Genomic DNA, 57,671 nt, shown 5'->3' on the forward strand with positions numbered 1-57,671 from the left:
TGGTGGATGTTGTGGTGGGTGATGAGGTGGTGGGCGATGAGTTGGCCGAGTTGGCCGGTGCCGCCGGTGATGAGGACGGTCTTGTCCGGATCGAGAGGTGACGGTCGGTTGGTGGCGGAGAGTCGGGTGAGGCGGGGTTCGACGATGGTGTCGGATTCGGTGATGAGCAGGAACTGGTCGGGGTGTTCGGATTGGGCGGTGCGGACGAGTCCGTGGATGGGGGCGTGGTCGAGGGTGTCGTCGGCGACGATGGCGAGTCGGTGATCGCTGGGGTGGTCGTGGCTGAGCCAGTCCTGGATGACGTCGAGGGTCTCGTGGACGTCGGTGGCGTGGTGACGGACGAGGTGCAGACCGGGATCGGGAGTGACGGTGACCCAGTCGACGCCGTACAGCGGCAGCGCGGGCCGCTTCGACATCGGGCGCAGCGCAAGGGAATCCACCGTCGCGACCGGCCGACCGTTCTGGTCGGCGATGGCCAGCGCGACCGCGTCCGTGCCGGTTGCCGCCAGGCGGACACGCAGCGCGGTGGCGCCGGCTCGGTGGTTGCGGAAACCGGTCCAGGAGAACGGGAGCACGAGTCGGTCACCGGCCAGCGGATGCAGCGCCGAGTCCAGCAAGGCCGGATGGATCGCGAACAGCTCGGCCGAACTCCGTAGCTCCGTCGGCAGTTCGACCTCGGCGAAGAGGTCTGCCCCACGTTGCCAGAGCCGACGCAGGCCCTGGAAGGCCGGCCCGTAGCCGTAGCCCTGTTCGGCCAGCGCGGCGTAGTCGACGGTGAGTTCGTCGGCGTCGCGCGGTGGCCATTCGGTCAGCTCGACGCCCTCGCCGGTCGCCGTGCTCAGGATGCCGGTGGCGTGCCTGGTCCACTCCGCCGGTTCGGTGTCCCCGGGCGCCGAGTGGATGGCGATCGTCCGACGGCCGGCGTCGTCCGGCTCGCCTACGGTCACCTGGAGGCGGAGTGCGCCCTGTTCCGGAAGGGCGACCGGAGTGAGCACGGTCAGCTCGTCCACCGTCGGGGCGGCGGCGCGAACACCGGCCTGCACCGCCATCTCCAGCAACGCCGTCGCAGGCAACACCACGGCGCCGGCGACGGCGTGGTCGGCCAGCCACGGCTGGCCGGACCGGGACAGTTCGGCGGTGAGCACCAGGCTGTTGGTCTCGGCCAGTTCGACCTCGGCCCCCAGCAGCGGATGGCGTGCGGCCGAGACGCCGAGTCCGCTTGCGGTGCCGCCCGGCGCGTCCAGCCAGTAGCGGCGGTGCTGGAATGCATAGTTGGGCAGCGGAATCCGTTGTGCGCCGGGAAAAACCCGCGACCAGTCGAGCTCCGCCCCGCGCAGGTGTCCGTGCGCGATCGCGACGGCCAGGGTTTCGGCAGCCGGCTTGCCCGGACGGAGGATGCTGGTCGCCGCGTCCGGTGCGTCGGTGAGTGCGGCGAGCGTGGCATCGGGGCCCAGCTCGAGGTAGCTGGTGACGCCGAGGTCGGCCAGTGCGCGCAGGCCGGCGTGAAAGCGCACCGGTGCCGCGATGTGCTCGGCCCAGTAGGCGGGGCTGGTCAGCTGTTCCTCGGTCGCCAGCACGCCGGTGAGGTTCGAGATGACCGGGATGGTCGGGTGGTGGTAGGTGATCTCGTTGGCGACGGTGTGGAATTCGGGGAGGGCCGAGGCCATGTGCGGGGAGTGGAAGGCGTGGCTGACCCGAAGGCGCTTGGCACGTCGTCCGCGTGCCTGCCAGCCGCCGGCTATCCGCTCGGCCTCGTCGGCGTCGCCCGAGATGACCACTGCTTCCGCACCGTTGACGGCGGCGAGTGTGACGGTGTCGGTGAGGGTGGACAGGATCTCGGTTTCGCTGGCTTGGATGGCGATCATGGCGCCGTCGGTGCGGGCGGCTTGCATGAGTCGGCCGCGGGCGGCGACGAGTGTGGCGGCGTCGGCGAGGTCGAACACGCCGGCGACGTGCGCCGCCGCGAGCTCGCCGATGGAGTGGCCGGTGAGATAGTCGGCGGCGAGGCCGAACGAGCGGACGAGGTGGTAGAGCGCGACTTCGAGGGCGAACAGGGCGGGCTGGGTGTACTCGGTGCGGTGAATGAGGTTGTCGGGGTTGGTGAAGATGACGTCGCGGAGCGGACGGTCGAGGTGGGAGTCGAAGGCGGCGCAGATCTCGTCGAGGGCGGTCGCGAAGACCGGTTCGGTGCTGTAGAGGTCGTGGCCCATGCCGGGGCGCTGGCTGCCCTGGCCGGTGAACAGGAACGCGGCCTTTCCGGTGCGGTCGCCGCGGATCACCTGATCGCCGACGAGCACCGCCCGGTCGGGCAACGCAGGTCGCGTCGCGAGCGTGTAGCCGACGTCGGCCCGGTCCGAGTCCGGATTCGCGGCGAGAAAAGCCCGCAACTGCTCCACCTGGGCGTCCAACGCCGCCGCGCCCCGCGCCGACAGCACCAGCGGCAGCACCGTTCGATCGCCGCGTTCCGAGGTGATCTGCCGTTGCCCGGTCGGTTCCTCGATGATGACGTGCGCGTTGGTGCCGCTGATGCCGAACGAGGAGATGCCGGCGCGTCGTGGCCGGTCGCTCGCCGGCCATTCGACCGGTTCGGTGAGCAGTGTGACCGCGCCGGCCGACCAGTCGACGTGCGGGGACGGCTCGTCCGCGTGCAACGTGCGCGGCAGGGTGGAGTGCCGCATCGCCTCGATCATCTTGATCACGCCGCCGACCCCGGCCGCCGCTTGGGCGTGGCCGATGTTCGACTTGAGCGACCCCAGCCACAGCGGTTGCTCGCGGTCCTGGCCATAGGTGGCGAGCAGCGCCTGGGCCTCGATCGGGTCGCCGAGCGTGGTGCCGGTGCCGTGCGCCTCCACCGCGTCCACATCGGACGGACGAAGCCCCGCCGCCGCGAGTGCGGCGCGGATGACGCGCTCCTGGGACGGTCCGTTCGGCGCGGTCAGGCCGTTGCTGGCGCCGTCGGAGTTGACCGCCGTGCCACGCACGACCGCCAGCACGTGGTGCCCGTTGCGGCGGGCGTCGCTGAGGCGTTCGACCAGCAGCAGGCCGACTCCCTCGCTCCAACCGGTGCCGTTGGCCGACGCGGCGAAGGACCGGCAGCGGCCGTCCGGGGACAGCCCGCGCTGCCGGCTGAACTCGATGAACGTGCTCGGGCTGGACATCACCGTGACGCCACCGGCCAGCGCGAGGTCGCATTCGCCGTTGCGCAGCGCCTGCGCGGCCAGGTGCAGGGCGACCAGCGAGGACGAACACGCGGTGTCCACGGTCACGGCCGGCCCGGTGAAGCCGTAGGTGTACGCGAGCCGACCGGAGACCACGCTGGAGGTGTTGCCGGTCAGCAGATAGCCCTCCACCTCCCGGGGTGCCTGGCCGAGCCGCGCGGCGTAGTCGTCGTACATCACGCCGCTGAACACGGCGGTGTCGCTGCCGCGCAGGGTCGCCGGATCGATGCCGGCGTTCTCGAACACCTCCCACGCGGTTTCCAGCAGCAGCCGCTGCTGGGGGTCGGCCGCGGTCGCCTCGCGCGGGGAGATACCGAAGAACTCCCGGTCGAACTGGTCGGCGTCGTGCAGGAAACCGCCGTGGCGGCTGTAGGTGGTGCCGATGTGGTCGGGGTCCGGATCGTAGAGCGTGCTCAGCGGCCAACCCCGGTTGGTCGGGAACTCGCTGATCGCGTCGGCCCCGTCGGCGACCAGCCGCCACAGGTCCTCGGGCGACCGCACGCCACCCGGGTAGCGGCAGGCCATGCCGACGATCACGATCGGGTCGTCGGTGACCGCGCGGATGGCCGGGCGGACCGGCTCGGCCCGGACCGGTTCGGCGAGTCGACCGAGCAGGAACTCGGCCAGGGCACCGGGGGAGGGGTGGTCGAAGACGGCGGTCGCGGGGATCGACAGGCCGGTCACGGACGCGAGCCGGTTGCGCAGCTCGACCCCGGCGAGCGAGTCGAAGCCCTGTTCCTTGAATGCGCGGTCGGGATCGAGCGCGGCCGAATCGGTGTGCCCGAGCACGGTCGCCGCCGCGCCGCGCACGGCGTCCAACAGCGCCGCCCGCTGCTCATCGACCGGTCGGTCGGCCAATGCCGCCAGCCAGGAGTTGCCGGCGTTCCGCGTCGCGGTGCGCCGCCGGGTGGCGGCTCGGGTGATCTTGGCCGGGACCAGCAGCGGCCGGTCGGTGCGCAGCGCGGCGTCGAACAGCGCGAGACCGTCGCTTGTGGACAGCGGGGCGACGCCGTTGCGGGCCCAGCGGGCCACGTCCGCGTCCGCGAGCGAGTCACCCATGCCGTGCTGCCACAGGCCCCAGGCCAGGGACAGCGCCGGCAGCCCGAGGGCGCGCCGGTGGTGGGCCAACGCGTCCAGGTAGGTGTTGCCGGCCGCGTAGTTCGCCTGGCCGGCATTGCCGATGATGCCGGATATCGAGGAGAACAGGACGAACGCCGACAGGGTGAGGTCGCGGGTGAGCTCGTGCAGATGCCAGGCCGGGTCGATCTTCGAGCGCAGCACGTCGTCGAGCCGCTCGGGCGTGAGCGCGCTGACGGTCGCGTCGGCCAACACACCGGCCAGGTGGAACACCGCGGTCAACGGGTGCTCGGCCGGGATGCCCGCCAGGACGTCCGCGAGCGCCGCACGATCCGTCGTGTCGCAAGCGATCACCGTGACGTCGGCGTCGATCTGTTCGGGGACGGGCCCGCCGGTGCGACTCAGCAGGAGCAGATGCCGCGCGCCGTGGCGGGTCGCGAGGTGCCGGGCGAACAGCCGGCCGAGCCCGCCGGTGCCACCGGTGATCAACACGGTGCCGCTCGGGTCGATCCGGAGCACAGGGTCGACCGCCTCATCGGGCTCCGCCGCGGTCAGCCTCGGCACGTGCAGATCGCGCCCGCGCACCGCCACCTGAGTCTCGCCGCTGGCCAATGCGGCGGTCAGCAACGGTGACTCGGGGTCGTCGAGGTCGACCAGGACGAACTGATCGGGATGTTCGGTCTGGGCGGTGCGCAGCAGGCCCCAGACCGACGCCGCCGCCAGCCCGGTCACCTGATCGTCCGGCAGCACGCCCACGGCGTTCGTAGTCACCACGGCCTGTCGGACACCGGTCGCCCGCTCCTCGGCCAGCCAGGTCCGCGCCAGGTCCAGCGCCCAGGCCGCGGCCGCGCGTGGCGCCAGGTCCGACGGCACGTGCACAACCCGGAAGCCTTCGGGTGACGGGGATTCCGGTACCGGGGCGGTCGGCCAGGACAGTTGACGCAGTCCGTCCGGGCCGGTGGGGCGGGCCGGTCGGAGCGTCAGCGAGTCGATGGCGGCGACCGGTGCGCCGCTCTGATCGGCAATGGTCAGCGCGGCGGTGTCCGAACCGGTGCGGGTGATCCGGACGCGAAGCGCGGTCGCGCCCGGGGCGTGGACGGCGGCGCCGGTCAGCGTGAACGGCAGCAGCAGGCGGTCGGCCGCGGCATGTACGAACGGGTGTAGGGCGGCGTCCAACAGCGCCGGATGCACACCGAAACCGCGCGGCTCGTGCGGCAGCGCGATGTCGGCGAACAGGTCGTCGCCGGCCTGCCAGCAGGCACGCACGCCCCGGAAGGCGGGGCCGTAGCCGTAGCCGATGTCGGAGAGTCGTTCGTAGACGTCGGCGACCTCGACGGGTTCGGCGTCGGCCGGCGGCCACGTGAACAGCGGTTCCCCCGTGCTCGGCGTCTCGGCGAGCAGGCCGATGGCGTTCTTTGTCCATTGTGGATCGTCGGCGTCGGTGGCCGAGTGAATGCCCAGCGGCCGGCGGCCGGTCGGGTCGGGCGGTCCGACGGTGACCTGCAGCCGCAGCCGGCCCTGTGCCGGCACGACCAGCGGGGTGGCCAGGGTCAGCTCGTCGATCCCCGGCAGACCGACCCACTGACCGGCCTTGACGGCGAGATCCAGCAGCGCGGTGGCCGGGACCAGCGCCTGGCCGTCGATGACGTGATCGAGCAGCCACGGGTGTTCGTCGGCGGAGATCCGGCCGGCGAGCAGGAACTCGTCGCGATCGGCCAGGCTGGTCGCGGTGTCCAGGAACGGATGGTCGAGGTTGGACTCGGTGGCGGGCGCGGTGAGCCAGAACCGGTCGCGCCGGAACGGGTACGTCGGCAGGTCCACCAGCCGGCCGGCCGGGCACAACGCGGGCCAGTCCGGCTCGCTGGTGCGGGCGACCGCGGCCAGCAGCGTCGCCTGCTCCGGCTTGCCCCGGCGCAGCACCGAGGCCGCGGTGATCGGCTGCTCGGCCAGGATCTCGCGGGTGAGCGAGGTCAGGGTGGCATCCGGGCCCAGTTCGAGGAAGTGGGTCGCGCCGGCCTCGTGCAGGGCGCGCACCGCCTCGCCGAACCGGACCGGTGCGGTGATGTGGGTGGTCCAGTACTCGGGATCGACCAGGTCGGCCGCCGGCGTGGTGAGCGGGATGGTCGGGTGGCGGTAGGTGATCTCGTTGGCGACGGTGCGGAATTCGGGGAGGGCCGAGGCCATGTGCGGGGAGTGGAAGGCGTGGCTGACCCGCAGCCGCTTGGTGTTCCGCCCGCGTGCCTGCCACACCGCCGCGATCGCCTCGGCCTCGTCGGCGTCGCCCGCGATGACCACGGAGTGAGGTCCGTTGACGGCGGCGAGTGTGACGGTGTCGGTGAGGGTGGGCACGGTCTCGGTTTCGCTGGCCTGGATGGCGATCATGGCGCCGTCGGTGCGGGCGGCTTGCATGAGTCGGCCGCGGGCGGCGACGAGTGTGGCCGCGTCGGCGAGGTCGAACACGCCGGCGACGTGCGCCGCCGCGAGCTCGCCGATCGAGTGGCCGGTCAGGTGGTGCGGCGTGGCGCCGAACGAGCGGACGAGGTGGTAGAGCGCGACTTCGAGGGCGAACAGGGCGGGCTGGGTGTACTCGGTGCGGTGGAGCAGGTTGTCGGGGTTGGTGAAGATGACGTCGCGGAGCGGACGGTCGAGGTAGGGGGCGAAGGCGGCGCAGATCTCGTCGAGGGCGGTCGCGAAGACCGGTTCGGTGCTGTAGAGGTCGTGGCCCATGCCGGGGCGCTGGCTGCCCTGGCCGGTGAACAGGAACGCGGTCCGCCCGGCCGCCGGGCTGACGTCCGGTTCGGCCAGCGCGGCCAGCAGGTCCTCCCGGCCGTCGCCGACCGCGATCGCGCGGTGGCCGAAACCGGTGCGGCGAGCCAGCGTGTAGCCGACGTCGCGGAGATCGAGATCCGGGCGCGCGGCGAGGTGCGAACGCACCCGAGCCAACTGCTCGCGCACGCCGGCTTCGTCCCGGGCGGAGACGGCCAACAGGACCGGCCGGGCCGCCGCGGCCGGCTGCGCGCTCGGCGCCGGGGCTTCCTCGATGATCACGTGCGCGTTGGTGCCGCTGATGCCGAACGAGGAGACCGCGGCCCGGCGGACACGATCACCCGCCGGCCATTCGACCGGTTCGGTGAGCAGCGCGACCGCGCCCGTCGACCAGTCGACGTGCGGGGACGGCTCGTCCGCGTGCAATGTGCGCGGCAGGGTGGAGTGCCGCATCGCCTCGATCATCTTGATCACGCCGCCGACCCCGGCCGCGGCCTGGGTGTGGCCGATGTTCGACTTGAGCGATCCCAGCCGCAGCGGCCGATCCCGGTCCTGGCCGTAGGTGGCGAGGATGGCTTCGGCTTCGATCGGGTCACCGAGCGCCGTGCCGGTGCCGTGCGCCTCGACGACGTCCACATCGGACGGTTCGAGTCCGGCGTTGGCCAAGGCCTGCCGGATGACCCGTTGTTGCGCCGGGCCGCTCGGGGCGGTCAGGCCGTTGCTGGCGCCGTCGGAGTTGATCGCCGAACCGCGCAGTACCGCCAGGATACGGTGGTTGTTGCGGCGCGCGTCGGACCGGCGTTCCAGCACGAGCACGCCGGCCCCCTCGGCCCAGCCGGTGCCGTCGGCACCCGCGCCGAACGCCTTGCAGCGACCGTCCGGGGACAGCCCGCGCTGCCGGCTGAACTCGAGGAACATGCCCGGGGTGGCCATCACGGTCGCACCGCCGGCCAGGGCCAGCGCGCATTCGCCCGAACGCAGCGCCTGCGCGGCCAGGTGCAGGGCGACCAGCGAGGAGGAACACGCGGTGTCGACCGTAACCGCCGGACCCGACAGGCCGAGCGCGTAGGCCACCCGACCCGACGCGACGCTGGCCGAACCGCCGGTGAGCAGGTACCCCTCGGCCCCGTCCGCGCGCTGGTGCAGCCGCGGGCCGTAGTCCTGCGCCATCACCCCGGCGAACACCCCGGTCGAACTCTCGCGCAGGGCGGTCGGATCGATGCCGGCCCGCTCCAACGCCTCCCAGGACGTTTCCAGCAGCAGTCGCTGCTGCGGGTCCATGGCCACGGCCTCGCGCGGGCCGATGCCGAAGAACGCGGCGTCGAACTGGTCCGCGTCGTACAGAAAACCGCCGCGACGGGTGTAGGACTTGCCGGGCCGGCCCGGCTCGGGGTCGTACAGGCCGGCCAGGTCCCAGCCACGCCCGGCGGGGAAGTCGCCGATCGCGTCGACGCCATCGGCGACCTGCCGCCACAGGTCTTCCGGCGACCGCACGCCGCCCGGATAGCGGCAGGCCATGCCGACGATCACGATCGGGTCGTCATCGGCCGCGTGCGCGGTCGTGACGATTTCCGTTGCGGCGTCCGACAGTTCGGTCGCGAGGTGCGCCGCGAGCGCGCCGGGGGTGGGATGGTTGTAGGTAACGCTCACCGGCAGCGCGAGGCCGGTTGCCCCGGCGAGCCGATCCCGGAACTCGACCGCGGTGCGGGAGTCGAACCCCAGATCCTTGAAGGTACGCCGAGGATCCACCGCGTCCGCGGTGACGTGGCCCTGCACGATCGCGACCGTGGTGCGGACCAGTTCGAGCAGGTCGGTCTCGCTGCCGCCGGTGGTGGCCGGGGACTTGCGGACCGGGGCGGGTTGCGCGGGCAGCACGACGCCGTCGAGCCAGTGGCGCTCGCGTTGGAACGGGTAGGTCGGCAGCGCGACGACCTGGGCCTCGCCGAACAGCGGCCGCCAGTTCAGCGCGACGCCGTCGGCGTACAGCGTCGCGAGCGCCGAGAGCAGGGCGTTCGACTCGGGATGGTTGTGGCGCAGCGCCGGGACCAGCACCGCGTCGGGAGCCACGGCGCGCGCCAGGCCGGTGAGCACAGCGTCCGGGCCGAGTTCCAGATAGCGGCCGACGCCCTGCTCGGCGAGCGCGGCGAGACCGTCGCCGAACCGCACGGCCGCCCGGACGTGGTCCACCCAGTACCGCGGGGATGCGATGTGCTCGGCCGCGACCGGCCGGCCGGTCACATTGGAGACGATGGGAATCCGCGGCGGCGCATAGGAGAGCCCGCCGGCGATCGCGGCGAACTCGGCCAGCATCGGCTCCATCAGTGCCGAATGGAACGCGTGGCTGACGGTCAGTCTCCGGGTGCGCCGGCCGCGTGCGGCGAATTCCTCGGCGATGGCCAGCACCGCGTCCTCGACACCGGAGATCACCGTCGCGGTCGGCCCGTTGATCGCGGCGATGTCGACCAACGGGGTCAGGCCGGCGACCACCTCGTCCTCGGTGGCCTCCAGCGCGACCATCGCGCCGCCGGTCGGCAGCGCCTGCATCAGCTCGCCGCGCGCGGCGACCAGCGTCGCCGCGTCGGGCAGGTCGAGCACGCCGGCCACGTGCGCCGCGGCGAGTTCGCCGACGGAGTGGCCGATGAGGTGGTCCGGACGGATGCCGAAGGCGCTGACCAGGCGGTACAGCGCCACTTCGAGGGCGAACAGCGCCGGCTGGGTGTAGGCGGTCCGGTCGATGGCGGTGGCGTCGCCGAACATCACCTCGCGCAGCGGCCGGTCCAGGTGCGGATCGACGGCGGCGCAGATCTCGTCCAGCGCGGTCGCGAACACCGGGAAGTCGCGGTACAGCTCGGCGCCCATGCCGAGCCGTTGACTGCCCTGGCCGGAGAACAACACCGCCAGCGGGGCGGCGCTCGACACGCTGCCGGTCACCACGTTGACCGCTGGCTTGCCGGCGGCGAGCGCGGCCAGGCCGGCGCGGAACTCGGCCGGGTCCGTGCCGAACACCACGGCCCGATCCTCGAACTCGCTGCGGGTGCCGGCCAGCGAGAGGCCGACGTCGGCGGGTGACACGGCATCGTCGGCGAGGGGCAGCAGTCGGGCCGCGGCGGCCCGTACGGCCCCCGTGCGCCGGGCGGACAGGACCCACGGCAGCGGGCCACCGGTCGTCCGCGGCCGTGCGGGCGGCCGGGCCGGGCCTTCGGTCAGGACCAGGTGGCAGTTGGTGCCCCCCATGCCGAACGAGCTGACGCCGGCGACCAGCCGGTCGTCCCGCCACGCCGCGTGCTCGGTCTGCACCCGCAGGTTCAGCTCCGTGAGCGGGATGTCCGGGTTGGGGGTCTCGTAGTTCAGGCTGGGCGGGAGCTCGCGGTGGGCGATGCTCAGCGCCACCTTGATCAGGCCGACGATGCCGGCCGCGCCCTCCAGGTGACCGACGTTGGTCTTGGCCGACCCGACCGGCAGCGGGACCGCGCGGTGCCGGCCGATGGCCGCACCGAGCGCGGCCGCCTCGATCGGGTCGCCGACCCGGGTGCCGGTGCCATGCAGCTCGACGTAGCCGACCTCGGCCGGGGCGATGCCGGCCCGCCGGTGGGCGGCGGTGATCAGCGCGGCCTGCGCCCGCGCGCTCGGCACCGTGAGGCCGTCGGTGGCACCGTCGCTGTTCACCGCGTTGCCGCGGATCACGGCGTAGATCGGATCGTCGTCGGCCACGGCGTCGGCCAGCGGCTTGAGCACGACCAGGCCGCCGCCCTCGCCCCGCACGTAGCCGTTGGCCCTGGCGTCGAACACGTAGCAGCGGCCGTCCGGGGACAGCGCGCCGAACCGGGCGGCGCCGATCGTGCCCTCGGCCAGGAGGTTCAGGTTCACCCCGCCGGCGATCGCCAGCTCGGACTCGCCGGTGCGCAGGCTCTCCACCGCGGTGTGCACCGCGACCAGCGCCGAGGACTGCGCCGAGTCCACGGTGACGCTGGGACCGTGCAGGTCGAGGGTGTAGGACACGCGGTTGGCGATGACACCGCGATTGAGCCCGGTGAGGGAGTGCTGGGTGATCGCGTCGTCGCCGTAGGAATGCAGGAGCGCGGCGTAGTCGTCCCAGATCGTGCCGACGAACACGCCCGTTCGGCTGCCGCGCAACCGGGCCGGCACGATCCGCGCGTCCTCGACCGCTTCCCAGGCCAGCTCCAGCACGAGCCGCTGCTGCGGGTCCATGTGCGCCGCCTCGCGCGGCGAGATGCCGAAGAAGCCGGCGTCGAACTCGTCGACCTGGTCGAGGAATCCGCCCCGGGAGATGCCGACGTCGGCCAGCGACGCGCCGTTCCAGCGGTCGGCCGGGATCTCGGTCACGGCGTCCGTGCCGGCACGCAGCAGCCGCCAGAACTCGACGGGATCGCCGGCTCGCGGCAGCCGGCAGGACAGGCCGATGATCGCTACGGCGTCGGGCTCGATCGTCATCGCGGGGTTGTGCCTCCTCGTGCGAAGCGGACGACTCAGGAACCTGCGGCGGCACGCAGCTCGACCAGCGACTGGACCATCCAGTTCCGGGTCGCCGCGGCGTGCGCCGGCGCGCCGTGCACGTCGTCGTGCTCCAGCACCCGCAGATCGCGGATGTGCTTGCGCAGCAGGGAAAGATCGGTGGCCGGGACGATCTCGTCGCGGCTGGACGCGACGTAGCGCACCGGTACGTCCACTTGGGACAGGTGGGCGTCGGACAGGGCGAGGGCGGGCAACACCGCGCCGAGACGCTCGCGCGGCACGCCGGTCAGCTGGGCCAGCGTGTCCACGGTGACCGCAGGCAGATCGCGCTGCCAGGACTGGTCGGTGAACAGGTCACGGACCGGCGCACCGGCCGTCACGATGCCGCGTATCCGGTCGTCATCGACGGCGGCGCGCAGCGCCAGGTGGCCGCTGAAGCTGATCGCCATCAGGTACGTCCGCTCGACGTCGGCCCGGTCGGCGACCGCGTCCAGGATGGCCGGCAGCATCCGCCAGCTGTGTTCGGTGTAGCGCAACGTGTTCTCGCCGACGCCGGGCATCTCGGTCACGACACCGGCCAGGCCGAGGTCGCGGGCGGCCAGCAGCACCGGCGCCCACTGCTCCTTGAGGCTGACGATGCCGCCCAGGATCAGCAGCAGCGGCCTCGGGTCCGTTGTGGACAGTCCGGCGGTCCAGGCGCCGACTCGGCCGCCGAGGATCTTCCAGTCGGCCCGTTCGATGCCGGGCACCGAACGCCGCCACTCGTCGAGCGCGTCGACGCAGTCGGTGAGCGCGGCGGCTCGATCCTGGCCGTCCACGAACGGGAAGCGGGCGAAGCCGTAGTACTGGCTGGCCGCCAGCGGCTCGCCGGCCTCGAGCAGCGCGTCGGCCGCCCGGCTCCACTCGAGCGTCCACGAGCCGGGGCCGACGCCGTCGTGCTCGATCGCGGCGAACAACGCGCGGTACCGCTCGGCCGGGATGCCGAGGGACTCCGCGTGCGTGGCGACGTAGCGCTTCAGTTCCTCGACGTCGTTCACCGCCACGCCCCGTTCGCCGTGGCGGCGACCTCGGCCGCCGCGAACTCCTCGAGCCCCTGCTTGATCTCGGCCAGCACGTCCGCGGCTTCCGCGCCGTCGATCACGCGGTGGTCGAAGGCCAGGCTGAGCCGCAGCACCGGCGCGATCACGATCGCGCCGTCGCGCACCACCGGCCGCTCGGCGACCCGGCCGAGGCCCAGGGTGATCGTGGTGCCGCCGACCGAGTGGAACGAGTCGACCGGGCGGTGGCCGAGCGAGGTCACCGAGAAAGTTCCCCAGATCGACGAACGGCGCGCCAGCGGCCGAACCACCTTGCGGAACGCGCGGAACGCCCCGCGCCAGCGCAGACCGTGCAGCGTGCGCACGCCGGCGAACTCCGGCGCGGTGTCCGGGTCGACGTCGCGCAGCCGGGTCACCAGGGCCTGGATCTCGTCCAGCCCGGTGGTGTGCAGGTCACGCAGCACGACGGAGAGCACGACACGCTGGCCGGACATGGTCTTGTCCAGGGTCAGCTTGCCGTGCGCGCCGGGATACCGGGCGATCTTGGGCCGGACGCCGTCCAGGATGGCGGCGTTCGCCTCGGGATGCCGTACCAGCACCCGGGCCGCGGTGTGCAGCACGAACGTGACCGGCGAGATCCGGCGGGCGGCGCGGATCTCGTTGATCCGGCTGAAATCCACCTCGGTGTCCAGGAACACCGGCGCGAACTCGCGAGTCTGCCGCAGGAAGTAGAGGGTGTGCCGGCGCTGCGGCGCGACGGTGCTGATGATCGGGTCGCCCATCGGCGCCTCACACCCTTTCCAAGGCGAACCCCGCCTTGATCCACTTGCTCGACTCCACCGCGATGCCGAGCACCCGGTCGCCGTCGACCAGTCGCGGCAGCACCCGCGCCAACTGCTGGAAGGGCAGCGCGTTGGCGTTGTTGCCGGTCTCGGCGACGACGCTGATCTCCTGCGCGCCCGGCACGTCGAGCCGGGTCGTGATCCGGTCGGTCATCCGGCCGGACAGCTGCGGCGGCAGCAGGTAGTCCACGTCCGTCGCGGTCCAGCCCAGTTCGTCCAGCAGCTCCTTGAGGATCTCCTCGGCCATCGCCGGCACGGACTCCTCGATCGCCTTGTAGTCCTCGCGCGACCCGGTGCGACCCGGCTCGTGGTCGGCCGGGCCGAACCACTCCAGGACCTGGCCGGGCGCCCGGTCCTTGCCGGTCAACCGGGTCAGCACCGTGCGCAGCACGGTGGTCTCCGCGCCGTCATCGACCGGTGCGCAGGACAGCACCGCCGCACCGGCCCCGTCGCCGAACAGGGCGACGTTCACCAGCTCCGCCGGCGGCAGCGAACGCAGGTCCATGTCGAGGTCGTAGTGTTTGGCGATCACGTCGCCGCCCAGCACCAGCGCGGTGCGATAGCCGCCGGCCGCCATCAGCCGCCGGGCTACGTCCAACGCCTGGAACGCGCCGGCGCAACCGGACTGGAGCTGGAAGGTGGGCACGCCGTCGATGCCGAGCCGGTCGGCGATCACGTTGACCGTGGCCGGCATCAGGTTGTCCGGGGTGGCCGTGCCCAGCACCACGAGGTCGACGTCCGCGCCGGTCAGCCCGGCCTCGGCCAGGGCCCCGCGACCGGCGGTCGTGCCGAGGTCGGCGAGGGAGTAGCGCACCTCGCCGCTGTCCAGGTCGACCGCGAGATGGCGGGTGCGGGTGCCGACGAACGCGTCCACCCACTGCACCCACAGCTGATCCATACCGAACCGGCGGGCCAGTTCGGCGTTGCCGACCGGCGGTCCGGGCAGGGCGGTGCCGACCGAAAGCAGGCGGATTGACGAATCCATGTCGTCCAGCATCGACACACCGGCTAAAGCGGCCCTTGCGCCCGACTTCGCCAGTCCCACTCCTTGCGCACTAAGCGATTTCGCTGATGTGGCCCCGGCGTGCCGTCGGTACGGTGCCCGGTGAATTCAACCGGTCCGGAATGGGGTGCGGATATGCACACTCGCAGGCGATTCCTGTCGCTGTCGGCCGGCACGATCGCGGCCGTCGCGAGCGGCGCCGGGCTGACCGCGTGCAGCGCGGCGCAGGGCAGCCCGGGCGACATCGACGCCGGGCCACCGCAGTCCGGCGGCACGATCACGTTGGCCGAGCCGACCTCGCCGATCGGCTGGGATCCGCACGTCGGCACCGAGGACCTGCTCGGCCTGATCCTGCGCCCGGTGTTCGACTCGCTGGTGGCGGCGAGGACCGACGGCACGTTCGCGCCCTGGCTGGCCACGTCGTGGACGATCTCGCCGGACGGCCTGAACTACACCTTCACGCTGCGCAAGGACGTCACGTTCACCGACGGGACACCGTTCGACGCCGCCGCCGTGCGGGCGAACTTCGACCACGTGGTCGCGCCGGGCACGGCCTCCCGGTACGCGAAGTCGCTGCTCGGTCCGTACGTCGGCACCACCGTGCTGGACCAGAGCACGGTGCGGATCACGCTGAGCCGGCCCTATTCGCAGTTCCTGCAGGCCGTCAGCTCGACCTATCTCGGTTTCCACTCGCCGAAGGCGTTGCGCGAGCATCCCCACGACCTCGGCTCCGGCGGCCGGTACACGGTGACCACCGGCGCGTTCACCTTCGCCTCGGTCACCCAGGGGCAGCAGGCGGTGTTCAAGCGCCGGCCGGACTACAAGTGGGGGCCGGGCTCGGCCAAGCACACCGGACCGGCCTATTTGGACGGTTTCACCGTGATGTTCGTGCTGGACGACCAGACCAGGGTCGGCGCGGCGACGGCCGGCCAGGTCGACATCGCCGACCAGGTGCCGGCCAGCCAGCTGCCGGTGGTGCGCAACATGGGCAGCGTGCGCCTGATCAGCCGGGACAGCCCCGGCGCGCCGTACTCCTACTACATGAACACCGGCAAGCCGCTGTTCTCGGACGTCAACGCGCGCAAGGTGATGCTGCACGGCGTGGACGTCGATGGCATCACCAAGGGGCTGTTCCAGGGCCAGTACCAGCCGGCGTCGTCCGTGCTCAGCCCGTCCACCCGGGATTTCGCCGACCTGGCCGACCAACTCGGCTACCACCCCGACCGGGCGGAATCCCTGCTGGCCGCGCTCGGCTACACCGACACCGACGGCGCCGGCTACCGGACCAGGAACGGGCAGCGCTTCGCCGTGCGGATGCCCTTCGCCACCGCGAACACCACCGACGAGCGGCGCGCGTTCAACACGGCCGTCCAGGACGGGCTCAAGCAGATCGGCGTGGACCTGGTGCTCACCGAGCTCGACGCGCCGACCTACATCAACCGGGCCCGGGCCGGCGACTACGACCTCTCGGCGCTCGCCTGGGGCGGCTCGGACGGCGCCGTGCTCTGGAACCTGTTCTATTCCAAGAACCTGGTGCCGGTCGGCGGGGCCAACGTGGCCTGGGTGGCCGACCAGACCCTGGACGCGCTGCTCACCGGCGCCGAGAACACCACCGATCAGGACAAGCAGCGACAGTTCTACCGACAGGCGCAGGCGCGGGTGATCGACCAGGCCTATGTGCGGCCGGCCTACGTGGCCAAGCGCGGTCTCGCCGTGCGGCCCGAGGTGCACGGGTTCAGTTTCGACGCGGCCGGCTGGCCGTTCATCTACGACATCTGGCGCGGCTGATGCGGGCCGGCCGCCGGCTGCTGGCCGGACTGCTGGTGCTGTGGGGCGCGGCCACACTCACCTTCCTGGCCCTGCACCTGATTCCGGGCGATCAGGTGGACGCCATCCTCGGCCCCAGCCTGAGCGTGACCCCGCAACTGCGCGCGCAGATCACCGCCGAGTACGGCCTGGACCATCCGTTGGTCGTGCAGTACCTCGACTATCTCGGCCGGCTGCTGCGTGGCGACCTCGGTCAGTCCTACCAACGCGACATGCCGGTGGGCAGGCTGTTGGCCGAACAGATCGGGCCGACCGTGCAGCTGGCCCTGTCGGCCGCGCTCGCCGCCTTCGTGGTGGCGATCCTCGCCGTGCTGGTCACGGCCGGCAGCGGCCGGTTCGGTCGGTGGCTGGCGTCGGTGATCGAGCTGCTCGCCGTGTCGGTGCCGAACTTCTGGCTCGGCCTGATCCTGCTCACCGTCTTCTCGTTCCGGTTCCCGATCTTCCCGGCGGTCGGCGCGGCCGGGCCGCTCGGCCTCGTCCTGCCGACCGCCACCCTGGCCCTGCCGTTGGGCGGGGTGCTGGCGCAGGTGATCCGGCAGGAGCTCGAACTGGCCGACGGCCGGCCGTTCGCGATCAGCGTGCGGGCCAGGGGCGCGAGCGAGGTCCATCTCACGCTGCGGCACACCCTGCGGCACGCCGTCACGCCGGTGGTCACGTTGTCCGCGTGGGTGATCGGTTCGCTGATCGGCGGCACCGTGTTGGTGGAGAACATCTTCGTACGCCCCGGCATCGGCCGAACGCTGGTCGGCGCGGTGGTGTCCCGGGACACTCCGGTGGTGACCGCGATCGTGCTGCTGTCCGCGGTCGCCTTCGTGGTCGTCAACACCGTGGTGGACCTGCTCTACCCGATCATCGATCCCCGACTGCGCGCGGAGAGCCGAACATGAGCGTCGAACTGGCCCTGTCGGATGCGGTGTCGGACGAGGCGCCGGCCCGGGTCGACGGACGGTCCCGACGGATCGGCGCGTGGCTCGGCGCCACGCTGTTGGTCCTGGTGCTGGCCGTTCTCGTGTTCCCCGAATGGTTCTCGAGCGGACGGCCGAACGCCACCGACGTGCGGCACGCCTTCACCCCACCGTCGCTCGGACATCTGTTCGGCACCGACGAACTCGGCCGGGACGTGTACACCAGGGTGGTCTACGGCGCCGGCATCTCGCTGGGCATCGGCGTGCTCGCGGTGGGCATCGGGGTGGTCGGCGGCGTGCTGCTCGGCTTGCTTTCCGGGTTGGGGCGAGGGTGGGTCGACACGGTGGCGATGCGCGTGGTCGACGTCCTGCTGGCCGTTCCCGAGTTGCTGCTCGCGCTGCTGGTGGTGGCGATCATCGGACGCGGCTCGCTGAACGTCGCGCTGGCCATCGGCGTGGCGGCCGTTCCGCACTTCGCCCGGCTGGTGCGTGGCCAGGCGCTGTCCGTGCTGCGATCGGAGTACGTGGAGGCCGCCAAGATCCTGGGCGTGCCGCCGGTGCGCTACCTGGGGCGGCACGTGCTGCCGAACGTGGGCGGGCCGCTGGTGGTGATGGCGTCCATCGGCACCGGCTCGGCGATCACGGCCGCGGCCGGGTTGAGCGTGCTCGGGCTCGGGCCGCCCGCGCCGTCCCCGGAATGGGGCGCGATGCTGTCCGAGGGACAGGCCTATCTGGGCACCGCGTGGTGGATTGCGGTGTTTCCCGGGCTGGCCGTGGTCGTCGTCGTGCTGTCGGTGACCCTGCTCGGTCGCGGCGTGCAGGCGCGGCGGCTGCGCTGAGCGCGCGCCGCCGCGCGCCGGGCTACGCGGCGACCGGTGCGGTCAGCCCGACGACGGCCGCCAGCCGGCGGCAGGACGCGATGCGGTCGTTCGGGTCGTAGGTATTGCTGACCACCATCACCTCGTCCGCGCCGGCCGCGTCCGCGAGTTCGGCGAGTCGGGTGCGGACCAGCTCCGGGCCGCCGGCGAGGTCAGAGCGCAGGTCCAGCGGATCCGCGATCCGCCGCTCCGCCGCGCTGTACCGGTGCGCCAGCGCCTGCTCGGCCGGCCGCAGCGGCTGCGGGTCGCCGGCCAGCTGCTGCACGTTGGCCAGGCGTTCCGAGGCCGCGATCGCCTCGCCGTGCGCGTCGTCCTCGCCGACCCAGACCCGCAGCACCAGGATGGCGTGCGGCCGGTCGCCCTCGAACGCGGCGCGGTAACGGCGCAGCGCGGCCACCGCGAGCGCGGGATCGCGGAAGCCGGCCGACAGCGCGTAGGGCAGGCCGAGCCGGGCCGCGGCCTCGGCCGACGACGTGCTCGCACCCAACAGCACCACCGGGGGCAGGGCCACGTCGTCCGGCATCACCCGGATCTCGGCGGGCGCGCCGGCCGGAAACGGGCCCAGGCCGGCGAAGGCCAGCACCAGCGCCAGTTGCCGGTCGAACGAGTCCCTGGTCTCCGGCTCCCGCCGCAGCGCGGCCGCGGTCACGTCGTTGTTGGCGCCGGTCGCCCGGCCGATGCCGAGGTCGATCCGGCCCGGGAACAGCGCCTCCAGCGTGCGGAACTGCTCGACCACGTGCAGCGGCGCGTGATTGGGCAGCATGATGCCGCCCGCGCCGACGCGGAGCCGTTCGGTGACCGACGCCAGCCGGCCGATCAGGATCTCCGGCGCGGCGATGGCCCGGCTGGCCGTGCCGTGGTGTTCGGCCACCCACATTCGGGCGTACCCGAGCCGGTCCAACGCCTTGGCCAACGTGAGCGAATCGCACAGCGCCTGCCGGGGGCCGATGTCGTGGCGCACCGGCCCCTGATCAAGAACGGAGAAAATCGGCAACGGGACTCCTCGGTCGTTTCTCTGCTGGTGGTTTCTCTGCTGGGGACCGACCGCAGATTAGCGGCGGCGGCTGTCAATCCCGCTGAAGCCGAACTAAAGCTGGGACAACGAAACGATTGGTTCCGGCCCGATCGCGCTTGCCCGGCCCGCAATCCGCTGGCTAGCGTCCTGTGGGCGCAGGTCATGGCGACTGGTCGCAACACATTCCCGAAGGCGCGCGGAGGTCGCATTGTCACCCCAGTCAGCGGCGTCGTCGGCCGAGTTCGCGGACGCGCCGCCGTTTCCGCGGCGGCGGGTCTGTCCGTACGAGCCGCCGGCCGCCTACACCGAACTCAGCGAACGCGGACCGATCAATCCGGTCACGTTGTGGAACGGCCGCCAGGTCTGGGTGGTGACCAGCTACGCACTCGGCCGCGCCCTCCTTTCCGATCCGCGGATGTCGTCGGACCGCAGCCGTGACGAGTACCCCTCGATGGCGCCCAATCTCTCCGCCGAGGCGGCCCGCAAGCTGGTGCTGGTCGGCATGGATCCGCCCGAGCACGACGTGCACCGCCGGCTGCTCTCGCCCTACTTCGGCCTGAAGCAGGCCAGGGCGATGCGCCCGGCCGTGCAGGCGATCGTCGACGAGCTCGTCGACGACATGCTCGCCAAGGGCCCGGTCGCCGATCTGGTCGCCGATTTCGCGCTGTCCATTCCCAGCCGCACGATGTTCGCGTTGATGGGCATTCCCGATGACGAGGCCGAGTTCTTCGAATCGGTCACCTCGGGCATCATGCAGGGCGCCGACGCCGAAGGCGCGCAGCAGGCGGGCGCCCGGTTCGTCGCCTACCTGGACCAGCTGGTCGCGGCGCAGGAACAGGCGCCGGGCAGCGGTCTCATCGGCGAACTGGCCCGCCTGGTGGTTTCCGGCGAGCTCGACCACGCCGAGCTGGTGCAGATCACGATGGTGCTGCTGATCGCCGGGCTGGAGACGACCGCGTCGATGATCCCGGTGGGCGCGTTGGTATTGCTGGACCATCCCGCGCAGCTGCGCGGGCTCCAGGCCGGGACGGTGTCGTTGCCGGTGGCCGTGGAGGAACTGCTGCGGCTGGCCGCGGTGACCGACTTCGCCGCGATCCGCTGGGCCAAGGAGGACATCGAGGTCGACGGGCACCGGATCGCCGCCGGCGAGGGCGTCGTCGTGTCCTCGCCGATGGTGAACCGGGATTCCGCCGTACACGACGACCCGTACGCCTTCCGGATCGACCGGGGCAGCCGCAAGCACATGACCTTCGGCTACGGCATCCACCAGTGCCTTGGCCAGAATCTCGCCCGGCTGCAACTGGAAGTGGCCTACGAGACCCTGTTCCGCCGCATTCCCGGGCTGCGGCTGGCCGTGCCGGCCGAGCGGGTCACGGTCCGGCCGGTCGGCACCATGCAGGGCGTGCGCGAACTGCCCGTCACCTGGTGACGGCCACCCGAATCCCAGCGACAACACAAGGATGTGTGGTGAATCGTGGCTATCCCGGTTCCGCTTCACCTGGCGATCGCGCTCGACGGCGCCGGCTGGCACCCGGCCGCCTGGCGAACCGCGGCGGTGCCGGCCCACGCGTACTTCGGCCTGCGCTACTGGGCCGACCTCGCGGCGGAGGCGGAGGCGGCGCGCATCGACTACGTCAGTTTCGAGGACGAGTTGGCCGTGCAGTCCCCGTTGCCGACCGGCCGGGATGACCGCGTGGATCTGTTCCGGGGCCGGTTCGACGCGGTGCAGCTGGCCGCCGGCCTGACCGCGCGCACCCGGCATCTCGGGTTCGTGCCGGTGGCGACCACCACGCACACCGAGCCGTTCCACGCGTCCACCGCGATCGCGACGCTGGACCACGTGAGCACGGGCCGAGCCGGCTGGCAGGTCCGGGTGTCGCGCAACCCCAGCGAGGCGCGCAACGTCGGCCGCCGCACCATCCCGGAGATCGAGCCGTCCGGCGTCGCCAGCGCGACCAAGACGAGGTTGCGCGCCGAGCTGTACCGGGAGGCCGAGGACTTCGTCGAGGTCTCGCGCCGGCTCTGGGACTCCTGGGAGGACGACGCGGTCATCCGTGACCTGCCGACCGGCCGCTACCTCGACCGGGACCGCCTGCACCACGTCGACTTCACCGGAGCCACGTTCTCGGTGAAGGGACCGTCGGTCGTGCCGAGGCCGCCGCAGGGGCAGCCGCCGGTGGCCGTGCTCGCGCACGAGCACAACGCCTTCGTGCTGGCCGCCCGCTGCGCCGACATCGCCTACGTGACCCCCACCGACGAACACGACGCGGCCCGGCTCGTCGAGGCGATCCGGGCGGTCGAGGCCGAGGTGGGCCGGCGCGAGCCCGGCCTGAAGATCCTCGCCGACCTGGTCGTGTTCGTGGGCGCGGACGCGGCCGACCGCAAGGCGCGGTGGGACGAACTGGCCGGTGCGCCGATGACCAGCGATGCCGCCGTCTTCGTCGGGTCGCCGGTGGAACTGGCCGAGACGGTGCTGCGCTGGCAGGCCGGCGGGATCGACGGCTTCCGGCTGCGACCGGGATCGCACGCGGACGACCTGATCGCGGTCACCCGGGGCCTGGTGCCCGAACTCCAGGCCCGCGGGGCGTTCCGGACCGACTACCGGTCGGCGACCCTGCGCGCGCGGTTCGGCCTGACCCGACCGGAAAACCGTTACGCGGCAGCGTGATCCGAGTTCGAACGTCCGGGGAGTAGCGTTATGTCCACAGTGCAGAAGAAGCCGGGCGACCGGCAGGTGATCCTGGCCGCGGGCTTTCCGCACGGCAGTCCGTGGATCATCTGGAGCGATCCGGCATCCGGTCCGCAGGTCGACATCGCGTCGTTCCAGCACGCGGTGCGCACCGCCGAGGACGGCAAGCTGGATTTCTTCATGCTGGCCGAGGCGCTGCGCCAGCGTGAGCACAAGGGGAAGCTGTTCGACCTGGACATCACCGGCCGGACCCACGGGCTGACCCTGCTCAACGCGCTGGCCGCGGTCACCGAGCACATCGGTCTGGTGGCGACCGTCAGCTCGACCTACAACGAGCCGTACGAACTGGCCAAGCAACTGTCCACTTTGGACCATCTGTCCGACGGTCGAGCCGGTTGGAACATCGTGACCACGTCCGATCCCGCGTCCGGGGTGAACTTCCGCCGTGGCGGCTTCCTGCCGCACGCCGAGCGCTACCGGCGGGCCGGGGAGTTCCTGGCCACCGCGCGCAAGCTCTGGGACAGCTGGCCGATCGAGACCGTGGTGGGGGACGGGCCCGCCGGCCGGTTCGTCGACGATCCCGAGGTGGGCGGCTACCGGCAGGTCGGCGCCCAGTTCGACATCGCGGGCCGGTTCTGCCTGCCGGCCAGTCCGCAGCGGCACCCGGTGCTGGTGCAGGCCGGCGACTCCGCCGACGGCCGGCAGTTCGCCGTCGACAACGTGGACATCATCTTCAGCATGCACGCCGAGCCGAACGCGGGACGCGCCTTCTACGCGGACGTGAAGGCCCGGGCCAGGGCGGCGGGCCGGGACCCGGACTCGATCAAGATCATGCCCGGCACCCAGTTCGTCATCGGCGACTCCCGGCCCGACGCCGAGGAACGCTCGCGCGAGCTGGCGTACCGGCAGATCACGCCGCAGAACGCGATCGCCCGGCTGGAGCAGGTGTGGGGCCGCGACCTGTCCGACCACGACGCCGACGGGCCGGTGCCGCCGGTGCGTGACAACCGAGACGTACCGCACTCGGGCGGCTACGCCCCCGGCGGCCGGCCGCCGTCCGCGCAGGCGCTGGCCTGGTACGAGCGGGCCCAGGCGGAGAAGCTGACCATCAGGGAACTGATCATCGCGGTGACCCTGCGGCACACGTTTCTCGGCACGCCCGGCCAGATCGCCGACCAGATCACCGACGCGGTCCGGACGGAGGCGGCCGACGGCTATGTGCTGGCCGGTCTCACCCAGCCGACCGGCCTGGACGAGTTCGTCAAGTCGGTGGTGCCCGAACTCCAGGACCGCGGGGTGTTCCGCACCGAGTACACGGGGGCGACCTTCCGGGAGAACCTCGGCCTGCCACCGGTCGCGGGCCGCTGAGCGACCGTCGGCGGCCGGACTGCGGCCGGCCGCCGACGACGGCGCCGAACTCACCGGCCGGACTGCTGCCGGGGCGGTGTCTTGATGCCGAACAGCGCCAGCGCGAGGCCGAACAGGGTGTAGACGATGCCCACCTCGAACGCGATGTGGTAGCCGTGCAGGGCGGCCGCCGTGCTCGGATGGGTCGCGCCGCCGATAACCGCGCCGAACACCGCGACCAGCACGGCGAGCCCGAGCGATCCGCCCAGCCGCTGCGAGACGTTGAGCAGACCGGACGCGGCGCCGGCGAAGCGGGGCTCCACGTCGGTCAGGCCGACCCGGGTGACCAGGGTGAACAGCAGGCCGGCGCCGGTGCCGAACAGGATCATCGGGCCGAACAGCGAGGCGAAGTAGTCGCTGTCCGGGGTGACGAAGGTCAGCCAGAAGGTGGCGGCCACCGTCGAGAGGCTGCCGATGATCAGCACCGGCTTGATGCCCAGCCGCGCGGTCAGCGGCGAGACGAGCTGCGCCGAGGTGAAGATCATGACGCCCCAGGGCACGAAGGCGAACCCGGCCCGGAGCGGGTCGAGGCCCTGGATGCTCTGCAGGAACTGGGTGACGAAGAAGAAGACGCCGAACATGGTGCCGCCGAGGAACAACAGGATCAGGTTGGCGCTGACCCGGTTGCGGTGCCGGAACAGCAGCAGCGGCATCAGCGGTGCGGTGATGCGGGCCTCGACGGCGACGAACACCGCGAGCAGCACCACGGCGACGGCGAGCGAGGTCAGGGTCTGGGGATCGGTCCAGCCGTCGCTGGTGGAGCGGATCAGGCCGTAGGTGAGCGCGGACACGCCGAGGGTCGACAACAGCGCGCCAGCGATGTCGAACCGACCCTTGGCCCGCGCTGCGCCGGCGATGAAGAGCACGGCGAGGACTCCGACGAACACGCCGATCGGGACGTTGACGAACATGGTCCAGCGCCAGGACGCCCACTGGGTGAGCACCCCGCCGAGGATCATGCCGACGACGCCGCCGGCCCCGGAGACCGCGCCGTACACCCCGATGGCCTTGGCCCTGGCCGGGCCGTCGAACGACGTGGTGATCAGGGCCAGCGCGGTCGGCGAGCCGATGGCCGCGCCGATGCCCTGCAGGGCGCGCGCGGCCACCAGCACGCCCGCGTTCGGCGCGAGCCCGGCGAGCAGCGAGGCCACCGTGAAGACGGTCAGGCCGGCGAGGAAGACGTTCTTGCGGCCGAGGATGTCGCCGGAGCGGCCGCCGAGCAGCAGCAGGCCGCCGAAGGTCAGAGTGTAGGCGTTGAGCACCCAGGACAGGCCGGTCGCCGAGAAGGCCAGGTCGGTCCGGATGCTGGGCAGGGCGACATTGACCACGCTGGCGTCCAGCACCACCATCAGCTGGAACGCGGACAGCGCGGTGAGGATCAGCCCAGGTCGGCGCCGGCGTGGCGGCGGCGTGGCGGCGACCGCGGCGGCAGGTGAGGTGGACATCGGCACTCCGGTGCTGGGTCGGTGGGAGACGCGAACTTAGGGTACGGATCCGTTCGCTGTGCAGACGGTAACATGGCCGGCGCCGTTTAAGAAACGAAACGGTACCCTCAAGTGAGGAGGCGTCCGCATGTCCGTGACCGACTCGGAGCGACTGCCTGTCGCCGATGGCGCGAAGCGCCGGCGCGGTACGGCGCTGCAGCACGCCATCTTCGACGCGGTGTTCGACCTGATCAACGAGATCGGCTACGCCCGGCTGACCATGGAACGGGTCGCGCTGGCCGCCGGCACCAGCAAGGCCGTGCTCTACCGCCGCTGGCCCGACAAGGAAGCCCTGGTCCTCGACGCCCTGCGGGAGAGCCTGCCGACCATTCCGGAGGTGTCGGTCCACGGCAACCTGCGCGACGACCTGCTCGCCGTGCTGGAGGTGGTGCGATCGGCGTTCGCGATGACCAAGGGCACCGCGTTCCACCTGGTGGCCGCCGAGGCCGGCGGCGACTGCCGGGCGCTGGCCAATGAACGCGTGTTCGCGCCGGCGCACGACGCCATCCTGGCGACGATGCGGCGCGCCGCCGAGCGCGGCGAGACCCGGCCGGAACTCGTCACCGACCTGGTCGCCGACATCGGCACCGCGCTGTTGCGCAGCCGAGCCATCGACGGCGAGATCCCGCCCGAGACGCTGGTCACCGCGATCGTGGACGACGTGCTGCTGCCGCTGCTCAGTTCGGCTCGCTGAGCCGGATCGCGTTCGACGGGCACAGCTGCTGACCGAGTCGGACGGCCTCGCGTAACTCCGCCGCAGGCTCGTCCTGGAGCACGACCACAAGGCCCTCGTCGTCGTGGTCGAAGACGGTCGGCGCGCTCAGCACGCACTGGGCCGCGCCGATACACCGGTCCCGGTCGGTTTCGATTCGCATTTCCGCACCTACTTCCTGGGTCGACGATTCCACCCTAGGGTAGGTGTTCCGTGGGCGACAACCGCGCTTTAGAGCTCGCCAAGGTAGTCATTAGTCGCGCCGTCGATACTGTGTGGCGTCGATGAGTTCTCGGTGTGCTCACCTGTGACGGAGGCTGCTGAAGTGCGCATAGGGATTACTTATTTGAGCGCGTCACGGGACATTGACCGGGCCACGACGGACGAGAAGTACGGCGATTTCTTCCGCGAAGTCGAGTGGGCCAACGACAAGGGCTTCGCCGGCGTCTGGATCACCGAACACCATTTCTCCACCTACAGCCTCAGCTCGTCGCCGCTGCTGCTGCTGACCAAGGCCGCGACCGTCGCGCCGAACCTGCGGGTCGGCACCGGGATCCTGGTGCTGCCGCTGTGGGATCCGGTCCGGCTGGTGGCCGACGTGTGCACCCTGGACGCGGTCTCCGGCGGCCGGGTCGACCTCGGCATCGGGCGCGGCTACCAGTCGCACGAGTTCCACGGCTACGGCCGGGACCTGGCCGACAGCCGGGCGATGTTCGAGGAAGCTGTCGACCTGATCACGCAGCTGCTCACCAGCGAGGACACCACGTTCGACGGCCGGCACTACCACGTCGACGCACCGGTCACCGTGCTGCCCAGGCCCACCCAGAACCCGCATCCGCCGGTCTGGCTGGCCGCCGTCAGTCCCGAGTCGACCCGGTTCGCGGTGACCAGGGGCTTCAACTTCATGGGCCTGGCCCTGGCCACGCCGGCCGAACTGGCCAAGCACTGGCGGGCGATCGAGGACATCGCCCGGGAGACCGGGCAGTCGGTGGCCGGCCGGGAGTACTCGGCCAACCGCTACGTCTACTGCACCACCGACCCGGACGGCCGGCGGCTGGCTGCCCGCGAGGCCGCCCGGCAGATGGCCATGTCCCGGGCGCTGGCCACCGGCGCGGTGCCGGTGCACGGCGTGGCGCCGGCCCCGGCCGAGATCGACCCGGCCGACGAGGAACTGGCCTACCAGCGGCTGCTGGCCGGCACGCCGGACGAGATCGTCGCCCAGATCGAGGAGATCGCCGACTCCGGCGTGACCTACATCAGCGCCGGCTTCCAGTACGGGGCGATGCCGACCGAGGCCTCCTTCCGCTCGATGAAGCTGTTCGCGGAGGGGGTGCTGCCCGCGTTCGCCGGCACCACCGGAGCCGCGACACCCGCCTTCTCCTAGGAGGAAACCGTGCCCACCGTAGTGGCGATTTCCGGCAGCCCTTCCGAGCTGTCCAAGACCAACCGGGTGGCCGAGCACGTGTTGGCCGCGTTGGCCGGCGACGGCGCCGAGGTGGCCCACATCCGGCTGCGCGACCTGCCGGCCGTGCCGCTGCTGCACGGGGACAGCGGCCATCCGGCCATTGCCTCGGCGCTGGCCACGCTCGAGAAGGCGGACGGCGTCGTGCTGGCGACGCCGACCTACAAGGCCGCGTATTCCGGACTGCTCAAGGCTTTTCTCGATCTGCTGCCGCAGTTCGCGCTGTCCGGCAAGGCGGTGCTGCCGCTGGCCACCGGCGGCAGTGTCGCGCACGTGCTGGCGCTGGACTACGGCCTGCGGCCGGTGTTGCAGTCACTCGCGCCCCGGCACGTCGTGCAGAGCTATTTCCTGCTGGACAGCCAGCTCACGCTGACCGAGGACGCGGTTGTGCTCGAACCCGATGCCGCACGGACGCTGAAGGACATCCTGGACGACTTCGCGGACGCCTTCCGCGTCGCGCGCCGGGCCACCGCGGTCGCCCGGTCCAGCTGAGCGGGTCGGCGAGCCTGGAGCTCAGTCCACCGGGCTGAGCTCCAGGCTCGGGATCGCGGCGAGCAGCGCCCGGGTGTACGGGTGGCGCGGCCGGTCGAACACGTCGGCGGCGGCGCCCTGTTCGACCACCCGGCCGTCCTTCATCACCAGCACCCGGTCGCCGATCTGCCGGACCACGGCCAGGTCGTGGGTGATGAACAGCAGCGCGATCCCGGTTTCCCGTTGCAGCGCGGCCAGCAGTTCGAGCACCTGGGCCTGCACCGAGACATCCAGCGCGGAGACCGGTTCGTCGCAGATCAGCACCGACGGATCCGGGCCGAGCGCCCGCGCGATGGCCACCCGTTGCCGCTGGCCGCCGGAGAGTTCATGGGGCCGGCGGCCGGCGAACTCAGCGCCCAGCCCGACCTTGGCCAGCAGCTCGGTCACCCGTTCGCCGCGCTGGCGCCGGCCGAGCCGGGGGAGTGCCTCGCCGATGATGGTCGCCACGGTGAACCGAGGATCGAACGCGGCGTACGGGTTCTGGTGCACGAGCTGCATGAAGCCGCGACGCGGGCGCCGGGTCCGCTCCGGCAACGCCGACCACGCCTGGCCGGCCACGCGCACCGTGCCGGTGTCGGGAGCGAGCAGGCCGGTGGCGATGCGGGCCAGGGTGCTCTTGCCCGAGCCCGATTCGCCAACCACGGCAACGGTTTCCCCCGCGTGCAGGGTCACGGACACGTCCGACAGGGCCGGCCGCTCGGCACGGGAGTAGGTCTTGCCGACCAGGTCGATCTCCACCACCGGTCGGCCCGGCGTTGTCGTCGGCCGGTCGCGACGGGCGGGTACCGCGGCGATCAGCTGTCGGGTGTAGGGATGGTCCGGTCGGGTCAGGATTCGGGCCGTGGGGCCGGATTCCACGATCTCACCGGCACGCAGTACCACGATCCGGTCGGCCAGCCGAGCCACCACGGCCAGGTCGTGGCTGATCAGCAGCAGCCCGCGGTCCTGGCGGGTGATCCGGCCGAGCAGGTCCAGGATCTGTTCCTGGACGATGACGTCCAAGGCGGTCGTCGGCTCGTCGGCGATGACCAGCCGCGGCCGAGCGGCCAGCGCGGTGGCGATCAGCGCGCGTTGCCGCAAGCCGCCGGACAGCTGGTGCGGATACTGCGCGGCCCGGGCCTCGGGTTCCGGTACGCCCACCTCGCGCAGCAACTCGACGGCGCGTGCCGCCCGTGCCCGCCGGGACACGGTCTCGTGCAACCGGATCGGCTCGGCCACCTCGGCGCCGACGGTGCGCAACGGATCCAGCGACACCAGGGCATCCTGCAGGACCATGCCCACCGTGCGACCCCGGAGCCGTTGCCAGTCCCTCGCCCGGAACTGCCTGGTGTCCGTGCCGTACACCGACAGCCGATCCGCGTCGACCCGCGCTCGCCGGCCGGCCAGGCCGAGCAGCGCGCGGGCGGTCACGCTCTTTCCGGAGCCCGACTCGCCCACGATCGCCAGGCACTGACCCGGTTCGACGGTGAAGGACAGGTCCCGCACGACGGGTGCACCGCGACCGAACGCGATGGTCAGCCCCGCAACGTCAACCAAACTCACTGGGTATCCCTTCGTGTCGCGCCGCGCCCACCCTGCCCCGAGCCGCTAAAGCCGCCACTAAGCGCGTGCCACATCGTGGGACCGGTTCAGCGGACCGGGACCGTGGCCAGCGCGGAGCGGATCAGGTCGAGCAACTCGCTCGCCGCGTCGTGCACGAAGAAGTGGCCACCGGGCAACACGTGCGTGCGAACCTCGGCCGTGCTGTGGGCCGCCCACGCGTCGACGTCCGCCCGGGACACCAGTGGATCGGCGGCCCCGGTGTACACGTCGATCGGCACCGGCAACGCCGGCGCGGCCGGTGGCCGTGGACCGTGGCAGATGCCCAGATCGGCACGCAGCAGCGCGATCGCGGCCGCCCGCCAGTCCGGGTAGCGCCGCACGGTTTCGGACATGCCGCCGATGCGCAGCAGCAGTTCGACGAGCTGTTCGTCGGACATGTCCGACACCTCGGCCAGCGGCGCGCGCAGCAGCGGCCCGGGGAACGCCCCCACCAGCAGCCGCGCCGGCAGCGGTTTGCCGGTGGCGAGCAGCCGGCTGGTCAGGGTATGTGCGATCAGCGCCCCCATGCTGTGCCCGTAGAAGGCGTACGGCCGGTTCAGCCACGGATCGAGCGCGTCGGCGATCGCGGTGACCGCGGTGGCGAGGTCGCTGATGCGCGGTTCGCGCACGCGGGCCTCTCGCCCGGGCAACTGCACCGGATACACCGCGACGTCCGGCGCCAGCGCGGCCCGCCAGCCTCGGAACGCCGACGCGCCGCCACCGGCGTGGTGGAAGCAGAACAGCCGCAGCCGGTCGGCCTGGTCCGGCGGGGCGTCCAGCCAGTCAGGCACCGCCGGCCACAACCGCGTAGATCCGGCCGAGGCTCGGCGCCGACAGCACGTCCGGCAGGGAGATGCTCCGGCCCGTCGCCTGTTCCAGCGCGGTCAGCAGGGTGAGCAGGTGCACCGAGTCCCACCCGGTCACCTGGTCCAGTTCCCGGTCCAGTTCGTCGGTGGCCACCGCCAGCCCGATCTCGTCGTGGATAAGGGCGGTGAACTCGTCGCGGGTCATCCCAACTCCTCGGTCAACGTGACGTGCTCGGGCGGGGCGGCGATGTCGACGAGGTCGTGTCGGAACACCGCTTCGGCGCCGTCGTCGGTCACCGTGCTGAAGCCGTTGCGCGGGTAGAACTCCCGCACCTTGCTGTTCTTTGCGGACGACCGGTAGGCGCCGACCACGCTGCCCGCGCCGGTGTCCCTGGCGTGTCGGAGCAGCACGGACAACGCGGTCTGCTCCACGCCCCGGGCGAACACCCGGCAGCTGAGCAGGAAGTTGTCGATGTGCAGGACGTCGGCTTCCCGGTGGGCCAGGATCGCGCCGACCAGTCCGTTGTCGCCGAAGCGGTCGGCGGTGCGCAGCGCCAGCACCAGCGCGTCCGGGTCGCGGATGAGGGCCTGCACGTCGGCCGGCTGCAAGCGGCGGGTGGTGAGGTTGAACTGGTTGGTGCGCAGGGACAGCTGCGCCACTCGGTTCACGTCCTGCTCGCCGGCGGCGAAAACCCGCACCGCGACGCCGAGTTCGGACAGGTAGTCCTGGATGGAGTCGAAGGAGTTCAGGAAGTCCTTGCGCACCAGCTCGTCCCGGTACTTGGTTGGCCGGTCGCGGTCCTCGGCGGTCAGCTCGACCGTGTCGAACCAGCCGTCGGCCAGCAGCCGGTCGACGTGCCAGGCCGGCTCGTCGTCCAGGGTGATCACCGCGACCGCGGGCAGCTCCCGGCGTACCAGACCGCGCTCGTAGGGACTGTCGTCCGCGAACACCACGCTGTCCACGCCGACGTTGAGATCCTCGGCGAGCTCGACCAGGTTCTCGTGCTTGGGCCGCCAGTTGGCCACCACACGCACGAAGTCGTCCTCGCGCAGTGTCATCCCCGGATGCTCGCGCAGCACGGTGCGCACCGGCTCGATGTCGTTCTTGCTCACCGCGGCCACCAGCACTCCCTGGGCGGCGAGTTGCCGCACGGTGCGCTGGAACGCGCGGAACGCCTCGCCCCGATAGCCGTCGGCGACCTCGATACCCTCCGGCCCGTCGTCGCCGAGCACGCCGCCCCACACCGTGCCGTCCAGGTCGACGGCCAGCACCTTCTTCGCCCGGCCGGTCAGGTTCCGGGCCAGATGTCCGATCTCGCGGGCGTATCCGGCCAACAACTCGGTGGACAGGTGCGCCTTCGCGTAGACGCTCAGTCGGGCATCACCGGCCGGGATGCCGTCGGCCAGCAACGAATCGGTGTCGACCACGACCACATTCCGGTGGGCCGCGGTCAGCCGCAGCAGACGCGCGTTGGCCTCGCGCCAGGCGGCACCGAGTTCGGCCCTGGACCGGTGATCGACCAGCGCGGCGGTGCGCGTGCGGGGGAGCGGGATGGTGTTCAACACCAGCGTGCCCGCACCTCGCTCGGCGAACCGCGCGGCCAGCCCGGCCACGAGCGCCACCTTGGCCTCGAACACCGCGCGCACGTCCTCGGGCCGCCACGGCGTCGGCACCTCGTCGAAGATCAGCGCCGGATCGAGCAGGCACAGCACGATCTCGGGCCGGGCCGAGTACAAGTCGCTGTCCGAATCGGACAGATCGACGACGTAACTGTCGAAGTCGGACAGCACCGGCCTGAGCAGCAGGCCGTGCCGGGCGAACTCGACGGTCAGCGGGGCGATCAGCGCGGCCAGCGTGCCGTGACCGGTGATGGCGACGGTCAGCGCGGACGTGTCCGGGTGCGCCCGCAGCACCTCGTCCGGGTTGAGCCGGGACAGCCACGCGCCGGCCCGCCGCAGCAGGTCGCGGCTCTCCGGCGGCACGTCGGCGAGCAGATCCCGGACCAGCGGATAGTCCGACGCCAGGCGGCCGGTCCGGTGCAGCCGCAGCAGTTGCTCCGCAGCGGTCGTGGTGGTCATGCCGCCATCGTGGCCGCCGGCTCTGAAGCCGACCTAAGCGCGAACTTCGGCGCCACCTACGCCTTTAAGTACTTTCTACGATGTGGAGCGCCCCCTGACTTGGGCAAACTGATCCGGTCCGGGTTCTCGACAGTGCCGTCGAGCGTGCGAGCGCAGGGGTGAGGGGCACACGGTGGCATACCAGGTTCTCGGTGCACTGCGGGTGGCCGATGAGAACGGATCGGCGTCGATCGGCGCGCACAAGGTAAAGACGCTGCTCGGCGTGCTGCTGGTCCGCGCCAACCAGGTGGTGCCGGCCGACCAACTGCTCAACGAGCTGTGGGGGAGCAACCCGCCGCGGCGCGCCACGGCCGGCCTGCACGTCTACGTCTCGCAGCTGCGGCGGTTCCTCGCGAACACGGTCGATCGGCCGGACCCGCTGGTCACCAGGGCTCCGGGGTATCTGTTGCAGGTCGGTTCGGACGAACTGGACCTGTTGGTGTTCCGCCGGTTGGTGCAGCGCGGACGGTCCAGCATGCGAGCCGGCAACCATGAGGAGGCGTCGGCGGCGTTCTCCTCGGCGCTGGATCTGTGGCGCGGCCCGGCCCTTGACGACCTGCGCGACGGCGAGGTCATCGGCAGGTTCGTCAGCTGGCTCGAGGAACTCCGGCTGGAATGCGTCGAGATGCTGGTCGAATGCGACTTCGAACTCGGCCGGCACCGCGAACTGGTCGGCTTCCTCTACGACCTGGTCTCCGAGCACCCGCTGCACGAGGCGTTCTACCGGCAGCTGATGCTCGCGCTGTACCGGTGCGAGCGGCGGGCGGACGCGCTGCGGGTGTACAAGACCGCGCGCGAGACGCTCACCGCCGAGCTCGGGCTCGAGCCCTGCCGGTCCCTGCGTGACCTGCACCACGCGATCCTGCTCGGTGACGGCGATCGGCTGGCCGGCTGAGCCGCCGATCGCCGTCGTCCGTCAGTCCACTTTGGCCATCAGATTGGCCAGTGCGGCGCGGGAGCCCACGTTGAGCTTGCGGTAGACGTGGCTGAGGTGCACGTCCACCGTGCGTGGGCTCAGCGACAGCTGTTCGGCGATCTTCTTGGTGCGGATGCCGGTGCCGGCGATCCGGGCGATCTCCCGTTCTCGCTTGGTCAGCACCGAGAGATCCACGTCCGGGACAGTCGTTTCGTCCCCGTCGACCGAGGCGGTGCCATCCTTCGGGACGATCCGCCTGCGCAGCGTCTCGGCGTCCTCATACAACACCACGGCGCCGCACTGGAGTGCGAGATCCTTGGCCAGCAACAGATGCGCGTCCGCCTCGGCGATGCGGTTGTCCAGCTCGGCGCTGTGCGCCGCGAAGGTCAGCGAGCGGATCTGGGCGCCCGCCATGCCCAGCGAACCGTACAGATCGGCGGCCTGTTGGTACAGGGCGGTCGCGGCCGCGTAGTCCTGGCCTGCGCGCACCAGGTGGCCCCGGGCGACCATGGCCGAAGCGAAGTGGTTCGGCTGGCCCACCGCGGCCGCGGCCTCGTCGCAGCGACGAACCCAGTCGGCGGTGCGGGAGTCACCGCTGTTCGCCGCAGCGTTGGCCAACATCTCGTAACACCGCGGCCGGATCAGCGGTGGAATGCCCGGTAGGTCGGTGCCCCCGCCCGCGTGCAGCACCAGGCTGGTGCACCGGCGGTCGTCGCCCTCGATCTCCAGCACCCGCGCCAACAACAGGATTGCCTGCACGCCGAACCACCAGCCACGGGGCAGCCGCATGGCCACCGCCTGCTCGGCGTGCGCCACCGCGATCCGGCTCCCGTCCGACCGATCGATCCACGCCAGGTACGCGGATTCGAACATGATCGCCAGGTCCCGCACGTGCCGCGCGCCGATGCGGCCGGCCACCTCGGCGGCTTCGGCCGCCGCCCGCCGCGCCTCCGCGAGCCGGGCCACGGCCTGGTAGTTCTGACTCAGCCCGAGCAACGCGATGACCCGTTCGCCGTGTCGGCCCTGCTGACGGGTCAGGGAGACCTGCCGGGACAGATGCCGTTCGGCATCGGCGAAGCGGGTCAGGATGCGTTCCACCCAGCCGAGCAGGGTGAGGCAGTCGGGGTGATCGGCCAGCTCCGCGTCCGTGAGCGTGTCCACGATCGCGGCGCAGTCCACGGCCATGCCGGTGGCCAACTGGACGTCGCCCCGGTAGCTGGCGAGCAGGCCGCGCAGCGCGAGCAGGCTGGCCGTGTCGACCCGATCGCCTTGCCGGCGGGCCAGTTCGAACACCGATGCCAGCAGTTCCTCGTCGGGCAGCTCGCTGCCGAACAGGCCGGTGACGGCCTGTCGGCGAAGCAGTCGGACGAGGGCGCCCAGATGGGCTTGCGGCTGTTCCCGCAATCCGGCCAGCTCGACCGCGAGCACGGTGCTCGCCTCGGTGTAGTTGCCGAGCAGGCACTCGACCAGGGCGCATTCGGCCACCGCGCGGACGCGCTGGCCGGCGCTGACCGCCGGGCAGTGCCGGATCAGCACCTGCAGGAGCTCACGGGCGTCAGACAGCTCTCCCGCGGCCACGAGCGCACTGGCCAGGACCAGCCGCAACTCGGTTCGTTCGGTGTCCACGGCGGTCAGCCGCAGCGCCAGCCGCAGCAGCCGAATCGCCTCCTCGGGGCGGTCGGGCAGCACATCCGCGGCGGCGCGGGCAAGGACGGTCAGGTCGTCGGGTTCGAACAACGCGATCGAGCCGGACACGTGCCACGCTCGGTCCTCGGCCGACGCGCCGTGCTGGGTCAGCAGTCCCAGCGCGCGGCGATGCGCGGCGTTCCGCCAGCACAGGTCCGTGCCGGCGTACACCAGCTGGCGTAACAACGGATGCCGGAACGTGAGTACGCCGACATCGGCCGCCGAGCGCAGCACGTCCCGGTACTCCAGCCCGGCGGTCGCGGCACACACCCGATTGCGGTCCAGCTCGGACACCGTGATCAGTGCGTTGATGTCGCAGTCGACCCCGAGCACGGCAGCGGCCTCGGCGACGAGCATTTCATCGGGGGAGAGCGTGGCGAGTTCGCTCGCGAGTAGCGCGGCGGCCAGGCCCGCCGATTCGGGTTCGCGCTGCCGCGGCAGCCGGAGCTCGGTCGGCTGATCCTGCTCGGACAGTGCCAGTAGGTACAACGGGTTGCCCTTGCTCACCTCGTGCAGATCGCGCAGGCGGTTCTCGTCCACTTTCCGCCCGTCGACGGCGAGCAGGCTCGCGGACTGGTCGACGCTCAACGCGCCGAGCTCGATCCGCTCCACCGTGCCGGCGGCCATGCCGTGCGCGAGAGCACCCGCCAGCCGAGCACACGCCTGGCGAGGGCGGTAGGCCACGACCAGCAGCAGCGGCGCGGGCACCGGATACCGCGCCAGGAAGCTGATGAATTCGGTCGATCGCCGGTCGGCCCAGTGGCAGTCGTCCAGCAGCAGGACCATCCCGTCCCTGGCCAGGTGGGTGAGCAGCGCGCGGAGAGTGGGCAGCACATCGGCGTCGGGTCCGTCGCCGGCGCGGTCCCGGGGTGCGCGCAGCAGGTGCTTGGTGATCACATCGGCCTGGCTCGCCGGCAACTCGGCGCACGCCTTCGCGATCACGTTCTCGCCGAGCGCGTTGGCCAGCGACCGGAACATGTCCTTGCGTTCGAACTCGCTGCTGCGCCCGTGACACACGGCCAGGCCGCGGCGCCGGGCCTCGGCGGCCAGTTCCGTCAGCAGCATGCTTTTGCCGATGCCGGGCTCGCCGGTCACCTGGATCGTGTGCCCGGAGCCCGGCGCCAACCGGTCGAGACCGGCCCGGAGCCGGTCGAACTCGTCGCTGCGGACGTCCGCCGCATCGTTGGTATGGCCGATCTCTGTCCCACCCACTATTGCCCCCCAGCTCAGTGCGTCATCCGAATCACTGACGTGCGGCCGGCCGGCCGTGCGCGGCGTCAAGCACGGGGCGACTCCGTTGAACCACCGTGCTCTGGCCAATTTACCGAAACTCCGGGTGTTCGGAAGCCCCGCCGGCTTCATGTCAAATAATAGAAACCTGGATCGGGCCCTTGACATTGTGCCGGAGCGAGGTCTGGGCTGAGCTGAACTGGCAGGGCATCCTCGTGGCCCGGTGCACGGTCGAGCGGCTCATGCGCAAGGCGGGGCTGCGTGGGCTGCCGCGCGACAAGTCCCCGCGCACGACGTGGCCGGCGCCGGAGACCGGACGGCCGACTGACCTGGTGGAACGTGACTTCGCGGCGACGCGGGTGAACCAGTTGCGGGTCGCGGACATCACTTGCGTGCGCACCGCCGCGGGCAGGATTCGAACCTGCGCACCGCGGCACATCCGGGTCCGTGACAACCGGAAGGTCGAACGGGCTGCCGATAGGCCGGACACGGCAGCGTGTGGCCGAACGCGACATCGGGCGGTCTGTGGACAGCGGGGGCCGTTCACGGTGCCACCGACGGCTGGTCACGCCGTTGACCGGCAGCTGAACGCGCTGGGGTGGCGCGAACTCCTCGCCGGAGGTGGCGGCAGAGGACCGGATCATGACGTTCTCTCCTGAAACCGGGCTGTGCCTTTGGCAGTCACGGCCGGCGCGGCGGGTGTTCCACACCAACCGGGAGCAGGCGGAGCACGGGGAAGGTGTGTGGCAGGCAGAGGTCGTCGAGTGCGGTCCGATAGGGGGGCCACTGATCTGGCCACTCCATGAACAGGGGCCAGGTCGTCCATAATGATCATGTTGATCGCAAACTGCGTCCCCCATCAGCCACACCGACAAGCTAACGGCCGCCAATGACCGAATGAGATCACGCCGCGCTGGGTTCCAATCCAGAGCTTCGAGAACGTCTGCGCCCCGCGGTAATTTCGGGGGCGAGGAGTATTGGAGTGTCATTGACTGTGTCGAACGCCGGACGCGCTGTCACCGTGTATGTGACCGTTTTTGTCTGAGCGTCGCGCCGGCGGACAGCTCTGCGTGGTGTGCGCGCAAGAGAAAAGTGTCGAATTTTGCCCTGTTGAACGCGCCGCTGCCCGGTTGTGGCGAATTGAATTCAAAAAGGAATGATTTATTTGGCTGTCGCTGTGGGGTTGCCGTTTGTGGCGGCGCTGGACGACGTGTTGTTCGATGTTCCGTACTGTAGTGCCGCGCAATTCCATGAGTACTATGGCGATGGCCTGCCGCCCCGTCGGTTGGGCATGGGCTGCGCGTGGCAGTCGTTCGAAGTCGCGCGGCTGGTGCGGGAGCGCAGTGGGGTCAAGGCGACCTTCCTGTACTCCGGGCGGCATGTCGCCGCCGTATATCCGCAGGCCGGCGGCATGGTTGTGCTCGATCCGTATCTGCTGCACCGTAGGCCGGTGGTGCTGCGGAAGGCCGAGGCGCGAGACGGTGTCGTGACGGTCGTCGAGGATGCCTTTCCATTCCGTACAACCGTGAACGGTGAGACGAAGCCGTCGAAACTCAGGTTGAGCTGGACTCCCGCGGACGGCCGCCTGCACAGCGAATATCTCCGATATAGTCCGAGGCTGGGCAGGTATGTTACTTTCCGTGCTTTCGCATTCCGGCCTGGCTTGACGCTGCCGGTGTTCCCGCCGCCGCGTGCGCTTGTTCGCCGGCTGTTGTTGGACGCCGAGCAGAACAATCTGTCGATCAGGAGTGTCGATCGGGACAGTGGTCGCATGCGTGAGCTGGTGTTGCCGTTCAGTGGAAGGCCGCGCGAGCAACTGGTCGACGCGCGTTGTCTGATCACCAGAGACAACCAGGGGGCGGTGAGTCGCGCCGGGACGGACGAATTTCGGCGCGACCTGGCCGGCATCTGCGCGTCCGTCTCCAGCAGCCCGGACGAGCTGACCGGCTACCTGCTCAGCGCCGCCGAGATCTATGTCGCGAGGGTGTCGGACGACGTTGTGGTTCCCGAGTACTCCATGGAGGACGAATGAATACCCGATCGTTCTTCCTGGCCGGGCTCATGCAAGGAGCCAGGTCGGGGGCCGACGTGGCCGACCAGGACTACCGGCGGCGGCTCCGCGACGTGATCGAACGGCACGAGCCGGACGCCGTCGTGCACGACCCCGTCGAGATTCTCATCGGGTGGTTCGCCGCGGACGAGGGCCGGATCCGCGCGGCGCACGCGGCACTGGCCAAGCGGCCGGTGATCCGGCGGGACGAGCTCGATCCCGAGGTGCTGGACCTGATCGGCGGTTTCCACAAACTCACCGATCTCGCCGCCGCCTCGGACGTCTGCGTCGCGTGGTTGCCCGGCCGGGAACCGAGCATGGGCACGGCGGCCGAGATGCAGCGCGCCTACCTGGCCGGACGCACGGTCGTGGCGATCACCAAGATGCGCCAGACGCTCGCGATCCTGGCATGCTCGACGGTGATCCTGCCGGATCTCGACGCGTTCGAGCAGTGGCTGGTGTCGGCCGGGGTATCGGCGTGAAGCCGGGGGACACGCGGGATGTGGCGGATACGGCGCTGGGTCCTGCTCTGGCGGTGACCCGTGCCGCGGTGGTGCGACCGGACGGGATCGCCATGACGTTCGTCGACTACTCCACCGACCGCGGCGGGCTGGAAACCAGCCTGACCTACCGGGACTTGGCGGAGCGAAGCGCCGCGGTGGCGGCCGGCCTGCTGGAGAACACCGACCCGGGCGGGCGGGCCGCGATCCTGTGTGGACACGGCGTCGACTACGTCGCCGCGTTTCTCGGTTGCTTGCGCGCCGGCGTGATCGGCGTGCCACTGTTCGCGCCGGAGCCGTTCCGGTCGGCCGACCGGCTGCTCGACGTGATCGCCGACTGCACGCCCGAGATCGTCCTGACCAGCGGCAAACACGCTGACGCTGTGCAGGAGTTGCTCGCCTCGCCCCGGCTTTCGACACTGCCGAAGGAGGTCATGCTGGTCGATGAGACCACGCCCGACGCCCGGACGGCATTGCCCGGTCCACCTGGCGGCGACGCCGTGGCGTACCTGCAATACACCTCGGGCTCGACCAGAGCGCCGGCCGGCGTGCAGGTCACCCACCGCAACCTGGTGGCCGGCGCTGCGCAACTGGCCGGCTGGGTGCCTGCGGACGAATCGTCGAGCCTGGTCAGCTGGCTGCCGTTCTTCCATGACATGGGCCTGATGTTCTCGGTCGTGCTGCCGTTGGCGAGCATGATCCCGGTGACGTGCTTGGCTCCGCTGGCGTTCATCCAGCAACCTCGACGCTGGCTGGAGTTGCTCACCACCCACCGCGCCACCGGCACGATGTCGCCGAACTTCGGGCTCGACCTGTGTGTCGACCGTGTCGGACCACACCAGCGCGCCGGAATCGACCTGTCCGCGCTGCGAACGCTGGGCAACGGCTCGGAACAAGTTCGTCCCAAGACGCTGTCCCGGTTCACCGAAGCCTTCCAGGACTACGGATTCCGGCACGAAGCCCACTGCCCGGGGTACGGCTTGGCCGAGGCGACCCTGGTGGTGACCGGGCACGACCCGGGGCAGCCGCCGCACATCGGCGCCTTCGACAGGCAGGAGCTCTCCGCCGGCCGGATCCGGCCGGTGAACGTGACCGATCCGCGAGCCCAGCTGATCGTCAGCTCGGGCCGGCCGATCCGGCAGGAAGTCCGGATCGTGCACCCCCAAACAGGCGCCGAGACGGACGCCGTCGGCGAGATCCGGGTGCGCGGCAACAACGTCTGCGCCGGATACTGGAGGCAACCCGAGCGATCTGCCGAGACGTTCGGCGCAGGCAACGCCGAGGAGGCAGGATGGCTGCGCACCGGCGACCTCGGGTTCCTCAGGGACGGCAGGCTGTACGTCACGGGCAGGCTCCGTGACCTGATCATCATTGACGGCCGCAACCATCAGCCGGCGGACATCGAGGCCACGGTCGAGGAGGCGTGCCCGCAGTTGCGTCAAGGGCGGGTGGTCGCCTTCGCCTCCGAGATCGACGACGCGGAGCACCTTGTCGTGGTCGCCGAACTGCTGTCGCCGACTTCCACCGTCGACGTCGGCGCTATCCGGGCGGCAGTGCGCGCAAGCGTGTCCGAACGTCACGGCGTGCGCGTCCACATCGTCGCCCTGGTGCGAAAAGGCATGGTGCCGATCACCTCGAGCGGCAAACTCCGCCGGCAGGAGGCCCGGACCCGGTTCGAGGGCGGCGGGTTCGAGCGTGGCTGACGTGCAACGGTGGCTGATCGAACGGCTCGCGGCGCACGTCGGTGTGCCGCCCGACCGGATCGACACCGACCGGCCGTTCGCTGACTACGGCATCAGCTCGCGGGACGCCGTGGGGATCGCCGGTGAGCTGGAAGACCTCCTGGACCGGCCGATCGAGCCGATCGCCCTGTGGCGACAGCCGACGATTCGCAAGCTCGCGGACTCCCTGTCCTCGGCCCACGCACCGCCGAAGACGGGGACGGCAAGGGCTGAGTCGGCGGTCGCCGTCATCGGTATCGGCTGCCGGTTGCCCGGTGGCGTCGACTCACCGGCCGAGCTCTGGCGATTGCTGATGGCCGGTGATGACGTCGTCACCGCAGTGCCAACCGATCGGTGGGAGGCCTATCCCGTCCCGGACGGGACATCGACCGCTGGTGGTTTCCTCACCCGGGTCTACGACTTCGACGCGGAGTTCTTCGGGATCTCGCCCCGGGAAGCCGTCGAGATGGATCCGCAGCAGCGCATCCTGCTCGAAGTCGTGTGGGAGGCACTGGAGCACGCGGGAATCCCGCCGGACAGCCTGGCTGGCAGCCGGACCGGTGTGTTCGTCGGGGCGGCCACCAACGACCACGGCCGGGAACGACTGGCCGACCTGGCCGACATCAGCGGGTGGACCGGAACCGGGGCGGCGGCGAGCGTGCTGGCCAACCGGGTGTCTTACGTGCTCGACCTGCGGGGCCCGAGTCTGACCGTGGACACGGCTTGTTCGTCGTCACTGGTGGCGCTGCATCTGGCGAAGCGCAGCCTGGATTCGCGGGAATGCGACCTGGCGATCGTCGCCGGGGTGAACCTGATCCTCTCCCCGGCTGTCACGGTGAACTTCGACCGGTCGGGTGCGTTGGCGCCGGGCGGGCGTTGCCGTCCGTTCGACGCGGCTGCGGACGGGTACGTCCGAAGCGAGGGCTGCGCCGCGGTCGTGCTGACAAGGCCTGAGGGCTCCGACGGTCCACACGCGACAGTGGTAGCCAGCGCCGTCAACCAGGACGGCCGGTCGAACGGCCTGATGGCGCCCAATCCGTCGGCGCAGCAGGAGCTACTCGCCGAGGTGTACTGGGGTATTCCACGCGAAAAGGTCTGCTATGTCGAGGCGCATGGCACCGGGACGCCTCTCGGCGATCCCATCGAGGCGACGGCGCTGGGGTCCGTGCTGGGTGAGGATCGGGCGCGTCCGCTGCTGATCGGCTCGATCAAGTCGAACCTCGGCCATCTGGAGGCGGCAGCGGGCATCGCCGGTCTGATCAAGGCGGTGCTGTCGCTCGACCACGGACACATCCCGCCGACACTGCATTACCACAGCCCGAACCCGCACATCGACCTCGATCGGCTGGGGCTAGCCGTGGCGGCCAAGCCCTCGCCGCTGCCGGCGGGCGGCGGCGCGCTGATCGGGGTCAGCTCCTTCGGATTCGGCGGCGCGAACGCGCACGCTGTGCTCCGCCAACCGTGAGACACGAGGTTCCACCATGCATTTCGGTGTGATGATGCTCGTCACAGACTTCTCTTTGGACGCGGCGTCGGTGGCCAGGGCGGCCGAGGACCGTGGTTTCGAGTCGTTCTTCGTCCCCGAACACACCCATGTGCCGGTGAGCATGGCCAGTCCACACCCCGGCGGTGTGGCGGTCCCGCCGGAGACCCTGCAAGGCGTCGACCCCTTCATCACGTTGGCCCTCGCCGCCGGGGCCACCACCCGGTTGCGGCTCGGCACAGGCATCTGCCAGGTGCCCATCCGCGATCCGATCCAGTTGGCCAAGCAGGTGGCCAGCCTGGACGTCGTGTCCGATGGCCGGTTCCTGTTCGGCGTGGGCGCCGGTTGGAACCACGAGGAGATGCTGAACCACGGTGTCGACCCGCGGACCCGGACCGCTCGGTTGCTGGAACACGTGGTGGTGATGAAGCGTGTCTGGGCCGAGCACGAGGCGTCGTTCGCCGGCCGGTTCGTCAAGTTCGATCCGCTGTGGTCGGTGCCGAAACCGGTGCAGCGCCCGCACCCGCCCATTCTCTACGGCGGCAACGGTCCCCGCGCGATCGACCGGGTGCTGGCGCTGGGCGCCGAGTGGATGCCCTGGCATGCGTTGCTCGGGGATGACTTCGCCGACCGCGTCGCCGAGCTACGGCACCGGGCCGCGGTGGCTGGGCGTATGTCCGTGCCGGTCACGGTGTTCGGGGTGCCGGCCGACGAGGAGATCATCGACATGTACCGCGAAATCGGCGTCACCCGGTGCGTGTTTCCGCTGCCGCCCGCGTCGGCCGGGGAAGTCATGTCCATGATGGACTGGTACGCGGAATTGGCCTGGGAGGTTGAATGATCGGCCTCTTCCCGATATCCGCCCGATCGCCCCAGTCGCTGCGATCCAACGCGGAACGCCTGGCGCACTGGCTGGAGAACGAGGGCGCCGAGGTCTCGTTGCCGGATGTCGGCTACACCTTGGCCCGGCGGCGAGCCCATCTCACCGAACGGTTGACCGTCGTCGCCGACGATCGCGAGCAGTTGATCGACCGGCTGCGCCGCGGCGACTACGACCGCGCGACGTCGGCCGCACCGCAGGCCGGTGCTGTCTTCGTGTTCTCCGGCCACGGCTCGCAGTGGACGGGCATGGGCCGGGAACTGATGACCTGCGAACCCGTGTTCGCCGGCCTGGTCGAGGAGCTCGAAGACGTCTTCGCCCACGAGTGCGGCCGGGCGCTGTCGGAGCTGATGACCGGTGAGGATCTCGGTTCCGCCAGCATGGCATTGGTTCAGCCGACGCTGTTCGCCACGCAGGTGGGGTTGGCGAGGACGTGGCAGCACTACGGGATCGAACCGGCGGCGGTCATCGGGCACTCGATGGGTGAGGTTGCCGCGGCAGTGGTGGCAGGTGCGTTGTCGGCTGCCGATGGAGCGCGGGTGATCTGCCGGCGTTCGGCGCTGATCGAACGGCGGCTGACCGATCACGGTGCTGCCGCCCTTGTGGAGTTGCCCGCCGCGAAGGTGATGCGGATGATCGGCCCCGACGGCGTGCTCGACCTCGCCGTGTACAGCTCGACCAGGGCGTCCGTGGTGACGGGACGTCCCGAGGATGTGGAACGGTTCATCGACGGCTGCGAGGCCGTCGGGATCATCGCGCGTCGGGTGCCGGGGGTGCGGTTCGCCGCGCACAGCCGGCACGTCGACTCCATCATCGACGAGTTGACCACGAGCCTCGGCGATATCGAACCAAGTGGCCTGGTGACCCCCTGTTATGGCACGGCGTTGCCGGGCGCGCCGCCGTCGTTCGATGCGGGTTACTGGGCGGACAACTTGCGCAATCCGGTTCGGTTCACGCAGGCGTTGCAGGCCGCGGCGGCGGACGGCTACCGGTGTTTCATCGAGATCTCACCTCATCCGGTCGTGGTGCCCGCCATTGTGGACACATTGGGCGACTCCGGGATCACCGGCGCCTCCGCGCTCTGCTCACTCAGGCGGGAGCAGCCCGCGCGGCCGACTCTGCTGGCCAACATCGGCCGGGCGCATTGCCGTGGGCTGACCGTCGACTGGGCAACCGTGCACCCCGTCGGCCGGCTAGCCGAGTTGCCCACGATGGCGTGGAACCGGAAGCGGTACAGGGCGGTCATCCGGCGTTCTGACGACCTGCATCCGCTGCTCGGAGTGCATGTCAAGCTGACCGACCGGCACATCTGGCAGGCAACTGTGGACCTCGACCACCTGCCTTGGCTTGCCGACCATCGAGTGAACACTCGAGCTGTGCTCCCAGGTTCGGCCTTTGTCGAGATGGTCTCCGCCGCTGCCTGCGCGGCATGGGAAGTGCCGATTGGCGCGGTCGAGATGTCCGATCTGGAGTTCCGGCGCCTGCTGCCGTTGTCACGGCCGGTGACACTGACGACCACCATGTCCCTGTCGGGCGACACCGCGAATGTGGAGATCAGCACGGACTCCGCCGTGCACGCGACCGCAACCGTCCGGCGGGCAGACCACCAGGCCGGTAGCGACATCGAAGGTGACATCGCGGCTGTGACCGAGTGGAGGGGCGCCGGCCCTCTCTATGAGCGGCTGCGTTCGACCGGGCAGGAACACGGCCCCGCGTTCGCGGGGGTGAACGCCGTGTCCGACGGCTGGTCCACAGTGTCGTGGCCGGACGAGTTGCCTCAGGACGGCCGGTTCACGCTGCATCCGGCGATGCTCGATGCCTGCATGCACGGGCTTGCCGCGCTGATCGCCGGGGAGAGGACCGGGACAGTTCTGCCGGTCGGGATAGGGAGCGTGCGTGCTCGGCGCTCACTTGGCCGTGACCTGGTCTGCCGGGCGAGTGTCAAGTCCGCGCAGGACAGCGACACGCTCGCGACCGTTGACGTGTACGAGAAGTCGGGGGCATGGATCGCGACACTTGACGGAGTGCGGTTGCGTGAACTTCACGGCTCCCCGTCTTGGGAAGAACTGCTGTACGCCGTTGAGTGGGTCGATTCGCCGCGGACCAGTGGACAGACCGGACGGGTCCTCCGAATGCCGGACGGAGTCGACGGCCGGCAACTGGTGCTCGACCTCGCGACGACTCTGCGGGAGATCCTCACAGCCGGGCCGCCCTACGACCGTGTGATCGTCGCGATCGACGCGGCGAATCCGGAGCACGCCGCCCTGGCCGGTCTGGTTCGAACGCTCCGGCACGAGCATCCGGAGCTCCCGCTGTCCCTGGTGGACGACCCGGACGGCACCGCGGACATCGCGATGACCACGGAAGACGAGGTCACATACCGAGACGGCAACCGTCGGGCGGCGCGGCTCATGCCCGTGGCGCTTCCCGCGCGAACGGACTCCGTGCTGGTCCGGCCGGATGGCGCTTACATCGTGACGGGAGGCACCCGCGGCCTCGGACTGCGGACCGCGGAATGGCTCGCGGAACAGGGCGCCGGCACGATCCTCCTGTGTGGCCGGTCAAGCCCTACGGTCGATGTCGCCAACGCTCTGGTGCTGACCGGCGACATCACAGAAACCGCCGAACGGGCCGTCGCGCTCGCTGAGAGCAGAGGGCACCGTCTGCGAGGTGTGGTGCACGCCGCCGGCGTGCTGGACGACGCTCTGCTGGAGGATCTCGACGATGACCGAATCCAGCGCGTGTGGCATCCCAAGGTCCTCGGCGCCCAGCGTCTGCGGGCCGCTCTGGGCGAGGGTTCGCTCGACTGGTGGGTCAGCTATTCGTCGCTGGCGTCGGTGATCGGTGCCCCCGGACAGGCCGCGCACGCGGCGGCAAACGCGTGGCTCGACGCGTTCGGAACCCAGTTGCGCGGCGAGGGCATCCGGGCGATCACCGTCAACTGGGGCCGTTGGTCGGAGATCGGCTCGGTGACCGGCAAGCAGGTCGCCGGGCTTGCCGGGATACCGACCAGCACGGGCATGGCGGTCCTCGGGGAGATCCTGGCGAGGGATATCGCCCAGGTCAGTGTGGCAAGGTTCGACAGCGCCGGGCTCGCCGCGGCGTACCCGCACATCGCCCGGTCGGACTTCTTCGCTCATTTCCACCCCACAGCACGGTTCTCCGTCGACTCGCTTGCCGGGCACAACGACCAGGACCGCCGCCGGATGGTCGGCACACGGGTGATCGCCCGTGCCGGGGCGGTGCTCGGGTTCGAACCGGGCGAACTGCCCGAAGACCGGCCGCTGGTGCACGCCGGGCTGGATTCGCTGGGCGCGGTGAAGATCAAGAACGCGATCCGGGAGGACTTCGCCGTGGAGATCCCGGTCGCCCGCCTGCTTGGCGGCCACACGGTCGCGGAGTTGACGGACGACGTGATGAACGAGCTCGGGAACGCGACCGGGGACCCGACCGCTGACTCGGCCGTGGCCTCGGCAGCGGCCGACCGTGCGCGCACCCGTGCGACGCTGACGGCGAAACGCCGCGCGGTGAGGAGGCGGTCGTGAACGCCGGGGAATCCATCGCTGTCATCGGGATGGCAGGTCGATTTCCGAAGGCCGGTGACCTCGACGAATACTGGGCGAACCTCGTGGCCGGCCGGGACTGTCTCGACGACCTAGGCGAAGGTGAGTTGCGGGCCAACGGTGTTCCCGAGGGTGTGCTGCGCAACCCCGACTACGTCCGCAGGGCGGCCAGTCTCGCCGGGTTTGCCGAGTTCGACGCGGAGTTCTTCGGTTTCGCACCGGGAATGGCCGCGGCGCTTGACCCACAGCAACGGTTGTTCCTCGAAAGCTGTTGGCACGCTTTGGAGGACGCGGCCTACCTGCCGAGTGTTGTCGACGGCGCGATCGGTGTGTTCGGCGCCGGTTCGTTCACCGGTTACCTACAGCACACCTTGCTGTCGCAGCGCGACCCGCGGCAGTTCCTCGACACGGGTACCTCCACCGCAGTCGTCGAGGCATTGACCATGGGGGACAACAACTTCTTTGCCACCAGGGTGGCGCACACGCTGAACCTCCACGGTCCCGCGCTCACCGTGCAGACCGCGTGCTCCAGTTCGCTGGTCGCGGTACATCTGGCGTGCCAGAGCTTGCTCTTGGGGGAGTGCGACATGGCGTTGGCCGGCGGAATGACGGTGAAGGTGCCGCACCGGGTCGGTTATGTCCACGACATCGACTCGATGATGTCCGCGGACGGTCGGTGCAGGCCCTTCGACGCGGCGGCGAACGGCACGGTCTTCGGCAGCGGCGGTGGCGCCGTTGTGCTCAAGAGGCTGTCGGACGCGGTGGCGGACAAGGACAATGTCCGTGCGGTCATCCGTGGCAGTGCCACGAACAACGACGGTTCGCTGAAGATGGGGTTTGCGGCGCCCAGCGTGCGGATGCAGTCCGCGGTGGTCGCCGAAGCTCTCGCCGTGGCCGGGTTCGAACCACAGGACATCGGATACGTCGAAGCGCACGGAACGGGCACCACGCTTGGTGATCCGGTGGAAATGGCCGCTCTGCGGACCGCGCTGCCGACTGCCGAGGACTGCGTGGTGAGCTCGGTCAAGGGCAACATCGGCCACCTGGAAGCGGCCTCGGGGATCGCCGGGCTCATCAAGGCCGTGCTCGCGCTGGAGAACGGCTGGATCCCCGGTACCGCACACTTCACCGAACCGAATCGGGAACTGAGGCTCGATGACTCGCCGTTCGTCGTCCGAGCAGACGGCACCGGTTGGGGAGAGCGGCCGAAGATCGCCGGAGTGACCTCGTTGGGCATGGGCGGCACCAACGCGCATGTGGTCGTCGCGGAAACGCCACGCCGTCCGGAACGGCCCGCGGACCAACGTCCCAGTGTGCTCGTGCTCAGCGCGCGGAACCAGAACGCGCTCACGGATATGCGGCAAGCCCTGGCTGCCCACCTTCGACGTAAGCCGGAGATCCCGCTGGCAGACGTGGCGCACAGTCTGTCTGTCGGCAGGCACCAGTTCGAGCACCGCTTCGCGGTCATGGCGTCGACAGCGGCGGAAGCGGTTGACCTGCTGGAGTCGGGGCAAGGCCTGGCGGACCCGCAACCCGTGCCGGCAAACCCGGACGCGATGCGCGTTTCCCTACCCGGCTATGCTTTCCAGCGAGAACACCATTGGATAGAGCCCCGTGCGACCGCTGTCGTTCAGGCCAGTCCGGCAATTCCGGGCGACCACCGCGACGTGCTCGCCGATCTATGGCGGGAGACACTCGGTGTCGACGACGTCGCGCCGAACGACAGCTTCTTCGAGCAGGGCGGCGACTCCGTCATGGCCACGGCATTTGTGTCACGGGCGCGGACACAGGGAATCGACATGCGCCCCAAGGATCTGTTCGACAACTCGACGTTCGATTCGCTTGTCGCCCACGTCGAAGCCAGGACCGCGCCGGTCGCGCAACCGGTGGAGGACCGCCGCATCCCCTTGACACCGACGCAGTTGTGGTATCTGAGTGCTTCCGGGCATCGACAGACACCGTTGCTGTTCCGGCTCGCGCCCGACTTGGATCGAGCGATCGTGCAACGGGCTGTCGCGGCGGTCACCGCACGGCACGATGCGTTGGGCCTGGTCCCGACAATGTCGCATGGCGTGTGGTACCAGGAGAGGCGCGAGCTGCGGAGAGAACTGCCATTGGTCACCGCTGACGTCGACAGCCTGAAGACAGCCGATGCGGTGCTGGACCTCGTCGGCGAAACAGCCTTCGTGGACACGGTTGACGCCGTCTTCCTTGCCGTGGTGGTAAATCAGGTGGATCGAGCGTCCGCGCGGATCCTCACCGAAGAGCTCATCACGGCGTGCGATCATCTCCTCGCCGGAAACGCGGTGACGCTGCCCGAGACGACGGCCTGGGCGCGATGGGCCCGGTACACGCAGGACCTGGTGAACGACCAGAGCCTGTTCGCCGAGCTGGACCATTGGACGGCGACTCTCGACGTTCCACCCGACGGTCTGTCCGTGTCGAATCCTGCTGGACCATGGCAGGTGCTCAGGTACGCCGCCAAGGCTGAACCGCTGACCGCCGTTCGGCGCCGCGCACAGGCCAAATGGGCAGAACTCCTGCTCACCGCCATGACCTCGGCCTGGCATCGGCTCACCGGACGAACCACGATGACTGTGGACGTGCTGGGCAGCGTCCGGCAGGCAAACCCGGCGATGAGCCTCGACAGGTCAGTGGGACTGTACTCGGCGATCTACCCGGTCACCTTCACCGCGGCGGAGAACAGGCTCGACGCCGTCCGGCAGTCCTGGCGAGATGTTCCCCGGCACGGCCTGGGTTATGGCGTGCTTCGCCACCTCTACGGCCCGACGGCAGAGCGCTTCCGCGACCTACCCGAGCCCAGCGTGTTGTTCGCTGCACAAGGGGCAGTAGGCAGGCCCGTCCGCGCGTCCCGTCAACCGCTTTCCCGGATGGCTCTGGACGTTGCCCCGACCGGTCGCCACCCTGTCGAGGTGCGTTGCCACACCGCCGACGGCGCATTCGTCGTCGAGTGGTGGCACGATCCGGACCGGTGCGACACTGCTCTGCTCGCCGCCTGGAATGACCAGACCGCGGTCGTGCTTGACGCGCTGGCATCGCCATGACGGATCCACCCGTACCCGTCTGGTGGGTCCACAGCTGACGAGTTCCCGCGGTCACTGCCGGTCGCCAGCCGGCGTGACGGCGGGGCAGGTGGCCGTGCCGACCACGACGGGGCGCACCATCGGCGGCGCCTTGGGCATCGTGTGGTGGCCGAGTTCCCCGACTGTGAAGCCGGCGTCCCGGATCGACGTCACGGTCGGGCGGTTGCACTCGCAGCCCACGACCAACCGGTTCAGCCAGTTCAGGCGGTCCTGCGTCCGGGCCAGCCCGGGCTCCGCGGACCGGACGTGTTCCATGAACAGCAGCCGGCCGTCGGAGCGCAGCACGCGCCGGATCTCGCGCAGCGCCCGCTGCTGGTCGGTGACCCCGCACAGCACCAGCGAGGAGACGACGGTGTCGAAGGTGTTGTCCTCGAACGGCAAATCCTCGGCTGGGGCCTGCAACACGGTCACCGGACGGTCGGCCGTCTCGGCGCGGCGCTTGAGGCGGCGCAGCATCGACACGTCCGGCTCGGTGACGGTCACGGACCGCACGTTCGGAGTGTAGGCGGCGAGGCTCGCGCCGGTCCCGCCGCCGATCTCCAGCACGTCGCCGCTCGCGTCGGCGAGCAGCCTGTCACGCAGCCCGGTCAGCAGCAGCTGCTCGGCGTCGGCCATGAGCCGGTCGTAGCCGGCGGCGAACAACACACTACGGATTCCCATGTCTGCCTCGCTTTCCTCGATCTCCAGGAAGTCGAAGCTAGGCGGATTCGCCGCCGTGGACATGAGGCAGTTGCCCCATAGCTAGTCGTCGAGCAGACCGTTGCGCATCGCGAAGAGGCTGGCGGTGGCCCGGTTGGTTGCGTCGATCTTCGCGTAGATGTGCTCGACGTGGTTGCGGGCGGTCTTGGGCGAGATGGCCAGCCGCGTCGCGATCTGACGGGTCGGCAGCCCCCGGGCGAGCAGCCGCAGCACGTCGATCTCGCGCCGGGTCAGCCGCGCCGGCCCGGTCACGGTGCGCGGCACCCGATGCCCGGCGGACTCCAACACGGCATCCACCGCACCCACGTCCAGCCGGCCGCTCGTGGCCTCTGCCCGCAGGAATGCCGCCGCCTCGGCCGGCCGCAGCGCCGGCCGGTGCGGCCGCTCCTCGATCTTGGTCCGGTACGCCTGCGCCGCCGCGATGATCCGGCCGGGCAGCGAGATCGCCGCGCCGGGCAGTTGCCGCGGATACCCCGAGCCGTCGAGCCGTTCGTGGCACTGCGCCGCGACCGCGCCGATCGGGGCGAGCACCGCCGACTGCCGCAGCATCCGCTCCGTAAGGTGCGGATACAGCTGCACGCGCTCCAGCTCACCCAGCCCGAGGGGCCCGGGCTTGTCCCAGATCGAATTCGACACGCCCAGCCGCCCCCACCCGTGCACCAGCGCCGCCCGGCGCAGCAGGCTCACGTCCGCCACCGGCAGGGCCAGCCGCTGCGCGGCTCCCACGGCCAGCTCGGCGACGGCCCGGGCGTGGCCGAGCATGTACGGCGACTTCAGGTCGACGAAGTCCGCGATCGCCAGCAGCGCCCGGTCGAACTCCGCTTGGCTCATCCGCATGCCCAGCGCCGGTTCGGCGTCGATGACCGCGTCCCATGTCCGCAGCCCGTCCAGGCCGTCGAAGACGTCCTCGCCGACCAGGTCCGCCAGCGTCGGGTCGAACTGGCGGCCCGCCCGTGCCCGCGCCAGCCGCACCGCGCCGGCCACGCCGCCGACCCGGTGCGCGACCTCCGTGAACTCGGCCAGTTGCGTCAGCCGGGCGGCGATCGGCACGTCACGGCCGCTGAGCCGGCCCGGCCAGCCCTTGCCGTCCCACTGCTCGTACGAGGCCCCGACCGCCTCCTGCACCACGTCCGGCAACCCCAGCTGCTCGGCGAGCATGCGGGCCAGGCGGGCGTGGCTGTTGATCATTTCGCCGAAGTCGCGACGACCGGAGACGGCGAACTCCAGCCCGAGCCGGAAGCGGTGCAGCATGGACTGGCCGGCGCCGAACAGCCGCAGCGTCGCCTGCGCGTTCGACAGGCTGCCCAGCTCGTGCTCGTACTTGCCGCTCTTGAAGGCGATGTCGTCGCTGAACCACTTCGCCTGCTCGTGCGCGTCCGAATGACAGCCCACGTTGACCAGCAGCGCCGTGTAGTAGACGGACAGCCGGTCCTCGTCGGGCAGCCCCACCCGGTCGGCCAGCCGCAGCGCGATCAGGCACTCCCGCAGCACGTGCTCCATCGGCTGGCCGAACCCGAGGTCGACGCCCAGCGACAGGGCCGCGACCACCTCGGCCAGCCGCAGGTCGCTCACGGCGCGCACTCGTAGCGGCAGTGGGTGCCGGTGCGTACGGCGGCGTCGAGGGTGGCGCCGAGTTCGGGCGCCTGGTCCGCGATGCGGCGGATCGCCGTGCGGATGGCCCGGGTGACGTTGACCCGGGCACGCTCGGCGTCCGACCCCAGCCGGCGCGGGCGACCGCCGAGCCCCACCGCCGCCGCCAGCTCGCGGACCAGGAAATCCCGCTCGACCTCGAGGCCGGCCTTGCGTTCCGGATCGTGCCAGGACGCCGCCTCGTCGATCTCCTCGTCCAGGTCGCGCAGCCGGCGGCGATAGGCGGCCCGCGCGGTGGCGTCGAGCACGACGTCCGAGGTGCTGCCGGCGTGCACGTCCAGATCGGGCACGGTGCCACCCGGTCCGGCGAGCAGGCCCACCAGCTGCTCCGCGGCGATGTCCTGGCCGGGATTGCGGATCAGCTCCGCCAGGTGCGCGAGTCCACGGCTGCGCGGCAGCCGCACCACGACCGTTCCCTGCCGCACGGTCCAGACGTCGCCCTCACGCGCCATGGTGATCGCGTCGGCTTCGGTCCGACCGGTCAGCAGCGCGGGAAGACGGTGCACGCGGGCCAGCCGCTCGCCCTCGTCGGCCATCGACCGAGCTTGCTGGCCTCGATTGCCCAGGAATGTGGCGTACTCCAGGCAGGACAGGGCGAGCCAGGCCGGGACGTCGGCCTCGCGATGCGCGGTCACGGCGGCCTGGAAGTGCTGCCGCGCGGCCTCGTCGTCGCCGGTGAGCGCGGCCAGCTGTGCCAGGCTGAGCTCGACGGAACCCAGGCAGCTGACGGCGCCGGCCGGGACGGCGAACCGTCCGGCGAACGGCGTGAGCGCCGGGTAGAGCACGGCCGCGGCGTCCCGGTCGCCGAGCGCCGCTGCGCCCGAGGCCAGCAGGGAGAGCGTCCACACGTAGACCATGTCGTGCCGCAGGTCGGGCAGCTCGGCGATCATCCGGGCGAAGCGCGTGCGGGCGTCGTCGTGCTCGCCCCGGTCGATCAGGATGAGCACCAGGGCCGCCTCGTGCGCGGCACGCAGCCGCGAGTGCTCAACCAGTTCGACCAGCATTCGTTCCATGTGCGCGGCGTCGTCCTCGTCCAGGCCGCCGAAGCGCCACACGGAGAACAGCTGGCCCCAGTACACCGCGTCGGCGTCCGGCAGCCCGCAACGTCGGCCGAGCTCCCACGCCTCCCGGGCGAGGTCACGGGCGTCGGACAGCCGGCCACGCAGCGCCCGCAGCGTCGACCGTCGGGACAGCGCGAGGTGCAGGACCGTCGGCCGGCGCAGGTCGGCGGCGATCCGGTCCAGTTCGACGAGCACGGCGCCGGCCTGGTCGAGGTCGCCGCATTCGAGGGCGAACACCAGCCGCCACATCTCGCCGTCGAGCGTCAGGGCCGAGTCGTCGGCGTTCCGGCCCAAATCGCCGATCCGGGCCGCGGCGGCCAGCGCCTCGTGCGGTTCGTGCTCGCCCCAGGCGACGTAGAGCTGGGCGGACAGGGCGACCGCCAGGGTCGACGGATCGCCGCAGGCCTCGGCCACCGACACCGCCGCCAGGGCGTGGTCGGCGGCGGCCTTGCGGTCGGCGAGCGTCGAGGCGACCGCGAGCCGCGCCAGCACCCGGCCCCTGGTCGGCGTCGCGGCGCCGGCCCAGGCGCGGTCCGCCCGGTGGAGCAGGTCGATGGCCGTCTCGTCGACTGCGTTGAAGTCGAGGTGTTCGGCGCGCAGCAACGCGGCGGCCCCGTACCGCTCCGGATCGTCCAGGCGCGCAGCCAGTTCCGCGGCGAGGTCGGCTTCGTGGCCGGCCTCGGCCAGCCGCCCGGACCGCTGCAACGCCGAAACCAGTGCGAGCAGGAGGTCGACCCGTTCCTCCGCGGTGTCCTCGGTGGACCGTCCCAATGCGACGATCGCCTGCCGGTAGTGCGCGACCGCGTCCTCGTACGCCAGCGCCGCGACGGCCCCGTCGCCGGCCGCGGTGGCGTAGCGCACGGCCTCCGTGGCTCCGCCGACCGGCCAGCCCGCAAGGAAATGGCGGGCCAACGTCGGCGCGGCCACGTGCGGATCGGCGGCGAGCGCGCGCCCGACGGCCAGGTGCAGCGCCGCCCGGTGGGTGGTTCGTTGGCCGTCGTACAGGACGTCGCGGACGAGGGAGTGCGTGAACGTGTACCGGTCCTCCTCGGCCCTGCCGAGCAGATCGGCCCTGACCGCCTCCTCGAAGGTCTGGGCGACGGCGTCGGGAGAGGCTTCCAGCACGTCGGCCACCAACCCGACGCGGATCTCCCCGCCGAGCACGGCCGCGACGTCGAGCGCCGCTGGTACGCCGGCGACCCGCTCCGCGCGCCCGCGGACCGCCTGCCGCAGCCCGGCGGGGATGTCGGAATCGAGCTGACGCAGCACGTGCGTGACGAACAGCGGATTGCCCTGGGTCCGGGTCAGCACCTGGTCGACCAGGTCGGCCGGCGCCCCGGACATCAGGGCCTCGACCTCGGCCCGGGTGAACGGCCGCGGGGCCAGCACGACCGCGAGGGCCGCCAGCCGTTCCACCACTGTGGACAGCTCGGGATCGAGGCGGGCCTCCGCGTCACGGTAGGTGGCGACCAGCAGCAGCCGGGTGTGCCGGCAGTGCCGGGCGACGAACTCCAGCATCAGGGCGCTCGCGCAGCCGGCCGCGTGCAGGTCCTCCAGCACGACGACCACGGGCGCGGTGTCGGCGACCGAGTCCAGGACCAGCGTGACCGCCTCGTACAGCGAGAACCGGTCCGAGGCCTCGCCCGCGCCCGGCCACAGCGGCGACAGCGCCGCGCCGAACCCGTCGATCACCGGAGCCGCACCGACCGCCGCCGCGCGGCGCATGACCTGGACCCACGGCCAGTACGTCGGCGCGCCGCCCTCGTCCCAGCCGGCGCCGACCAGCACCGCCAGGTCTTGGCTGCGGGCCTCGTCGCAGAACGCCTCGACCAGGGTGCTCTTGCCGATGCCGGCCTCGCCACGGACCAGCACCAGCTCGCCGGCCCCGCCGCGGACCCGGTCGAGCGCGGACCGCAGCGTCGCGAGTTCCTCCTCGCGGCCGACCACAACCCTGGGGACAGTCGATCCGTGGTCCATCCGGAGCCGCCGTTCCGGTGTTCATTCGCGATGAACACCGAGTTCATTCTAGGCGCACGCCTTCCCGTCGAGAGTCCACAATCGACGGGAGAAGACGATGGACGAGCAGCAGGCAGCCGAGTTCACCGGACGGGTGCTGACCGACACCGCGGCCGCCGCGACCACCGTGCTGGCCGCGTTCGGCGACCGCCTCGGCCTGTTCAAGGACCTGGCCGCGCACGGCCCGGCCACCAGCGCTCAGCTGGCCGGCCGCACCGGGCTGAGCGAGCGGTACGTCCGCGAATGGCTGGGCGGCATGTACGCCGCCGGCTACGTCACCTACGAGGAGTCCGACCGGCGTTACACCCTGCCGGCCGAGCACGTGCCGACGCTGGCCACCGAACCCGGTCCGGCGTTCTTCGGCGGCTTGCACCAGGAGCTGCTCGGCGCCGTGCAGCGCTACGACGAGGTCCTGGGCGCGTTCCGGGTCGGCGGCGGCGTGCACGCCGAGCACCTGCACCCCGACGTCGCGGCCGGCACCAGCCGGTTCACCGCCCAGTGGCACCGGAACCTGCTCGTGCAGGACTGGCTGCCGCGCGTGCCCGAGACGGAGGCGAAGCTCCGCGCCGGTGGTCACGTCGCGGACGTCGGGTGCGGCGCCGGCCTCGCGGTGATCGCGCTGGCCGGCGAGTACCCCGACGCCACCTTCGTCGGCTACGACGTGTCGGCGGCCGCCATCGAGACGGCCCGGCGCAACGCCAAGCAGGACGGCGTCGAGGACCGGGTCCGCTTCGAGACGTGCGATGCGGCCGCTGGGCTGCCCGAGCAGTTCGACGTGATCACCACGTTCGACGTCGTGCACGACGCCGTCGACCCGCTCGGCCTGCTGCACTCGATCCGCGAGGGCCTGCGGCCGGGCGGCCGCTACCTCTGCCTGGATATCAACTGCTCCGCCGACCCCGCCGAGAACGTCGGCCCGATCGCCGCGCTGCTCTACGGGTTCAGCCTGCTCTACTGCATGACGACCTCGTTGGCCGAGGACGGCGCCGGCCTCGGCACGCTGGGACTGCCCGAGCCCGCGCTGCGCGACTTGGCCACCCGCGCCGGCTTCTCGGCGGTCGGCCGGGTCGCCATGGACAACCCGTTCAACTCCCTGTACGAGCTGACCCGGTGAGGCCGGCGTCCCGGAGGAACCAGATGTCACAGCGGCGTTGGGTGGACCGTGGTGAGTGCGGCGGCGAGGGCGGGCAGTGATGCGACGACCACCGCCCCGAATTTGGCGAGGTGTTTGCGGTTCACGAGCTTGTTGACCACGCCGATGCCATGGGCGCCGGCCTCCTGCGCGGCCCACGTCGCTGCGACGGACAGGCCGACTACGGCGCAGTCGGCCGGTTGCTCGCCCATCTCCAGCATCGTCACGCGGAGCAGATCGCTGATGGTGTGGAAGTTCCACGTGGTGGTGATGGGACCGCGCCCGATTACCGGACCCACCAACGGTCGAAGGCCGGACAGGGTGAGAACTGTTTCCACCGCCTCAGGGCAATGGGCACTCACCAGCGCGACCCTCCTGCCGCTGGACCGGCAAGCGTTGATCACTTGGAGTGCTTCCGGGGCGATCGTCGCGGTCGCTGCGGCTGACAGTTCGGCGGCGCGCAGGATCTGTTCCGCGCCGGCGCCGTCGGCAGGGCCGAGGCCGTGTGCGTAGACCACCATCGACAGGGGATTGTTGTTGAGGTGCCCGAAGACTGACATCTTGTGGCCACGCGCGAGAATCTGGCCGCGGATGGCCTCGGCGACACTCGGTGCCTGGTCGGGGCTGAGCAGCTCGCAGAGCGCGTCGGAGTCGAGCACCACGGCTCGGGTCTGTTCCAGGACCCGGGCCACGTGAGGTCGGACGCGTGCGGTGTTCACTTGCGTTCCCCTGGTTGTGACAGCCGGCGTGACTGTGCTGTGTCGGCAGCATAGGTAGCACAGTCGCCAGGCGGTTGCCGTCCTCGGTGGAGGTTGTGCCTGCGGCTGAAGTTGAGCTCCGCGACGAACGAGCCGAAGACACCGTCGGCATCGGCAGTGCTGTGACCTGTATCACATGTAGCACTGATCCGGTCTCGACGTCGAAAACCGCGTTCCTCATCCGACGTGTCTGTGAAACCGCAGGTAGGGAAGGGGCAGGCATGACGACGTCACGGGACCAGCTGGTCCGGGTGCACAACTTCTGCATCTCGCTGGACGGCTTCGCCACCGGCGAGGGCCAGTCGATGGACGCGCCGTTCGGGCACGCGGGGCACCGGCTGCACGAGTGGTTCTTCGAGACCGCGATGACCCGCGAGCAGCTGGGCCTCGGCACGGGCGGCGGCCGGGGCGTGGACAACGCGATGGCCGAGGCCTGGTCCCCGGGGATCGGCGTCGAGATCATGGGCCGGAACAAGTTCGGGCCGCAGCGCGGGCCGTGGGAGGACGAGTCGTGGCGCGGCTGGTGGGGCGAGAACCCGCCCTTCCACACCCCGGTCTTCGTGCTCACCCACCACGTCCGGCCGTCGGTGGAGATGGAGGGCGGCACGGTGTTCCACTTCCGGGACGCCTCGCCGCAGGACGTGCTCGCCGAGGCCAAGAAGGCCGCCAACGGCCTGGACGTGCGGATCGGCGGCGGCCCGACCGTGGTCCGTGACTTCCTGGCGGCCGATCTGGTCGACCTGCTGCACGTGGTGGTCGTGCCGATCGTGCTCGGCCGCGGCGTCAGGCTGTGGGACGGGCTGGAGGGCCTGGACGAGCGGTTCGACATCGAGACGGTGTCCTCGCCCAGCGGGGTCGTGCACCAGACGTTCACCAGGAAGACGTCATGATCCTCGCGCCCGCTCGGAATCCGCGCGTCGCGCTGGCGCTGCTCGCGCTGCCGTCGCTGCTGATCGCCATCGACATCAGCGTGCTGGCCGTCGCGCTGCCGCGGATGGCGGCGGACCTGAACCCGTCGCCCACGGAACTGTTGTGGATGAACGACATCTACGGCTTCATGGTCGGCGGCACCATGATCACCATGGGCACGGTCGGCGACCGGATCGGCCGCCGCAAGCTGATCATCATCTGCGCGGCGGTGTTCGCGCTGGCCTCGGCGGTCGCGGCGTTCGCCGTCGCGCCGTGGATGATCATCGCGACCCGGGCCGTGATGGGCGTCGCCGGTGCCGCGATCATGCCCGCGTCGATGGCGCTGCTCGGTCGGATCTACCCCGACCCCAAGGCGTCGGTGTCCGCGATGGGCGCGTACATGACCTGCTTCCTGACCGGCATGGCGGTGGCCCCGCTGGTCGGCGGCGTGCTGATCGAGCGGTGGGGCTGGGGCTCGGTGT

General features: G+C 70.9%; 37 protein-coding genes (1 of these 37 running past the window's edge). 21 read left to right on the top strand and 16 right to left on the bottom strand.

The window, feature by feature from the left end:
* The 4 genes from BCF44_RS49890 to BCF44_RS49905 all read right to left on the bottom strand — a co-directional run.
* Positions 1-11,513 (bottom strand): type I polyketide synthase (locus BCF44_RS49890; RefSeq protein ID WP_116181629.1); only part of this gene is annotated, 11,513 nt, incomplete at its 3' end.
* Positions 11,514-11,548: 35 nt separating this feature from the next.
* The gene (locus tag BCF44_RS49895) at positions 11,549-12,571 is read right to left on the bottom strand and encodes an alpha/beta hydrolase (protein WP_116181688.1); all 1,023 of its coding nucleotides are present in this window, start codon (positions 12,569-12,571) and stop codon (positions 11,549-11,551) included.
* The gene (locus tag BCF44_RS58865) at positions 12,568-13,353 is read right to left on the bottom strand and encodes a 2-oxo acid dehydrogenase subunit E2 (protein ID WP_116181630.1); all 786 of its coding nucleotides are present in this window, start codon (positions 13,351-13,353) and stop codon (positions 12,568-12,570) included. The genes BCF44_RS49895 and BCF44_RS58865 overlap by 4 nt, the downstream gene beginning before the upstream one ends.
* 7 nt (positions 13,354-13,360) lie before the next feature.
* Complete coding sequence (locus tag BCF44_RS49905; RefSeq protein WP_116181689.1) at positions 13,361-14,398, bottom strand: 3-oxoacyl-ACP synthase III family protein; 1,038 nt, start codon at positions 14,396-14,398, stop codon at positions 13,361-13,363.
* 153 nt (positions 14,399-14,551) lie between these two features.
* Between BCF44_RS49905 and BCF44_RS49910 the strand changes: the two genes are divergently transcribed.
* Genes BCF44_RS49910 through BCF44_RS49920 form a run of 3 tightly spaced genes read left to right on the top strand, consistent with a single transcriptional unit; the run spans position 14,552 to position 17,987 of the window.
* Positions 14,552-16,204 (top strand): ABC transporter substrate-binding protein, encoded by a 1,653-nt coding sequence (locus BCF44_RS49910; RefSeq protein WP_116181631.1) that lies wholly within the window; start codon positions 14,552-14,554, stop codon positions 16,202-16,204.
* Entirely contained in the window at positions 16,204-17,130 is a 927-nt protein-coding gene (locus BCF44_RS49915) for an ABC transporter permease (protein WP_116181632.1), read from the top strand. The genes BCF44_RS49910 and BCF44_RS49915 overlap by 1 nt, the downstream gene beginning before the upstream one ends.
* Positions 17,127-17,987 (top strand): ABC transporter permease, encoded by an 861-nt coding sequence (locus tag BCF44_RS49920; protein WP_116181633.1) that lies wholly within the window; start codon positions 17,127-17,129, stop codon positions 17,985-17,987. The genes BCF44_RS49915 and BCF44_RS49920 overlap by 4 nt, the downstream gene beginning before the upstream one ends.
* Positions 17,988-18,009: 22 nt before the next feature.
* Here the strand turns inward: BCF44_RS49920 and BCF44_RS49925 are convergent, their stop codons facing one another.
* Positions 18,010-19,020, bottom strand: coding sequence for an MsnO8 family LLM class oxidoreductase (locus tag BCF44_RS49925; protein ID WP_116181634.1), 1,011 nt, complete (start codon positions 19,018-19,020; stop codon positions 18,010-18,012).
* 229 nt (positions 19,021-19,249) lie between these two features.
* On the opposite strand from BCF44_RS49925, the gene BCF44_RS49930 reads away from it, so the two are divergent.
* From BCF44_RS49930 to BCF44_RS49940, 3 genes are read left to right on the top strand one after another with little or no spacing between them, the layout of a single operon-like run.
* Positions 19,250-20,470, top strand: a complete 1,221-nt coding sequence (locus BCF44_RS49930) for a cytochrome P450 (protein WP_116181635.1) — start codon at positions 19,250-19,252, stop codon at positions 20,468-20,470.
* A 45-nt stretch (positions 20,471-20,515) separates the two neighbouring features.
* Entirely contained in the window at positions 20,516-21,709 is a 1,194-nt protein-coding gene (locus BCF44_RS49935; RefSeq protein WP_379801800.1) for an LLM class flavin-dependent oxidoreductase, read from the top strand.
* A 30-nt stretch (positions 21,710-21,739) separates the two neighbouring features.
* Complete coding sequence (locus BCF44_RS49940; RefSeq protein WP_116181636.1) at positions 21,740-23,098, top strand: NtaA/DmoA family FMN-dependent monooxygenase; 1,359 nt, start codon at positions 21,740-21,742, stop codon at positions 23,096-23,098.
* 50 nt (positions 23,099-23,148) lie between these two features.
* Here BCF44_RS49940 and BCF44_RS49945 read toward each other — a convergent pair whose 3' ends face one another.
* Positions 23,149-24,582 (bottom strand): MFS transporter, encoded by a 1,434-nt coding sequence (locus BCF44_RS49945; protein WP_116181637.1) that lies wholly within the window; start codon positions 24,580-24,582, stop codon positions 23,149-23,151.
* Positions 24,583-24,709: 127 nt separating this feature from the next.
* Between BCF44_RS49945 and BCF44_RS49950 the strand changes: the two genes are divergently transcribed.
* The gene (locus BCF44_RS49950; RefSeq protein WP_116181638.1) at positions 24,710-25,315 is read left to right on the top strand and encodes a TetR/AcrR family transcriptional regulator; all 606 of its coding nucleotides are present in this window, start codon (positions 24,710-24,712) and stop codon (positions 25,313-25,315) included.
* Here BCF44_RS49950 and BCF44_RS49955 read toward each other — a convergent pair.
* On the bottom strand, positions 25,299-25,496 hold the full coding sequence (locus tag BCF44_RS49955; protein WP_116181639.1) for a ferredoxin: 198 nt from the start codon (positions 25,494-25,496) through the stop codon (positions 25,299-25,301). The two genes, BCF44_RS49950 and BCF44_RS49955, sit on opposite strands and share 17 nt — an antisense overlap.
* 183 nt (positions 25,497-25,679) lie before the next feature.
* Between BCF44_RS49955 and BCF44_RS49960 the strand changes: the two genes are divergently transcribed.
* Together BCF44_RS49960 and ssuE are read left to right on the top strand one after the other, a co-directional pair.
* A complete protein-coding gene (locus tag BCF44_RS49960) occupies positions 25,680-26,717 on the top strand; it encodes an LLM class flavin-dependent oxidoreductase (RefSeq protein ID WP_211353612.1) in 1,038 nt (345 codons plus the stop codon).
* A gap of 9 nt (positions 26,718-26,726) precedes the next feature.
* Positions 26,727-27,287 (top strand): NADPH-dependent FMN reductase, encoded by a 561-nt coding sequence (ssuE, locus tag BCF44_RS49965; RefSeq protein ID WP_116181641.1) that lies wholly within the window; start codon positions 26,727-26,729, stop codon positions 27,285-27,287.
* Between the two features lie 21 nt (positions 27,288-27,308).
* On the opposite strand, the gene BCF44_RS49970 is transcribed toward ssuE, so the two are convergent.
* From BCF44_RS49970 to BCF44_RS49985, 4 genes are all read right to left on the bottom strand, one after another.
* Positions 27,309-28,868, bottom strand: coding sequence for a dipeptide ABC transporter ATP-binding protein (locus tag BCF44_RS49970; protein ID WP_116181642.1), 1,560 nt, complete (start codon positions 28,866-28,868; stop codon positions 27,309-27,311).
* Between the two features lie 86 nt (positions 28,869-28,954).
* A complete protein-coding gene (locus BCF44_RS49975; protein WP_170218177.1) occupies positions 28,955-29,698 on the bottom strand; it encodes a thioesterase II family protein in 744 nt (247 codons plus the stop codon).
* Positions 29,691-29,918 (bottom strand): acyl carrier protein, encoded by a 228-nt coding sequence (locus BCF44_RS49980; RefSeq protein ID WP_116181644.1) that lies wholly within the window; start codon positions 29,916-29,918, stop codon positions 29,691-29,693. Before BCF44_RS49980 ends, BCF44_RS49975 begins: the two co-directional genes overlap by 8 nt.
* On the bottom strand, positions 29,915-31,792 hold the full coding sequence (locus BCF44_RS49985) for an HAD-IIIC family phosphatase (RefSeq protein WP_116181645.1): 1,878 nt from the start codon (positions 31,790-31,792) through the stop codon (positions 29,915-29,917). Before BCF44_RS49985 ends, BCF44_RS49980 begins: the two co-directional genes overlap by 4 nt.
* Before the next feature lie 172 nt (positions 31,793-31,964).
* Between BCF44_RS49985 and BCF44_RS49990 the strand changes: the two genes are divergently transcribed.
* Positions 31,965-32,726: an AfsR/SARP family transcriptional regulator gene (locus BCF44_RS49990; RefSeq protein WP_116181646.1), complete on the top strand. Its 762-nt coding sequence runs from the start codon at positions 31,965-31,967 to the stop codon at positions 32,724-32,726.
* A gap of 21 nt (positions 32,727-32,747) precedes the next feature.
* On the opposite strand, the gene BCF44_RS49995 is transcribed toward BCF44_RS49990, so the two are convergent.
* Positions 32,748-35,645: a helix-turn-helix transcriptional regulator gene (locus BCF44_RS49995; RefSeq protein ID WP_170218178.1), complete on the bottom strand. Its 2,898-nt coding sequence runs from the start codon at positions 35,643-35,645 to the stop codon at positions 32,748-32,750.
* 95 nt (positions 35,646-35,740) lie between these two features.
* On the opposite strand from BCF44_RS49995, the gene BCF44_RS59410 reads away from it, so the two are divergent.
* The 8 genes from BCF44_RS59410 to BCF44_RS50030 all read left to right on the top strand — a co-directional run bounded on the left by BCF44_RS59410 (position 35,741) and on the right by BCF44_RS50030 (position 48,925).
* Positions 35,741-36,322, top strand: coding sequence for an IS3 family transposase (locus BCF44_RS59410; RefSeq protein WP_116181691.1), 582 nt, complete (start codon positions 35,741-35,743; stop codon positions 36,320-36,322).
* A 533-nt stretch (positions 36,323-36,855) separates the two neighbouring features.
* Positions 36,856-37,695 carry a hypothetical protein gene (locus tag BCF44_RS50005; protein ID WP_147328984.1) on the top strand — a complete coding sequence of 280 codons (840 nt, stop codon included), beginning with the start codon at positions 36,856-36,858 and terminating at the stop codon, positions 37,693-37,695.
* The gene (locus tag BCF44_RS56225; RefSeq protein WP_170218180.1) at positions 37,692-38,195 is read left to right on the top strand and encodes a hypothetical protein; all 504 of its coding nucleotides are present in this window, start codon (positions 37,692-37,694) and stop codon (positions 38,193-38,195) included. The genes BCF44_RS50005 and BCF44_RS56225 overlap by 4 nt, the downstream gene beginning before the upstream one ends.
* Positions 38,192-39,916, top strand: a complete 1,725-nt coding sequence (locus tag BCF44_RS50010) for a fatty acyl-AMP ligase (protein WP_170218181.1) — start codon at positions 38,192-38,194, stop codon at positions 39,914-39,916. The genes BCF44_RS56225 and BCF44_RS50010 overlap by 4 nt, the downstream gene beginning before the upstream one ends.
* Positions 39,909-41,399 (top strand): type I polyketide synthase, encoded by a 1,491-nt coding sequence (locus tag BCF44_RS50015; protein WP_116181650.1) that lies wholly within the window; start codon positions 39,909-39,911, stop codon positions 41,397-41,399. The genes BCF44_RS50010 and BCF44_RS50015 overlap by 8 nt, the downstream gene beginning before the upstream one ends.
* 16 nt (positions 41,400-41,415) lie before the next feature.
* On the top strand, positions 41,416-42,258 hold the full coding sequence (locus tag BCF44_RS50020; protein WP_116181651.1) for an LLM class F420-dependent oxidoreductase: 843 nt from the start codon (positions 41,416-41,418) through the stop codon (positions 42,256-42,258).
* On the top strand, positions 42,255-45,842 hold the full coding sequence (locus BCF44_RS50025) for an SDR family NAD(P)-dependent oxidoreductase (protein ID WP_116181652.1): 3,588 nt from the start codon (positions 42,255-42,257) through the stop codon (positions 45,840-45,842). Before BCF44_RS50020 ends, BCF44_RS50025 begins: the two co-directional genes overlap by 4 nt.
* Complete coding sequence (locus BCF44_RS50030) at positions 45,839-48,925, top strand: beta-ketoacyl synthase N-terminal-like domain-containing protein (protein WP_116181653.1); 3,087 nt, start codon at positions 45,839-45,841, stop codon at positions 48,923-48,925. Before BCF44_RS50025 ends, BCF44_RS50030 begins: the two co-directional genes overlap by 4 nt.
* A gap of 51 nt (positions 48,926-48,976) precedes the next feature.
* Here BCF44_RS50030 and BCF44_RS50035 read toward each other — a convergent pair whose 3' ends face one another.
* The 3 genes from BCF44_RS50035 to BCF44_RS50045 form a co-directional block, all read right to left on the bottom strand.
* Complete coding sequence (locus BCF44_RS50035; protein ID WP_116181692.1) at positions 48,977-49,624, bottom strand: class I SAM-dependent methyltransferase; 648 nt, start codon at positions 49,622-49,624, stop codon at positions 48,977-48,979.
* Positions 49,625-49,705: 81 nt separating this feature from the next.
* Positions 49,706-51,235 carry an HD domain-containing phosphohydrolase gene (locus BCF44_RS58870; protein WP_281283255.1) on the bottom strand — a complete coding sequence of 510 codons (1,530 nt, stop codon included), beginning with the start codon at positions 51,233-51,235 and terminating at the stop codon, positions 49,706-49,708.
* Positions 51,232-54,351 (bottom strand): ATP-binding protein, encoded by a 3,120-nt coding sequence (locus tag BCF44_RS50045; RefSeq protein WP_116181654.1) that lies wholly within the window; start codon positions 54,349-54,351, stop codon positions 51,232-51,234. The genes BCF44_RS58870 and BCF44_RS50045 overlap by 4 nt, the downstream gene beginning before the upstream one ends.
* Before the next feature lie 97 nt (positions 54,352-54,448).
* On the opposite strand from BCF44_RS50045, the gene BCF44_RS50050 reads away from it, so the two are divergent.
* On the top strand, positions 54,449-55,504 hold the full coding sequence (locus BCF44_RS50050) for a class I SAM-dependent methyltransferase (protein ID WP_116181655.1): 1,056 nt from the start codon (positions 54,449-54,451) through the stop codon (positions 55,502-55,504).
* 26 nt (positions 55,505-55,530) lie between these two features.
* Here BCF44_RS50050 and BCF44_RS50055 read toward each other — a convergent pair whose 3' ends face one another.
* Complete coding sequence (locus BCF44_RS50055; protein WP_147328985.1) at positions 55,531-56,184, bottom strand: HAD family hydrolase; 654 nt, start codon at positions 56,182-56,184, stop codon at positions 55,531-55,533.
* Positions 56,185-56,501: 317 nt separating this feature from the next.
* On the opposite strand from BCF44_RS50055, the gene BCF44_RS50060 reads away from it, so the two are divergent.
* Positions 56,502-57,170: a dihydrofolate reductase family protein gene (locus BCF44_RS50060; RefSeq protein WP_116181657.1), complete on the top strand. Its 669-nt coding sequence runs from the start codon at positions 56,502-56,504 to the stop codon at positions 57,168-57,170.
* Positions 57,167-57,671, top strand: the start of a protein-coding gene (locus BCF44_RS50065; RefSeq protein WP_116181658.1) for an MFS transporter. The gene runs 944 nt beyond the window's last position; the window shows 505 of its 1,449 coding nt (coding positions 1-505); it begins with the start codon at positions 57,167-57,169; the stop codon falls past the right edge of the window. Before BCF44_RS50060 ends, BCF44_RS50065 begins: the two co-directional genes overlap by 4 nt.

The organism is Kutzneria buriramensis (assembly GCF_003387475.1).
Classification (GTDB): Bacteria; Actinomycetota; Actinomycetes; order Mycobacteriales; family Pseudonocardiaceae; genus Kutzneria; species Kutzneria buriramensis.

Coding starts and splice junctions, on each gene's coding strand:
- BCF44_RS50020 (WP_116181651.1), top strand. CDS start 41,416: ATGCATTTCGGTGTGATGATGCTCGTCACAGACTTCTCTTTGGACGCG.
- BCF44_RS58865 (WP_116181630.1), bottom strand. CDS start 13,353: ATGGGCGACCCGATCATCAGCACCGTCGCGCCGCAGCGCCGGCACACC.
- BCF44_RS49905 (WP_116181689.1), bottom strand. CDS start 14,398: ATGGATTCGTCAATCCGCCTGCTTTCGGTCGGCACCGCCCTGCCCGGA.
- BCF44_RS50050 (WP_116181655.1), top strand. CDS start 54,449: ATGGACGAGCAGCAGGCAGCCGAGTTCACCGGACGGGTGCTGACCGAC.
- BCF44_RS49955 (WP_116181639.1), bottom strand. CDS start 25,496: ATGCGAATCGAAACCGACCGGGACCGGTGTATCGGCGCGGCCCAGTGC.
- BCF44_RS49950 (WP_116181638.1), top strand. CDS start 24,710: ATGTCCGTGACCGACTCGGAGCGACTGCCTGTCGCCGATGGCGCGAAG.
- BCF44_RS49940 (WP_116181636.1), top strand. CDS start 21,740: ATGTCCACAGTGCAGAAGAAGCCGGGCGACCGGCAGGTGATCCTGGCC.
- BCF44_RS49920 (WP_116181633.1), top strand. CDS start 17,127: ATGAGCGTCGAACTGGCCCTGTCGGATGCGGTGTCGGACGAGGCGCCG.
- BCF44_RS50035 (WP_116181692.1), bottom strand. CDS start 49,624: ATGGGAATCCGTAGTGTGTTGTTCGCCGCCGGCTACGACCGGCTCATG.
- BCF44_RS49910 (WP_116181631.1), top strand. CDS start 14,552: ATGCACACTCGCAGGCGATTCCTGTCGCTGTCGGCCGGCACGATCGCG.
- BCF44_RS49980 (WP_116181644.1), bottom strand. CDS start 29,918: ATGACCCGCGACGAGTTCACCGCCCTTATCCACGACGAGATCGGGCTG.
- BCF44_RS49985 (WP_116181645.1), bottom strand. CDS start 31,792: ATGACCACCACGACCGCTGCGGAGCAACTGCTGCGGCTGCACCGGACC.
- BCF44_RS49915 (WP_116181632.1), top strand. CDS start 16,204: ATGCGGGCCGGCCGCCGGCTGCTGGCCGGACTGCTGGTGCTGTGGGGC.
- BCF44_RS50045 (WP_116181654.1), bottom strand. CDS start 54,351: ATGGACCACGGATCGACTGTCCCCAGGGTTGTGGTCGGCCGCGAGGAG.
- BCF44_RS50025 (WP_116181652.1), top strand. CDS start 42,255: ATGATCGGCCTCTTCCCGATATCCGCCCGATCGCCCCAGTCGCTGCGA.
- BCF44_RS56225 (WP_170218180.1), top strand. CDS start 37,692: ATGAATACCCGATCGTTCTTCCTGGCCGGGCTCATGCAAGGAGCCAGG.
- BCF44_RS50060 (WP_116181657.1), top strand. CDS start 56,502: ATGACGACGTCACGGGACCAGCTGGTCCGGGTGCACAACTTCTGCATC.
- BCF44_RS49945 (WP_116181637.1), bottom strand. CDS start 24,582: ATGTCCACCTCACCTGCCGCCGCGGTCGCCGCCACGCCGCCGCCACGC.